This is a genomic window from Kribbella antibiotica (assembly GCF_004349055.1).
In the GTDB taxonomy this organism is placed as follows: Bacteria; Actinomycetota; Actinomycetes; order Propionibacteriales; family Kribbellaceae; genus Kribbella; species Kribbella antibiotica.
The window spans coordinates 1-50982 of sequence record NZ_SMKX01000051.1 but is presented as its reverse complement, the minus strand read 5'-3'; the positions used below and the strand labels follow the sequence as shown (position 1 = coordinate 50982).

41 protein-coding genes, 12 tRNA genes and 1 pseudogene are annotated in these 50982 nt (G+C 66.9%); 26 read left to right on the top strand and 28 right to left on the bottom strand.

The window, feature by feature from the left end; genetic code table 11:
- The first annotated feature begins 257 nt into the window (after nt 1–257).
- Nucleotides 258–776, top strand: coding sequence for a hypothetical protein (locus tag E1263_RS19090; RefSeq protein ID WP_132169176.1), 519 nt, complete (start codon nt 258–260; stop codon nt 774–776).
- Nucleotides 777–854: 78 nt separating this feature from the next.
- Here the strand turns inward: E1263_RS19090 and E1263_RS19085 are convergent, their stop codons facing one another.
- Nucleotides 855–1973 (bottom strand): phosphotransferase enzyme family protein, encoded by a 1119-nt coding sequence (locus E1263_RS19085; protein WP_132169174.1) that lies wholly within the window; start codon nt 1971–1973, stop codon nt 855–857.
- Between the two features lie 260 nt (nt 1974–2233).
- Entirely contained in the window at nt 2234–3220 is a 987-nt protein-coding gene (locus E1263_RS19080; protein WP_165956678.1) for a methyltransferase, read from the bottom strand.
- 268 nt (nt 3221–3488) lie between these two features.
- Here E1263_RS19080 and E1263_RS19075 point away from each other — a divergent pair, with 268 nt between their 5' ends.
- Nucleotides 3489–6590, top strand: coding sequence for a PKD domain-containing protein (locus E1263_RS19075; RefSeq protein ID WP_132169170.1), 3102 nt, complete (start codon nt 3489–3491; stop codon nt 6588–6590).
- A gap of 236 nt (nt 6591–6826) precedes the next feature.
- Here E1263_RS19075 and E1263_RS19070 read toward each other — a convergent pair whose 3' ends face one another.
- From E1263_RS19070 to E1263_RS19060, 3 genes are all read right to left on the bottom strand, one after another.
- Entirely contained in the window at nt 6827–7216 is a 390-nt protein-coding gene (locus E1263_RS19070; RefSeq protein ID WP_132169169.1) for a DUF7660 family protein, read from the bottom strand.
- Nucleotides 7217–7799: 583 nt separating this feature from the next.
- On the bottom strand, nt 7800–8372 hold the full coding sequence (locus tag E1263_RS19065) for a hypothetical protein (protein WP_132169167.1): 573 nt from the start codon (nt 8370–8372) through the stop codon (nt 7800–7802).
- Between the two features lie 474 nt (nt 8373–8846).
- Nucleotides 8847–8922 (bottom strand) — tRNA-Thr (locus tag E1263_RS19060).
- A gap of 496 nt (nt 8923–9418) precedes the next feature.
- Between E1263_RS19060 and E1263_RS19055 the strand changes: the two genes are divergently transcribed.
- The 13 genes from E1263_RS19055 to E1263_RS19000 all read left to right on the top strand — a co-directional run bounded on the left by E1263_RS19055 (nt 9419) and on the right by E1263_RS19000 (nt 12311).
- A tRNA-Trp gene (locus E1263_RS19055) sits at nt 9419–9490 on the top strand.
- A 55-nt stretch (nt 9491–9545) separates the two neighbouring features.
- A tRNA-Pro gene (locus E1263_RS19050) sits at nt 9546–9621 on the top strand.
- A 45-nt stretch (nt 9622–9666) separates the two neighbouring features.
- Nucleotides 9667–9740: transfer RNA gene (locus tag E1263_RS19045), tRNA-Arg, on the top strand.
- Between the two features lie 2 nt (nt 9741–9742).
- A tRNA-His gene (locus E1263_RS19040) sits at nt 9743–9816 on the top strand.
- A gap of 35 nt (nt 9817–9851) precedes the next feature.
- Nucleotides 9852–9925 (top strand) — tRNA-Leu (locus E1263_RS19035).
- Nucleotides 9926–9990: 65 nt separating this feature from the next.
- Complete coding sequence (locus E1263_RS19030) at nt 9991–10437, top strand: HNH endonuclease (RefSeq protein WP_132169165.1); 447 nt, start codon at nt 9991–9993, stop codon at nt 10435–10437.
- 33 nt (nt 10438–10470) lie between these two features.
- A tRNA-Gln gene (locus E1263_RS42780) sits at nt 10471–10543 on the top strand.
- A gap of 109 nt (nt 10544–10652) precedes the next feature.
- Nucleotides 10653–11849, top strand: a complete 1197-nt coding sequence (locus E1263_RS19025) for an RtcB family protein (protein WP_132169163.1) — start codon at nt 10653–10655, stop codon at nt 11847–11849.
- A gap of 35 nt (nt 11850–11884) precedes the next feature.
- Nucleotides 11885–11973: transfer RNA gene (locus tag E1263_RS19020), tRNA-Ser, on the top strand.
- A 10-nt stretch (nt 11974–11983) separates the two neighbouring features.
- Nucleotides 11984–12056 (top strand) — tRNA-Asp (locus tag E1263_RS19015).
- 10 nt (nt 12057–12066) lie between these two features.
- Nucleotides 12067–12139 (top strand) — tRNA-Glu (locus E1263_RS19010).
- A gap of 6 nt (nt 12140–12145) precedes the next feature.
- Nucleotides 12146–12219 (top strand) — tRNA-Glu (locus E1263_RS19005).
- A 10-nt stretch (nt 12220–12229) separates the two neighbouring features.
- Nucleotides 12230–12311: transfer RNA gene (locus E1263_RS19000), tRNA-Tyr, on the top strand.
- Between the two features lie 285 nt (nt 12312–12596).
- On the opposite strand, the gene E1263_RS18990 is transcribed toward E1263_RS19000, so the two are convergent.
- The 8 genes from E1263_RS18990 to E1263_RS18955 are packed head-to-tail and all read right to left on the bottom strand — an operon-like array spanning nt 12597 to nt 24295.
- Complete coding sequence (locus tag E1263_RS18990; protein ID WP_132169159.1) at nt 12597–13913, bottom strand: alpha-L-fucosidase; 1317 nt, start codon at nt 13911–13913, stop codon at nt 12597–12599.
- Nucleotides 13910–15283, bottom strand: coding sequence for an FAD-binding oxidoreductase (locus tag E1263_RS18985; protein WP_132169157.1), 1374 nt, complete (start codon nt 15281–15283; stop codon nt 13910–13912). Before E1263_RS18985 ends, E1263_RS18990 begins: the two co-directional genes overlap by 4 nt.
- Nucleotides 15280–16152, bottom strand: a complete 873-nt coding sequence (locus E1263_RS18980; protein ID WP_238161326.1) for a U32 family peptidase — start codon at nt 16150–16152, stop codon at nt 15280–15282. The genes E1263_RS18985 and E1263_RS18980 overlap by 4 nt, the downstream gene beginning before the upstream one ends.
- The gene (locus E1263_RS18975; protein ID WP_132169155.1) at nt 16146–17441 is read right to left on the bottom strand and encodes a nickel pincer cofactor-dependent isomerase, group 22; all 1296 of its coding nucleotides are present in this window, start codon (nt 17439–17441) and stop codon (nt 16146–16148) included. Before E1263_RS18975 ends, E1263_RS18980 begins: the two co-directional genes overlap by 7 nt.
- Nucleotides 17441–19231, bottom strand: a complete 1791-nt coding sequence (locus E1263_RS18970; RefSeq protein ID WP_132169153.1) for an IlvD/Edd family dehydratase — start codon at nt 19229–19231, stop codon at nt 17441–17443. The genes E1263_RS18975 and E1263_RS18970 overlap by 1 nt, the downstream gene beginning before the upstream one ends.
- On the bottom strand, nt 19228–20682 hold the full coding sequence (locus E1263_RS18965; RefSeq protein ID WP_132169151.1) for an aldehyde dehydrogenase (NADP(+)): 1455 nt from the start codon (nt 20680–20682) through the stop codon (nt 19228–19230). The genes E1263_RS18970 and E1263_RS18965 overlap by 4 nt, the downstream gene beginning before the upstream one ends.
- Nucleotides 20679–21569, bottom strand: coding sequence for a fumarylacetoacetate hydrolase family protein (locus E1263_RS18960; protein WP_132169149.1), 891 nt, complete (start codon nt 21567–21569; stop codon nt 20679–20681). Before E1263_RS18960 ends, E1263_RS18965 begins: the two co-directional genes overlap by 4 nt.
- An 11-nt stretch (nt 21570–21580) precedes the next feature.
- Nucleotides 21581–24295: a UxaA family hydrolase gene (locus E1263_RS18955; RefSeq protein WP_132169147.1), complete on the bottom strand. Its 2715-nt coding sequence runs from the start codon at nt 24293–24295 to the stop codon at nt 21581–21583.
- Between the two features lie 100 nt (nt 24296–24395).
- Between E1263_RS18955 and E1263_RS18950 the strand changes: the two genes are divergently transcribed.
- Together E1263_RS18950 and E1263_RS18945 are read left to right on the top strand one after the other, a co-directional pair.
- On the top strand, nt 24396–25076 hold the full coding sequence (locus E1263_RS18950) for a GntR family transcriptional regulator (protein WP_238161325.1): 681 nt from the start codon (nt 24396–24398) through the stop codon (nt 25074–25076).
- Nucleotides 25073–25483 (top strand): ParB N-terminal domain-containing protein, encoded by a 411-nt coding sequence (locus E1263_RS18945; protein WP_132169145.1) that lies wholly within the window; start codon nt 25073–25075, stop codon nt 25481–25483. Before E1263_RS18950 ends, E1263_RS18945 begins: the two co-directional genes overlap by 4 nt.
- On the opposite strand, the gene E1263_RS18940 is transcribed toward E1263_RS18945, so the two are convergent.
- From E1263_RS18940 to E1263_RS18895, 10 genes are all read right to left on the bottom strand, one after another.
- On the bottom strand, nt 25480–25815 hold the full coding sequence (locus E1263_RS18940) for a VOC family protein (RefSeq protein WP_132169143.1): 336 nt from the start codon (nt 25813–25815) through the stop codon (nt 25480–25482). The genes E1263_RS18945 and E1263_RS18940 overlap by 4 nt on opposite strands.
- Before the next feature lie 106 nt (nt 25816–25921).
- A complete protein-coding gene (locus E1263_RS18935) occupies nt 25922–27115 on the bottom strand; it encodes a Gfo/Idh/MocA family protein (protein ID WP_132169141.1) in 1194 nt (397 codons plus the stop codon).
- Between the two features lie 44 nt (nt 27116–27159).
- Complete coding sequence (locus tag E1263_RS18930) at nt 27160–27837, bottom strand: glycerophosphodiester phosphodiesterase (protein ID WP_132169139.1); 678 nt, start codon at nt 27835–27837, stop codon at nt 27160–27162.
- Nucleotides 27834–28856, bottom strand: a complete 1023-nt coding sequence (locus E1263_RS18925; RefSeq protein WP_132169137.1) for a 2-hydroxyacid dehydrogenase — start codon at nt 28854–28856, stop codon at nt 27834–27836. The genes E1263_RS18930 and E1263_RS18925 overlap by 4 nt, the downstream gene beginning before the upstream one ends.
- Nucleotides 28857–28863: 7 nt before the next feature.
- The gene (locus E1263_RS18920; RefSeq protein WP_132169135.1) at nt 28864–30312 is read right to left on the bottom strand and encodes an FGGY family carbohydrate kinase; all 1449 of its coding nucleotides are present in this window, start codon (nt 30310–30312) and stop codon (nt 28864–28866) included.
- A gap of 12 nt (nt 30313–30324) precedes the next feature.
- Entirely contained in the window at nt 30325–31116 is a 792-nt protein-coding gene (locus E1263_RS18915) for a DeoR/GlpR family DNA-binding transcription regulator (protein ID WP_132169133.1), read from the bottom strand.
- The gene (locus tag E1263_RS18910) at nt 31113–31712 is read right to left on the bottom strand and encodes a histidine phosphatase family protein (protein WP_132169131.1); all 600 of its coding nucleotides are present in this window, start codon (nt 31710–31712) and stop codon (nt 31113–31115) included. Before E1263_RS18910 ends, E1263_RS18915 begins: the two co-directional genes overlap by 4 nt.
- Nucleotides 31709–33037, bottom strand: a complete 1329-nt coding sequence (locus tag E1263_RS18905) for an FGGY-family carbohydrate kinase (RefSeq protein ID WP_238161324.1) — start codon at nt 33035–33037, stop codon at nt 31709–31711. Before E1263_RS18905 ends, E1263_RS18910 begins: the two co-directional genes overlap by 4 nt.
- A gap of 178 nt (nt 33038–33215) precedes the next feature.
- Nucleotides 33216–33449 carry a hypothetical protein gene (locus E1263_RS43305; RefSeq protein ID WP_202868954.1) on the bottom strand — a complete coding sequence of 78 codons (234 nt, stop codon included), beginning with the start codon at nt 33447–33449 and terminating at the stop codon, nt 33216–33218.
- 288 nt (nt 33450–33737) lie between these two features.
- The gene (locus E1263_RS18895; RefSeq protein WP_132169129.1) at nt 33738–36368 is read right to left on the bottom strand and encodes a hypothetical protein; all 2631 of its coding nucleotides are present in this window, start codon (nt 36366–36368) and stop codon (nt 33738–33740) included.
- A 177-nt stretch (nt 36369–36545) separates the two neighbouring features.
- On the opposite strand from E1263_RS18895, the gene E1263_RS18890 reads away from it, so the two are divergent.
- From E1263_RS18890 to E1263_RS18880, 3 genes are all read left to right on the top strand, one after another.
- A complete protein-coding gene (locus E1263_RS18890; RefSeq protein WP_132169127.1) occupies nt 36546–37988 on the top strand; it encodes a family 43 glycosylhydrolase in 1443 nt (480 codons plus the stop codon).
- A gap of 51 nt (nt 37989–38039) precedes the next feature.
- On the top strand, nt 38040–38744 hold the full coding sequence (locus tag E1263_RS18885; protein WP_132169125.1) for a hypothetical protein: 705 nt from the start codon (nt 38040–38042) through the stop codon (nt 38742–38744).
- 115 nt (nt 38745–38859) lie between these two features.
- On the top strand, nt 38860–39591 hold the full coding sequence (locus E1263_RS18880) for a hypothetical protein (RefSeq protein WP_132169123.1): 732 nt from the start codon (nt 38860–38862) through the stop codon (nt 39589–39591).
- A 184-nt stretch (nt 39592–39775) separates the two neighbouring features.
- On the opposite strand, the gene E1263_RS18875 is transcribed toward E1263_RS18880, so the two are convergent.
- Complete coding sequence (locus E1263_RS18875) at nt 39776–41461, bottom strand: serine/threonine-protein kinase (RefSeq protein ID WP_132169121.1); 1686 nt, start codon at nt 41459–41461, stop codon at nt 39776–39778.
- Nucleotides 41462–41519: 58 nt separating this feature from the next.
- Here E1263_RS18875 and E1263_RS18870 point away from each other — a divergent pair, with 58 nt between their 5' ends.
- The 3 genes from E1263_RS18870 (at nt 41520) to dhaK (ending at nt 44425) form a co-directional block, all read left to right on the top strand.
- Nucleotides 41520–42080, top strand: coding sequence for an RNA polymerase sigma factor (locus E1263_RS18870; RefSeq protein ID WP_132169119.1), 561 nt, complete (start codon nt 41520–41522; stop codon nt 42078–42080).
- A gap of 67 nt (nt 42081–42147) precedes the next feature.
- Nucleotides 42148–43377, top strand: a complete 1230-nt coding sequence (locus E1263_RS18865; RefSeq protein WP_132169117.1) for an MFS transporter — start codon at nt 42148–42150, stop codon at nt 43375–43377.
- Between the two features lie 43 nt (nt 43378–43420).
- On the top strand, nt 43421–44425 hold the full coding sequence (gene dhaK, locus E1263_RS18860) for a dihydroxyacetone kinase subunit DhaK (protein ID WP_132169115.1): 1005 nt from the start codon (nt 43421–43423) through the stop codon (nt 44423–44425).
- Nucleotides 44426–44460: 35 nt separating this feature from the next.
- Here the strand turns inward: dhaK and E1263_RS18855 are convergent, their stop codons facing one another.
- Entirely contained in the window at nt 44461–45657 is a 1197-nt protein-coding gene (locus E1263_RS18855; RefSeq protein WP_132169113.1) for an RNA-guided endonuclease InsQ/TnpB family protein, read from the bottom strand.
- 105 nt (nt 45658–45762) lie between these two features.
- Between E1263_RS18855 and dhaL the strand changes: the two genes are divergently transcribed.
- From dhaL to E1263_RS18845, 3 genes and pseudogenes are all read left to right on the top strand, one after another.
- On the top strand, nt 45763–46389 hold the full coding sequence (gene dhaL, locus E1263_RS18850; RefSeq protein ID WP_132169111.1) for a dihydroxyacetone kinase subunit DhaL: 627 nt from the start codon (nt 45763–45765) through the stop codon (nt 46387–46389).
- Nucleotides 46386–46796 (top strand): annotated as a pseudogene (dhaM, locus tag E1263_RS44230) (dihydroxyacetone kinase phosphoryl donor subunit DhaM); the annotation flags it as partial. The gene dhaL and the pseudogene dhaM, both read left to right, overlap by 4 nt.
- A gap of 15 nt (nt 46797–46811) precedes the next feature.
- A complete protein-coding gene (locus E1263_RS18845; protein WP_337590280.1) occupies nt 46812–48740 on the top strand; it encodes an HPr family phosphocarrier protein in 1929 nt (642 codons plus the stop codon).
- Here E1263_RS18845 and E1263_RS18840 read toward each other — a convergent pair.
- The 3 genes from E1263_RS18840 to E1263_RS18830 all read right to left on the bottom strand — a co-directional run.
- A complete protein-coding gene (locus tag E1263_RS18840) occupies nt 48719–49363 on the bottom strand; it encodes a cupin domain-containing protein (RefSeq protein WP_132169107.1) in 645 nt (214 codons plus the stop codon). The two genes, E1263_RS18845 and E1263_RS18840, sit on opposite strands and share 22 nt — an antisense overlap.
- Nucleotides 49360–49902, bottom strand: coding sequence for a GNAT family N-acetyltransferase (locus E1263_RS18835; RefSeq protein ID WP_132169105.1), 543 nt, complete (start codon nt 49900–49902; stop codon nt 49360–49362). Before E1263_RS18835 ends, E1263_RS18840 begins: the two co-directional genes overlap by 4 nt.
- A 9-nt stretch (nt 49903–49911) precedes the next feature.
- The coding region (locus E1263_RS18830; protein ID WP_238161323.1) for a DUF1707 domain-containing protein at nt 49912–50982 on the bottom strand (1071 nt) is incomplete at its 5' end.

Genomic DNA, 50982 nt, shown 5'->3' with positions numbered 1-50982 from the left:
TAAGAGACAGCCCACCCCGTCCACCAGGCCGTCACCAGCCACCGCCAGTGGTTCGCCGACACCATGACCGCCGTCTTCACCGAGCTAGCCCGGACACGCCCCGAACCCGCCTCCCGCCACTTCGTCATGATGCGAGACGGCGCCATGGCCGCCGGCTGCCTAGCCAACCCCACCGAAGTCTGCGAAACCTTCCTCCACGGCGTAGAAGGCATCCTCTCCATCCGCACCCTCTGACCTGCCCTGGCAGACTGCCCGGCATGTTCATTCTGCAGTCCGACGGCCGCACGCTGGAGGGCTTCACCGCCTACCGCGAGTACGTCGAGACCAACGCCGACCGGTTCCCCGTCGGCGCTCTGCACCTCGCCCAGACGGACTGGTACTACGCCTCCTACGACCCGCGCGGCCCACACGACAGCCGGCTGGAAAGCATGTCGATGACGGAGCGGACCGGCCCCGGCAAGCCGCACTGGCACAACCGACTGGTCTCCCTCGAGCTAACCCTGCGCGGCGCGTACGACGACGGCTACATCAAGCTGCGCTACCCCACTGTGCACTCCTACACCCTCGACGGGTTCGCCGCAGGCACCGGCCATTCCGACTGGCGCTACGACGAACTACGCCTCAACGAAGCCGGCCACCTGGTCCACGAAATCGAGTGGTGGTTCATGAATGCGACCGCCCGCTGGCTGATCACCGCCGACGACATCGAACTCTCCTGGCAACCGGACGAGGGCGAACTTGAATCCATCACACCCCACCAGGTCCCCCAAGCCTGACCCACTAGAGACCCGGTACGTCGGCAGCGGGCGGCGGCGTGGGCCCACACCGCCGCCGCCTGTGACGGCGAACGTGGGTCAGACTCGGAGCGACGTGATCGCCTGCGCTGCTAGGCGTTCGGCGTGCTCGGGGTTGGCGAGCCAGCCGATCCAGCCCTCGTTCATCGACGGGGTGGAGCCGTTGCGCGTGGACTGGCGGTAGTCGAGACAGGCCAGCCACAAGGGCCGCATGGCCAGTACGGCGGGGAGTCGGTCCAGCTCGTCGTTGGTGAGCTGGATGTGGTCGCGGTAGCTGCGGGCGACCGCGGCGACACCCTCGCTGTTGCCCTCGCCGGCGGTTGTTAGTAGCCAGGCCAGGGCGGGCAGGCGGGGGCCGCGGCCGGAGCCTGCCCAGCCGACGATGGAGACGTTGCCAGGGGCACCGACGGCGGCCCAGCCGTGATAGTTGCCGTGGGTGAACGCCTCGGGCAGGCCTTCGGCGTCATCCGCGTGCTCGACCTTGTCGCGGAGCCACTCGAACATCTCGCGGCCCTCAGGAGTAACGGTGTCCTCGACGCTCACCAGAAAGCTCATCGCGGCCGCGAGGTCCTGTTTCGGTCGTCCTGCAAAGAAAGCGCCGTCGTGCTCCTCGGCCCCTCCGTCCCGCGCGACGGCGCCACCGGTCGCGGGCAGTTTGTGCAGGCGACCGAGCAGGCTCGCCAGCTCGTGGAGCACCGCCGGCGACTGGTCCGGGCGGCCACCTTCGATGTACTCGGTCACGATCACGCCGCTGCCCTCGAACACCGACACAGGCTTGTCGTGCGCGAGCCGTTCGGCGGGGAAGTCGTGTGCGGCCAGGAACCGGAGGATCTCCGCATCGCCCTCAACACGGCCGACCGTGTCCGCTGCCGATGAGAAGACGCGAGCGATCCAGGGCGAGCCGTCCGCTCGCTTGACGACCAGCGTCCAGGGGTAATGGCCGATCCAGGACCCGCTGGGCCGTGTCTCGGGGTCGTCGTCGATCGGCGCGATCGAGGTAATGCTGATGCCGTATCGCGTCTCGAGATGCGCCCTCAGTTCGGCGAACTCGACAGGGCGAGTGCTCGCGAACGGCGACGTACGGCCCTTCTCCAACGCGGCGCGAGCCTCGGTGTACCGCAACCCGGTCGCCTGTGCCCGCTGACGCACTGCGCGCTTGAAACTGCCTTCTTTGGTCATGACAAGCCTTCCTCGATGTGCCCGATTCCCCCAGCGAAGCGGCACTCGAAACAGGCCTGGACGACAGCAACCTTGAGGGCAGATTCCCCTTCACCTTCACGAGGGTCTGACTGGGGCAGGTCCTCAGAGGCTGGGCGTCGGCAACGCCGTACGCCGATCCTGCCGGGGCCCGGGCGGCCGTGTCAACGGTGGCGCTGATGCCGAGACAGACGAAACCCAGGTCGTTCTGCGGCCAGTTCACGCGACTCAGCCCGGCTCCTTCAGGCTTTGGTTGCCTCCAAAATCGACATCCGGGTCGTTGTGTCGAGGACCCGGATCAAGCGCAGTCCGGCGGCCGCGAAGAGGCCGGCGAACTGTTGCTCGGTGCGTTCGCGGCCGCCGGGCAGCACCAGCATGTTGAGATCGGAGAAGGCCGCGCCGAGCTCGCGGCCCGGCCGGTCGAGGACCACTTCGACGACGAGCACGACGCCGCCGGGGTTGAGTGAGGCCGCGCAGGTGCGAAGGATGTCGAGGCAGCGATCATCGCTCCAGTCGTGCAGGATCGATTTCAGCAGATACGCGTCGGCCGGCGGCAGTTCCTCGAAGAAGCTTCCGGCGACGGCCGACCAGCGCTCACGCAACGCCGCAGACTTCGGCGCTTCGGCCACCACATGAGCCAGGTCGAAGACTGTGCCTGCCAGATGGTCGTGTTCGGTGAGAACCGCCTCGAGCAGCACGCCACGACCACCCCCTACGTCGACGACGTCGTGGCTCCTGCCGAAGTCGTACGTCGTCGCAACCGCCTGCGCGATGTCCGAACTGAGCGCGGCCATGGTGTCGTTGAAGATCAGGTTCTGCTGCGGCAGCCGTTGCCGATGAGTCCACACATCGACGCCGTGCAACGCTTCGAAGGCGGTCTCGCCGGTCCGTACGCTGTGTTCCAAGTGACCCCAAGCGGCCCACAGTGCGGGATCCTGCAATGTCCTCGCCAGCGGCCGTAGCGATCCGGGCACGTCCGATCGCAGCCCTTCTCCCAGCGGAGTGTTCTGGTAGTTGCCGTCGGCTTCGTCGTACACACCTGCCGCGACCAACGCGCGCAGCAGCCTGCCCAAGGTCTCTTCATCCGCGCCCACAGCGCCGGCGAGTTCACCGAGAGTTCGTGGCCCAGCTGTCAGCTCGTCCGACAGACCCAGTTCGGCCGCAACACTGAGCGCTGCAGACACGCGGTAGCCCGTCACCATCGCCTGCAGCCGCTCGCCGTTGTCCATAGCGGCGATCATCCACCTGTCGACGCACTACGGCTACGTCAGACCCGCCTCGTTGCCCTCGCCTGCGGTTGTCAGCAGCCAGGCCAAGGCCCCAATTCTCATCGCTGAGCAATGGGTTTCATCAATGAGTAATGGAGGTTCTCCGTAGTGTGATGAACTCCATAACAAATGGCTCGTGGTTGCATCTTTCCCCTTCTTTTCCGGTTGACAGCGGGCGACTTGGGGCTACGGTGTGCCGCAAGGGGAGTCACAATCCGGGGGGGCCGGCATGCTGAAACGTTTTGCGACCGCATTTTTCGCTGTCACTACTGTGGTCGTCATGGTGCTGGGCTTCACCGCCCTGCCCGCGCGGGCAGCCGAGGCTGATCCTGCGTCCTCCGTTGTGGCGACATGGACCTGCACCAGCAGCCCGTGCCCGTGGGGCGCGTCAGACAGCGCCAACACGGCGGTCTGGCCGGCCGAGGCCGAGCCGATCCGAGCCCGCTACGGCTACACCGTCTCTCACGACGTGTACGCCCCGGCGTCCAAAGTGGCGGGCTGGAAAATCACCGTCACGTCCGGCAGCGCCACGGTCTACGCAGGCCCTGCCGACAACTCGCACTCGGCACTGAACACGCTGTCGGCCGGCGGCAGCTATACCCTTCCCAGCACCTTGGGCAGCAGCATCGTCAGCGTGCAGAGCAGTTCGCCGTTCGAGTACACAATTACCCCCGGCGTCCCGACCGGCCCGCCGCCGTCCTCCGGTGACGACTCGGTGCTGGCCATCTGGAACTGCACGAGCAGCCCGTGCCCGTGGGGCGAGTCAGACTCCACCAACGCGGCGGTTTGGCCGGCCGCGGCCGAGCCGGTCCGGGCCCGTTACGGCTATACCGTCTCGCACGACGTGTACGCCCCGGCGTCCAAGGTGGCGGGCTGGAAAATCACAGTCGCTTCCGGCAGCGCCACGGTTTATGCAGGTCCGGCCGACGGCTCGCACTCGGCACTGACCACGCTGTCGGCCGGCGACAGCTACATCGTCGCCAGCACCCTAGGCAGCAGCATCGTCAGCGTGCAGAGCGGTTCGCCGTTCGAGTACACCATCACCCCCGGCACCCCGACCGAGCCGCCGCTGGCCTCCGGTGACGGCTCGGTGCTGGCCACCTGGAACTGCACCAGCAGCCCGTGCCCGTGGGGCTCGTCGGATACCGGCGACACGGCGGTCTGGCAGGCCGCGGCCGAGCCAGTCCGGGCCCGCTACGGCTATACCGTCTCCCACGACGTGTACGCCCCGGCGTCCAAGGTGGCTGGCTGGAAGGTCACCGTCACATCCGGAAGCGCCACGGTTTACGCGGGCCCGGCCGACGGCTCGCACGTGGCACTGGCCGCGCTGTCGGCCGGCGAGAGCTACACCGTGTCGAGCTCCCTGAACAGCAGCAGCATCGTCAGCGTGCAGAGCGGTTCGCCGTTCAGGTACACCATCGTGCCCGGCCAGCCGGGCCCGCCGGATCCGCCCGCCTGCACCGACCCCACCACCTGCGACCCGGTCTCCTGGGTCAGCGCCCGCTGGCGCTACGCCGGAACCGGAGAGGAGCCCGACTGGGAGGGCGGCGTGCTCACCTGGCCGGCCGGCACGGCCTACCAGGGCAACGGCCGCTCCGGCTACAACGCGCGCACCGTCTACTCGGAGTCGGGCGCTCCGCTCTACCCGTACATGGGTGCCTGGGCCGACGGGTGCACCGTTCAGGTGGTCACCGGCCGGGTCCTGATCATCGAGTGGAAGCGCGGCACGGACGTGTGGCGGGAGACCATCGTGGACGCCGGTGAGTCGTACACCATCTCGCTCAGCGGCGCCGAGGACGGCGCCATGATCGAGACGAACAACGACCTCCAACCCTTCACGGTCTCGATCAGCAACTGCACCCCGCGGCCGCTCTCGGAGCTGCCCAACCACGTCCCGGTGGCGAACGCCGGTGCGGCGCAATCGGTCGCGGTTGGTACGCCCGTGACCCTGAACGGGTCCGGCACCGACGCCGACAACGACCCGCTGACCTACACCTGGACCCAGACCGGTGGACCGGCGGTGACGCTGTCCAGCACGACGGCGGCGAAGCCGACCTTCACCGCCCCGGCCACACCGGCCACGCTGACCTTCAGCCTGGTCGTGCGGGACGGCAAGGCCAACAGCGCGGCGGCCACCACCACGGTGACCACCACCCCGGTCAACGCCGTACCGGTCGCGAACGCCGGTACGGCGCAGACGGTCAACACGGGTACCGCGGTCACGCTGAACGGGTCCGGCACCGACGCCGACAATGACCCGCTGACCTACACCTGGACCCAGACCGGTGGGCCGGCTGTGACGCTGTCCAGCCGGACGGTTCAGAAGCCGACCTTCACCGCCCCGGCCACACCGGGCACCCTGACCTTTAGCCTGGTCGTGCGGGACGGCAAGGTAGACAGCGCGGCGGCGACCACCACGGTGACCGTCACCGGTCCGCCGAACCTGGCCCAGGGCAAGACCGCCACCCAGTCGAGCACCAGCGGTACCGCGGTGGCGGCCCGGGCGGTGGACGGCAACACCAACGGCGTCTTCTCCGCCGGTTCGGTGACCCAGACCAACCTCTCCACCCAGCCGTGGTGGCAGGTCGACCTCGGTTCCGCGGCGGCCGTCTCCACGGTCACGCTGTGGAGCCGGACCGACTCGAACCGGCTGAGCGCCGGCACCGTGTTCATCTCATCGACCGACATGACCGGCCGGTCGCTGTCCTCGCTGCAGGCCGACAACTCAATAAAGGAGATGTCGTTCTCTGCGTTCTCATCCACCACCAACAGCCTGACCCTGAACGCAGGCAACGCCACCGGCCGCTACGTGCGGGTGCAACTGTCGAGCATCATCACCACCATGAACCTGGCCGAGGTACAGGTCTCCGGCACCACCGGCGCCGTGAACCTATCCACCAACCGGCCGGCCACGCAGTCGTCGACCGACGTCGGCACCGCTGCCCGGGCCGTGGATGGGAACACCAACGGCGTCTTCTCCGCCGGCTCGGTGAGCCGGACGGCATCCAGCTCGCAGCCGTGGTGGCAGGTCGACCTGCTGACCAGTTCCCGGGTCAGCAACATCACGGTGCACAACCGAACCGACGCCTCGGCCGACAAGCTGAACAACGCGGTGGTCTTCCTCTCCACCGCCAGCATGTCGGGCCGGACCTACGCCCAGCTGATGGCCGACGCCACAGTGACCAAGCTGAACCTCGGTGCGACGCCGGGGGCAGTCACCAGTCTGCCGACCAACACCGTGGCCCGCTACGTCAAGGTGCAGTCACCGGCCACCAGCGCCGGTGTGATCAGCCTGGCCGAGGTCACAGCGACAGGCACCCAGCCCAACTGACGCACGACCAGGGACCCGTGTGCTTCGTCCCATCGACGAGGCACACGGTCCGGGCTCCACCCCCGACAGACCGTGTACAGAAAGCCAGCGATGAGCGAACCGGACGGATCCTTCATGCGCGCGAGTCCGCTGGCAGACGGCGAAGCAGCGGCCTTGCTGTCGCCTCGATGACGAGCCGCCGGCCGGTGTCAAGAGCCGGCCTGCCGATCCCGCAGGGACGCCGTAGGCGCTCTTGATCACTCGTAGGTAGTCGCAGCCTTCAGCGCATCGTTCACGACATCCCAGCCGTTGCCGGCAGCCACCCGTCCTCGGTTGGCGTAGTAGCCACCTGAGTCGGAGAGCCAAGCGGCGAAGGCTTCGAGGTACTCATGTGCCTCTGAGTTTCTCCACGGTGCTCCCGACGCCGCTTCGATCGCGAGTTCCTTGGCGGTGGCGATGACGCGGTCGCGACCGCCGGTAAGAGACGCCGAAGGGCATCCTCCTGCGCCGCACTCCTCGTCAACGTCGGCGTCTCCGTGCTCGAACTCGTAGTGGAAGCACACATAATGCATCCGCTCGAAGACCTCGTAGTGCTTGCTGCCCACGCGTACGGACCGTTGGTACCGTACGCACATCAGATCCGTCACGCCGCCAGCATGCCACCCGGAGCGATCATCGCTGGAGCGACGACTGACCGCAGATCTTTCCTGCGTCCGGGCTTCCGCCACGGTTCCCATGGACGGACCTTGGCGATGCCCGCTGGTCGGACGCGCGCAGTTCAAGGGGCGTGATCGATCGCGGACACCAGAGACTCGCTGACTCAGCCGACCAGTCCCACCGCAGGCGATGGCTGGTCGTTGCCCGGCCCTGTGGGCTCATTGGTGACACGCAGAGCTGCGTAGTGGCTCTGCGGCCGAGGACGAGGAAGACGGCCCGGAGGAGGCCGCCGGGGTGCCCTGTTAGCAACTCGCACCACGAATGGCTCCACGAGGACGCCCAGACAGACAGAACCCCAGGTCATGTAGCCCGTGACCTGGGGTTCCTTCTTTGCCTGGTGGCGCCCGTACCCCAAGGGCGCTCGCCGCCGCGACTCCAAGGTCGTCTGGCCGTCTGTGGCCTGTGCCTCCTGGCCCGCTAGAAGTGGAAGACCGGGGACACGGTCGAGGCGATCGCTGGCGCGGTGACCGGTGCGTCGTCCCCGATCAGCCTTGTGCAATGAAGCCAGCGTCCTCAACCGACAAGCGTCACGGTCTGCGTCGTCTTGCGCAGCACCTGGTCGAGCGTGCCCTGGTCCTGCGGCCGGCCGCCCACGGTCAATTCGAGCAGGGCCCGGTTGCCGCTGAACAGCGTGTCGGCGTACCGGGTGGTGACCACGCGCTGCCCCCGGGCACCGTCGCTGTAGGTGTACTTCACGTCGTAGAAAACGACCTTCGGGGCGTTGCCCGGAATCGTCGACGGCATGACCCCGTTGGACAGCGACAGAATCTTCAGGCCCGGCACCTTCTTCAGCGCCGCGGTCTTGCGCGCGACCTGAGCCTTCGGGCTCACCTTCGCGTAGATCGCGTCCACCCGCAGCATCTCGTTCGATCCGTGGCTGAACTTCGCCTCGAACGCGTCGACCTTCGTGAACTTCCACCCCTTGGGAGCCTGGAGCGCCACGTTGCAGTGATCCTTCGACGTGCCCCAGCACTTGTAGCCGTAGCTCGGAGCCGCCGCGCTGCTCGGCATCGCCCCCGCGACAACAGCCGCCACCCCAACCATCGCAGCACTCGCCAGCATCCGCGCGACTACGTTCTTCTTCATTACTTAACCCTCCCTCAACGCCGGCCCCTGATGGCCTAACGCGAACTGAGACGCCACCTCCACGGGGTTGGTTGGAACCAATTTCCACCGAGATCAATTCGTGTCATAACGCCAACCCAGCAACGGATCGGAGGACACTGAGGTCCAGGTCAGCCCAGTGGTGAACGGGGCCAACAGCAACCACTTCCCACAGCAGCCACTGCACGACATGTGAAGCCGGTCGGGCCCGTCAGGTCACCCCGCGCGCCGCAGCCATCGAGTTGTCTCGCGTCTGGTGGCCGTTGGCCGAGATCGCTACGTAGGTCCAGCTGTTCCGACGACGCACACCGATTCCGAGGACACTAGGGAGGACTGGCAGGACCCGACGACGTACGTGCCCGGCTGACACACGGCGGCCGATGGCCAACTCGCACCACGAGGCGGGCTGGGGCAGACAGAACCCCAGGTCGCGTAGTGCGTGACCTGGGGTTCCGGTGGAGCCGCCTATCGGAATCGAACCGATGACCTTCTCATTACGAGTGAGACGCTCTGCCGACTGAGCTAAGGCGGCGGGTGGCACCGCGGAAGAGTGTAGCGAACGGTTGGGGGTTAGATCGAATCGGATACCCGGGGCGGGGTGTGGGGTCGCCCACGTCGGGGTGTCTTGGTGGATCGCTGGAGCCGTGGGGAGGCCTGCGGAGTCCACAAAGAGGGCCGCTGAATGGGTGGCGCGGGGCCTGCGAATGGTGGCGGGAAGAAAGTGTTTGGGAAATGCGTTGACTTGGATGATGGATTCGGGTGACACTATTCCCCGCAAGCACTACTGACTAGGAGACGATCGTGACCGGGACGCAGAACGCGAGGAAAGCATGGCGGCGTAGCCCCATGGCTTTGCTGTCGTGCCTGCGAACTGTGCGTATCGATGCCTATGAGCACGAGCTCGGCAGTGAACTGCGCCTGCGTTCGGGCGGTCCGCCTGGGTGATCCCGCGAGGGAGACACCTCAGGAGCCGTCTGGCCGGGCAACCGGTAGCAGGCGGCTCTTTTTGTTTGTCCGGAGACGGACCACGTCGGTGCGCAATGGTTGCGAGCCGGATTCCAAACCCGTGTTACGAGGGTTCGATTCCTTCCACCGATGCATTCTTCGGGCATTTACGAATGCCCATTCGCAGAATTGACAATTGCATGCAGTTCACCAGCTGTGGGCCAGTGGCCAGGCCACCTCATTTGGGTTGAGGGAGACGGGGGTTCGAGTCCCTCCAGCTGGACCAGGCGCCCGCAGGATGCTCTAGCTACCGGCCGAGCGGGCGCCCCGAACGCTCGTGGCTCAAGTGGAGAGAGCGCCTGCCTACGAAGCAGGAGGTTGCAGGTTCGAGTCCTGCCGAGCGTGCTGTGTCCGAGGTCGAAGTGGGCGAGGCACCGGGATGTGGACCCGGAGGAAGCGGGTTCGAGCCCCGCCGGACACCCTCTGTACGTCGTACTGCGACGCACTGTAGTTCTTGCGGCTCTGGCCCAACTGGCAGAGGCACCTGGCTTAGGACCAGGAGGTTCAGGGTTCGACTCCCTGGGGCCGCACCGACACCTGATTCACCCGACCTCGCGTGGCGTGGTCGGGCACACTGGAAGGGAGGAGGAAGCACATGAGCGGTGTGATCGTTCTCAACGCCTCGTACGAGCAGCTGCATGTCGTGTCGATCCAGCACGCCATCCGGATGCTGGTGCGCGAAGTAGCCGTCGTAGAGGAAGCACATGACGGCGCCAGTATCGGACCGTTCCCTCTCCCCAGGGTGCTGCGGCTGGTGCGGTACGTCGTCACGAAATGGCGCTATGCGTCCGGGCGACTGCAGTACACGCGGGCCGGCGTACTGAAGCGTGACAAGCACACCTGTGCCTACTGCGGTAAGCAGGGCGCAACCACGATGGACCACGTGATGCCACGGTCCCGTGGTGGACGTGGTGAGTGGCTGAACGCTGTGGCCGCGCATGCGTCATGTAATGAGAAGAAGGGCTCACGCACGCCCGAAGAGGCCGGTATGCCGCTGTTGTGGCAGCCGTGGATTCCCTCGCGTGCGGAGATATCGCTCTGACGTGACACCACCCGGTGTCGCGTTGGAGCGCGATGCCAGGTGGGCGACGGTGACCCACCCTCGGTTCTGACCCGAGGTCCCGCAGGTTCGAGCCCTGCCCTGGCAGCGTTCCGGTGCGTCCGGCACCGGCTTTGACACGAACAGGGTGAGGAGATGCTCCGCGGCGACACGCGTGCCTGGGACTGGTAAGCCGACAACGAATGAGATTTGAGGGGATGAACGTGGAGTTTCCGGTTGAGCTGAGCGGAGCGAAGAGCTCTACGCTCATGTGGGCTCACGAGTACGAGGTAGGCGCCCAAGCGCTGCAGCAGCTGCGGAACATCGCTGCGCTGCCGTGGGTGCACGGTGTCCGCGTGATGCCGGATGTGCACCTCGGTAAGGGCGCCACGGTGGGGTCCGTGATTGCGATGTACCAGGCTGTGTCGCCGGCTGCGGTCGGCGTCGACATCGGGTGCGGGATGGAGGGTGTGCTGACGTCGCTGACGGCAGCGGACCTGCCGGACGACCTGTCCGGGATCCGCTCCCGGATCGAGGCCGCCGTACCGGTTGGTTTCCGGTCGCACGACCAGCCGGTCAGCATCCGGCGCCTGGGGCTCGACCCACGGGTGTCGGATCGGCTGTGGGGGTCGTTCAACGAGCTGCACAAGGGCGTGCAGCAGCGTGAGAGCAAGGCTCAGAAGCAAATGGGGTCGCTCGGCGGCGGAAACCATTTCATTGAGGTCTGCCTCGATGACGACGACCGCGTGTGGCTGATGCTGCACTCGGGAAGCCGCAACATCGGCAAGGAGCTGGCGGAGCGACACATGTCGATCGCCAAGGAGCTGCCGCACAACGCGGATCTCCCGGACCGCGACCTGGCCGTGTTCCTGTCCGGTACGCCGCAGATGGCGGCGTACCGGCGGGACCTCACGTGGGCGCAGACGTATGCGTCGCAGAACCGGGCGACGATGCTAGCGCTCGTGATGCGGGCAGTGCGGGAGTCGTTCACTCAGGAGATCCGGTTCGACGAACCGATCTCGTGCCACCACAACTATGTCGCCGAGGAGCACTTCGACGGCCTCGACCTGCTCGTCACCCGCAAGGGCGCGATCCGGGCCGGCGCCGGCGACCTCGGCCTGATCCCGGGCTCGATGGGGACGGGCTCGTACGTCGTCCGCGGTCTCGGCTCGGAGCGTTCGTTCCACTCGGCCTCACACGGGGCAGGCCGACGGATGAGCCGCAACGAGGCGAAGCGGCGGTTCACCGTCGACGACCTGATTGCGCAGACGGCCGGGGTCGAGTCCCGCAAGGACGCCGGGGTGCTCGACGAGCTCCCAGCGGCCTACAAGGACATCGAGTCGGTCATCGCTGCGCAGTCCGACCTGGTCGAGGTAGTCGCGCACCTCAAGCAGGTCATCTGCGTCAAGGGATAAGGGTCTGCCGTGTTCAGGGGACACGGCAGCCCCGAGGTGAGGTCCGCCTGCAGGCAGGGGCAGCGGTTTGCTAAACCGTCGGTCGACTCCGGTCGGCCCGTGAGTTCGAATCTCACTCTCACCGCGTAGTACGAGCTTCGTTGGCCTAGGGGTTAGGGCACCCGGTTGTCAGCCGGGGGATCGCCGGTTCGAATCCGGTACGGAGCGCGCAGTACGAGCCCCGTTGGTCTAGCGGGTAGGACGTCCGGTTCTCAGCCGGGAGATCGCCGGTTCGAATCCGGTACGGGGTACGTCGGGGCGCAGTGGACGAAGTGGAAGAGTCGCCGCGTTTTCACCGCGGAGTGTGCGGGTTCGAGTCCCGTCTGCGCTACGCACGACATGCAGGAGCGCCACCGGTGGTGAGGTGGGCCGGGTTGTAGCCCCGGTGCTCAGGCTTGGCAGGTTCGAATCCTGTCTCCTGCACTTCAACGAAAAACAGATGAGAGGAGGACCGGCTGTGGCTGGACTCAGGAGCAGGAAGCGCGTGCCTGGAGGGCGGACCGGTTCTCCGGTGAGTCAAGGGCATGCTTTGCGGCGGGTTTTGCTGGCCTGTGGGCATGTGCAGCGGGATCGGCTCGCGCATCGAGGGGACCACGTGTGGTGTGAGGGCGAATGCTCTGACTGGATGCGGGTTGTTTCGGTGGAGGAGTAACACGAAGGGCGCCGCTGTTCAGGTGGACGGCGGCGCTTGACTCTCTGGTGACGGATTCACGCCGGGCTCTCCGAAGGCTCGGCTCCTGGTTCGACTCCAGGCAGGGGGACTGTCGGGTCGTGGTGAACAGTAAGCGTCACAAGCGGTTCGGGGGCTCGAGCCGCTAGGACACGGACCCGTACGGCGTCCGCCGTCACCGGGCCGTCGAGCGCGATCAACCGTCGGTGGCCGATCGTCGTACCGGTCGCCGCTGGAATCCACGAGCCGTCGACCAGGGCTTCCACGACGAAGGATTCGACCTGTTGACCGGCGGCGATGTCTTCGCGAAGGCTTACTACGTTGAAAGATCCGGGCAGCTCAACAGGCGCGTCGTAGTAGGAACGGATCGCAGCACCGAAAGCAGACAGTGCCTGTACGTCGGGATCGGCGAACCGGCCGCGCCGATCCGGCGGAATATTCAGCAGCAGCACGGCGTTCCGGCCGACTGACTTGCGGTAGATGTCCAAGAGGACAGGCAGCGACTTCACGGCGTCGTCCTCGGTCGCGTGGTAGAACCAGCCGGGCCGGATCGACACGTCGACCTCGGCCGGATACCAGCGGAGCTCGTCAGCTGCAGCCAGCTGAACAGGTCCGGCAACCTCGGCCGCGGTCTCCTCGACAACCATCCGACCAGAAGCAAACGGTACGACGCTCCACTCGGTCTCGCGTGCGAAGCCGTCCTCGTTGCCTACCCACCGCACATCCGGCCCGCCGACCGCAATAGTTGCTGAGGGCGCCAATTTTCGAATCAGGTCGAACCAGGCATCGAAGGCGTACTCCTGCGCCGTACTGGTCGGATTCGCGCCATCCAGCCACACCTCGGCAATCGGGCCGTACTGCGTGAGCAACTCGCGCAACTGATTCAGGTAGTACCGGTTGTAGTCGTCCACCTCGTAGCCGAACTCAGAGGCAACCGCCGGACTCCCGTTGCCGTAGTACCCGCCTGGCGCCTTCTCCTGATAGAGATCAGCTGGCGACAAATAGAAACCCAATCCCAACCCATGCTCAGCACAAGCAGCGGATAGCTCCGCCATCACGTCGCGCCCAGACGGGCTTGCGGCGATATTGTGCGTTGTATAGCGGGTCGGCCAGAGACAGAAACCGTCATGATGCTTGGCCGTCAGGATCACGCTCTTGAAGCCGGCATCCACCAGCACCCGCACCCACTGATCACAGTCGAGCTCCCGTGGGTCGTACACCGCCGGGTCGTCCAGCCCGGTCCCCCACTCCAAGTCGGTGAAGGTGTTCACTCCGAAATGGATGAAGGCCGTCAGTTCTTGTTGTTGCCAAGCAAGTTGTCGCGCAGACGGCCGCACCGAGGACGGCTCGATCATCGCAAAACCTTGCCAGGGTTCAGCAAACCGGCCGGGTCGAAGGCCTGCTTGATCCGGCGATGCAGGTCGAGACTGACCGGGCCGAGCTCGTCCTCGAGCCAGCGCGCCTTCAGCAGGCCGACGCCGTGCTCACCGGTGATCGTCCCGCCGAGCGCGAGCCCGAGCTCCATCACCGCGCCGAAGGCCTCCAGAGCCCGTTCCTGCGCAGCAGGATTGTCGCGTTCGAAGATGACGGTCGGGTGCATGTTGCCGTCACCAACATGCCCAGGGCAACAAATCAGTACGTCGTACTTGGTCGCGATCTCGGCGATTCCCCGCAGCAGCGCCACCAGCTTCGACCGCGGCACCGAGACGTCGTCGACCAACGTCACGCCCAACGGCTCCAGCGCAGGATTGACCAGCCGCCGGGCTTCGAGAAGCATCCGCGACTCTTCGGCGTCCGATGCTTCGGCCACCTCGACCGCGCCATGCGCCGTACAGATTGCTGCGATCTGAGCGACATCCTCAGCGGCCCGCGGTCCGCGGTCGGACTGCGCGATCAACAGCGAGCCAACGTCGGCCGGTAGACCCATATCCCGATAATTCTGAATCGCGCGCGCGGTCGGACCATCCAGGAACTCCAGCAACGAGGGCCGCAGACCAGAAGCCATCACTGCGGCAGCCGCGGCGACCCCGTCCTCGATGGACAGGAACGTCGCCGCGGCAGTCAGCGCCGCCTCCGGCGCAGGCTGCAACGTGAGCGTCGCCTCGGTCACCACCCCAAGCGTCCCCTCGGAGCCCACGATCAGCCGGGTCAGGTCATACCCAGCGACACCCTTCGCGGCCCGGCGACCAGTCCGGACGATCTCGCCCGAGGCCAGCACGACCTCCAACCCACGCACGAAATCCGCCGTCACGCCGTACTTCACGCAACACAGCCCACCAGCGTTTGTCGCGATGTTGCCACCCAGCGTGGACATCTCCCACGACGACGGGTCCGGCGGGTAGAACAGCCCCTGCTCAAGCACGGCGCGCGACAACTCAGCATTCACGACACCCGGTTGCACAACCGCGACCTGATCCTCCGCGGAGATCTCCAGGATCCGGTTCATCCGCGCGGTCGACAACAGGATGCAGCCGTCGATCGCGTTCGCCGCACCCGACAGCCCGGTCCGCGCTCCCTGCGCCACCACCGGTACGCCGAACTCGGACGCGACCTTCATGACCGCCGAAACCTCGGCCGTGGTCGACGGCCGCACGAGCACCCGCGGCACGCCGGCCGCGCAGAAGGTCGCGTGATCGTTGCGATGCGACTCCAGTACGTCGGCATCCTCGACGACCGCGTTGTCCCCCAGCGCCGAGCGAAGGCGGGCAACCAAAATGTCACTCATAAGGTCTCATCCTGTTCGGCCAGCAGTCGCAGGATCAACTCTGCACGACGCACCCGTTCACGGCCCAACGCCTCCGCAGTCGCGGCCAGATGCGCGCCGACCGGATAGATGTTCGGCGCGTTCCGCAAACCCATCTTCAGATAGACCGGCGCAGCGACCTTCACGATCTCCGGTACGTCGTAGAACCGCACATGCCCGCCCTGATCATCGGGCACCTCGATGTACATGTCGATCGGGACCGAGGTCACCGACCGGATCTCCGCAAGCACCGGCACCGGCAGATCCGTCGACACGTTCAAACTCGTTGCCCCCAACCGTTCGTACAGCCGGGCAGTTGGTGCGTTGGGCAACGGCATCAGCACCGACGTCTTCAGCACCAGGTCAGCAGGCAACGAACCGTCAATCTTCAACTGGCCAAGCAATTCCAGCACGCCGAGATCCCCGACCAGCAGGCTGCGAACACCCAACTCGACCGCCCGGAACGCGTCGCACAGCGACGCGGCAACCATCGCGTTGCCGCGGGCAGCACCTCCGACCGCGGCCGAGACTTTGGCCTGCCCGCCGATATCCCACGCGCCGCGCGGGCCCAGGAAGAGACACACCTCGACCCCGGCGGACGCCCCGAGCGACAGCATCTCCTCGATCTCGGCATCGGTCAGCATCATCACGCCGCTGCCCTGCGAGATCCGATCGACCTTCACCCTGCGCGAGGCCGCCTCCTCCAGCACGGCCGCCATCACCCGCGGTCCCTCACACGAAGGGATCTCCACCCTGTACGGCGTTCCGTCCGCAAACGTGGACGCGGATGCGCCACCAGGCCCGAAACCGCGGTCGGCCAGCAGCGCGTGTGCTTCGCGAAGGGTCACCATCGTGTGAGCTCCCCGTTGATGGTCAGATCCCCGGCCGCGCCGGTGATTTCGAGGTCGAACCGGTCGCCCGCCTCGTCGAGGAGGGCAGGCGTGACCAGCAGTTCGTGCGGGGACAACGTGTCCTTGATCCGGGCCAGCCGCAGCTCGGACCAGTCGCGGCGCCCGCACATCGTGATGGCGGCCAGGACGGCCGCTTCGTCGTCTTCCATCACCATCGGCAACCGCGAGCGGCGTGCTCCCCCGGCACCAGACGTCAATGCGTTCACATAGCTGGCCTGGAGATCGATCTGCTCGAGGATCCGGGCCGGCATCACGTCCGCCAGGCCCAGCCCGGAGGCATTCCCGTGCGATGCCTCGGACAACGAGTGCACGCTAATGGCTGCAATCGTGGGCGACTCGAACTCGGGGATGCCGTGCACCCAACAGCGCCCGATCACGTTCGTATCCATGCCACAACCGGACTTGTCCTTGCCCAGCTCATCGACGACCAGAACGTCCAGCTCGTCGAACGGGAGCCGCCCGAGCAGACTGTTTGCCCGCTGCAACAAGGCGTGCTCGGCCGCACCGCCAATACCTTCCGCCGGCACCAACTCAACCGCTGCAGTGTGCTCCAGCGCGTTCTCCAGGATGCCCAGCCCGCCAAGGATCTTGCCCTGTGCAACAACTATCCGGGCCGCCGCCTCGATGTTACCGCCGAGCGAGGGGATTCCACCGGCATGCAGAACCGCTGCACCCGAATGGTTCCCGAGGCCGATGGCGAGGATCTTCGCCAGCCCACTCTCGATCGGGCCGTGGAAGTCGGTGTGTGGCTTGACCCGGTTGATCACCAGGACCCCGTCGGCCGCAGCCGCAATTGCGTCGTGATGAACCGGCGTACCGTCGTCGAGCTTGCCGACGACAACGGTCTCCATCGTCGCCTCGATCGGGCACCCAACGCTCTCCGGCGTGATACCGAGCCCGGCCAGCATCTCGCGCTGGCCGTCAGCGGTTGCGCCGCCATGCGAGCCCATCGCCGGCACGACGAAGGGCTCCGCCCCGACTGAGGTCAGCCAGGCAACCGCCGCCCGAACCACTGGAACCAGGTCGTGAATCCCACGACTGCCCGCGGTGACCGCGATCCGCGCACCCGGCTGGATCCGCGCCCGCAGCGGCTCCAACGCGGCCTGTGTGGCAACTGCCGGATCGTCAACAGACGGCAGATCGGGCAGCAGCCGGCGGATCGGCGTGACCTGCGGAATCACTCCGTCCGGGCGCAGCCCCCGGACGGCCTCAAACGGTCCCCAGCTCATTAGTGGCTCTGTCTCGCAACGGCGGAACCGGTGCGGCCCACCAGGAAGTCCAGGTCGCAGCCCTCATTCGCCTGCGTGACATGCTCGACGTACAGGCGTGCCCAGCCGCGATCCGTCGGTGGTGCCGGCGGCTTCCAGTCCGCGCGCCGTTTCGCCAACTCTTCCTCCGACACATCCAGATGCAGCCGCCGTCCCGGAACGTCCAGCTCGATCCAGTCCCCCGTCCGCACCAGCGCCAGCGGTCCGCCGACGGCCGCTTCCGGCGCGACATGCAGGACGACGGTCCCGTACGCCGTACCGCTCATCCGCGCGTCAGAGATCCGCACCATGTCGTCGACACCGATCTCGGCCAGCTTGCGCGGGATCGTCATGTTCCCGACCTCCGGCATCCCCGGATAACCACGCGGACCCGCGTTCTGCAGGACGAGCACGGTGTCCTCGTCGACATCCAGATCCGGATCGTCAACGGCCAGGTCGTACTCTTCGATGCTGCTGAAGACCAGCGCCTTCCCGCGATGCTGCAGGAATCGCTCCGAAGCTGCAGACTGCTTGACCACCGCACCATCCGGCGCGAGATTCCCCTTCAGTACGGCGGTTCCAGCGCCGCTCCCGAGCGGATTGCCGACCGGGCGGATGACCGCCGCACCTGGTCGTCCTTCCTGACCGACCCAGTCGATGCGCTCGGCGTTGGCGACGTTCTCGCCCATGGTCCGGCCGGTCACGGTGATCGCGTCGGCCTTGAGCAGCGGCAGGATTTCCCGCAGGACCGCGGGGAGCCCGCCGGCGTAGTAGAAGTCCTCCATCAGGTACTGCCCGGAGGGCTGCAGGTCGGCCAGCCACGGCACGCCGCGCGCCCACTCGTCCATGTCGTCCAGCGAAAGCTCGACGCCGACCCGGCCCGCGATCGCGAGCAGGTGGATGACGGCGTTCGTGGAGCCGCCGATCGCGGCGTTCGCGCGGACTGCATTGGCGAACGCGTCACGAGTGAGGATGTCTGACGGTTTCAGGTCCTCGTGGACCATCTCAACGATCCGCCGACCAGCCTGCTGCGCAATCGAGTAGCGCCGGGAGTCGACCGCTGGAATCGCGGCCGAACCAGTCAGCTGGAGACCGAGCGCCTCGGCCATACAGGCCATGGTCGACGCGGTGCCCATCGTCATGCAGTGGCCGTTGCTGCGGGACATCCCGGACTCGGCGGCCGCGTAGTCCTCCTCGCTCATCCGGCCGGCGTTCCGATCCTGCGTGAAGCGCCAGACCGCCGTACCGGAGCCGATGTCGCAGCCGCGGAACTTGCCGTTCAGCATCGGTCCACCGGTCACCACCAGGGTGGGGAGGTCGACACTGGCTGCGCCCATGATCGAGCCGGGGGTGGTCTTGTCACAGCCGGTCAGCAGGACTGTGCCGTCGATCGGGTTGCCGCGCAGCGACTCCTCGACATCCATGCTGAGCAGGTTGCGGAACAGCATCGCGGTCGGTCGCAGCATCGTCTCGCCGAGCGACATCACCGGGAACTCCAGCGGGAAGCCACCGGCCTGCCACACCCCGCGCTTCACCGACTCAGCAAGACGGCGCAGATGCGCGTTGCACGGAGTCAGCTCCGACCAGGTGTTGCAGATCCCGATCACCGGCCGCCCGTCGAACACCTCCTCGGAGAAGCCCTGGGCCCGCATCCACGACCGATGGATGAACCCGTTCCGCCCCTCCTCGCCGAACCAGTGCTCGTAACTCCGCAGACCGTTCGAGGACGGATCGCCGTTCTGAGAGTCGTCCGTGGGCGGTTGGTCGCTCATCGTTCCACCTCTCCGGTCGACACGACGCCGTTCACGCGGCGCGGGACTCCGAGCGGGTTCGCATCGCGCAGTACGGCGGGGAGCACCGCATCGGGGATGTCTTGGTAGGCCACCGGGCGCTGGAAGCGGCGAGCCGCGGTGACACCGACGCTGGTGTGGATCGAGCCAACCGTCGACGGGAACGGCCCGCCGTGATGCTGAGCCCAAGAGACCGCAACCCCAGTGGGCCAGCCGTTCCAGAGCACGCGACCGGCCTTTTCCGTCAGCAACGGCAGGATCTCAGCGGCCAGTTCGGCATCGGACTCCTCGGCCTGCAGGGTCGCGGTGAGGTTTCCGTCGAAGGCGGCGATCGCTTCGCGGAGCTCGTCGAGTCCGTCGTACTCGACCACGATCGAGACCGGGCCGAAGCACTCCTCCAGCACCTCCGAACGCGCGACCATCAGATCGGCAAGAGTGGTCTGCAGCAACGTCGCGCCACCACCTGACGCCCACTCGACGACACCCTCGATCTTGTGCAGCCGATCGCGACCGGTGTCGAAGGCCTCCTTGATCCGGCTGTTCAGCATCGTGCCGCCGCCTACTCCGCCGACCGCCTCGACCAGCTGGTCTCTCAGACCGTGACCGTCCGGCAGGAACAGCAGACCCGGCTTGGTGCAGAACTGGCCGACGCCGAGCGTGAAGGAGCCGACATACCCAGCGACGATCTCCTTGCCGCGGGCCTCGACCGCGGCCGGGGTCACGAAAACCGGGTTGAGGCTGCCGAGCTCACCGTAGAAGGGAATCGGCTCCGGCCGGGTGACGGCGATCTCGTGCAGCGCCTTCCCCGCCGGGACCGAGCCGGTGAACCCGGCCGCTGTGATCCGCGGGTCCTTCAGCGCGATCACGCCGACGTCAAACCCTTGGATCAGCCCGAAGGTCCCCTCGGGTGCACCCGCCGAACGCAGCGCCTCCACCATCACGGCCGCCGTCTGCACCGACAACTCCGGATGCCCCGGGTGGGCCTTCACGATCACCGGACACCCCGCGGCCAGCGCCGATGCGGTGTCACCACCGCAGGTGCTGAACGCAAACGGAAAGTTGCTGGCGGCAAACACCAGGACCGGTCCGAGCGGCACCAGCACCCGGCGCAGATCCGGTCGCGGCACCGGCTTCGCACCCGCGTCTGCGGTATCGATGATCACCTCGAGTAACGAACCCTCGGCCAGCGCGTCGGCGAACATCCGCAGCTGGCCGGTACTCCGGCCGATCTCACCGCGCAACCGAGCTTCGGGCAACGAGGTCTCGCGCATCGCGATCGGCACCAGATCATCAGCCACCGCATCCAGCGCATCGGCCACGGCATTGATCCACCCGGCCCGTACGGCGGGCTCCGCGGCTGCAAGTGCGGGCGCGGCGGTAGCGGCGGCGGCCAAGGCCTGCTCGAGCTCGGCAGGCGTGGTGTCGGCGGTCATCGCTTCTCCTCAGAGTTCTGTTCGGCCAGGAACGCAAAGGGCTCCCGGCCGGTGGCCACGGTATTCGTCAAGGTTCCGAGCTGGTCGATGCTGATCTTGATCTCATCACCCTGCCCCAGGGTGAAGGCAAATTCGGGCACGATTCCGGTCCCGGTCGCCAGGATCACGCCGTCCGGGAAGTCGTTCGGCAGGAAGAGCACATCGATCAGATCCTGCAGTTCGCGGATCAGCTTCGCGGTCGATGTCGTACCGGTGAAGACCTCGTCGTCGCCGCGCCGGATGACGATGTCGATCGTCAGGTCCTTGGGATCGTCCACTTCCCAGGCAGGCCGGATGCCACTCGCGAGCGCGCAACCACCGGCGAAGAGCTTGGCCTGCGGGACATACAGCGGATTCACGCCTTCGATCGAGCGGGAGCTCATGTCGTTGCAGATCGTGTAGCCGACGATCTCACCGTGACTGTTGGCAACGACCGCGAGCTCCGGCTCCGGTACGTCGTGACCGGAGTCGACGCGGATGCCGACCGGCTCACCATCCGTGACGACCCGCCAGGCCGGGGCCTTCTGGAACAGCTCAGGACGATCCGCGGTGTAGACCTTGTCGTAGACGGATTGCTCCGTGCTCTCCTCCATCCGCGCACCCCGTGAGCGCTCATACGTGACGCCCGCACACCAGACCTCGCCCCGACCGTCGATCGGCGGCAACCACTTCAGGCCGTCGGCAGAGAGCGCCGTACCGGTCTTGGTGACGGCTTCCTGGAGATCGGCGAGTGGCAGCCGCAGCAGCTCAGCGATGGTGGCGATGCCCTCTAGCGGTGCCACCGTGTCACCGGTACGCACGCCGACGATCGGCCGGCCTTCGGACGACTGGTAACGGACCAAATGCATGGGATTACCTCTCACATCGATGTACCGAGCAACCCGCGGGTGATCTGGAAGCCGACATTGCCGGAGGCAACTGCTTTGGGGACGAGCTGACGACTCGCGACCAGCGCGATCGTCTCCAAGCCGATCTGCGCCTGCGCCGCCGCGTCTCCGGTGGCGACCGCGTCGAGATCGTCGCCATACCGGGCGACTGTCTCGGGATCGTTACTGAGCTCAACGACCGGGACGAAGCGCTGCGCCGACAAGGTGCCACCGGCAACATGCGCAAGGATCTGCTGTACGCCGGATGCACCGAACCCGGTCGCCGTTTCCATCCAGTCCGTGCCGGGCATCCGCATCACATGCCAGCCCGGCCCTGCGAGCTGCTGACCGTGCGCGATCGTCGGGCCGACTTCGGCCGCCGAGCCGAACGCCGTACGCCGGAAGTTGCTGTCAGCAAGGAGTGTTCCGCGCGACGACAGCACGACCGAGCCGCCCGAACCGACGATCTCTTGGCCCATGAGCGCGAAGGCCTCGGCCGTGTCGGGGGTGAGTCGCCCGCGTGCCTCGAGGCCGATGGTGAGCGCGCCGAGGTTGCCGTCTTGCTCGACTGGGCTCGAGAGGTCGAAGCTGTTGAACCAGTCTTTGACCTTGGTACCAACGGCATCCAGACCGCCGTCCGCCTGGATGCTGGCCCAGCCGAAGCGCGCCGGGTCCTTGCCTGCTTCGACGAGGCGGGAGCGGAAGTAGTCGTTGTGGGTCTTTTCGCAGCCGTGCTCCAGGAGCAGAGCCATTCGGGTGTTCGGGTGCAGGAGATAGCCGAGCATGATGCGGGCGAACGTCTCCTCGGACGCACCGCCGCTGCTGCCACAGCCCTCGGTGTGCGGGAGCGCGACCATCCGGGTGACCGCGTCGCCAGCCCATTTCTCCAGCTCTGCCTGGGCTGCGAGCCGCAGCGCGATCTGGCCGGAGCACAGGCTGGTCGGGAGGATTAGGCCGACCGCTTCGGGGAGCAACCGATCGTCAACCTGCAGAAGCCGGGCGGGCGTGCCTCGAAGCGAGGTCAATCCCGCGAAAGGCTGACCGGAGAGTGGCGCATCGCGGTCCTCGATGGGGAGATCTGCGAGCGCGCGGCTCTGACGGCCGTCGGTGCTGATCGAGATGCCCTCGCGCGGTCCGCTCTGCTTCCAGTTCCGCCAGATCGACACCTGACTGTGGCCGGCGCGCTCGCCCGCGCTGGGTTCGCCGGACGCGACTCGGACGGTCAGGTCGAAGGTATCCGCCGTCAGCTGAGCCATCGTCGTACCGGTCAGGTAGCTGCCTGCATCCACGTCCATCTCGGCCTGCAGACGCTCGTACCGCTCGCTGGTGGTGACGAACTTGAGCGTCGGGACGAACGGGAAGTTCGTGATCGAGCCGTTGCCGGTGGTGAAGAAGATCAGGTTGCAGCCGCTGCCGATCTGACCGGCGACCGATTCGAGGTCGTTGCCGGGGCTGTCCATGAAGATGTAGCCGTTGCCGGGCAGGGGTTCGCCGTAGTCGATGACATGGTCGAGGCGGACCTCGCGCGGCAGCTTGCGGGCGGCGCCGATCGACTTGAGAACGATGTTGTAGAGACCGCGGTAGACGTTGCCGCCCGACGGGTTGCCCTCGGCGGTGTGGCCGTGCCAGCCGACGCGTTCCTTGAACGAGCGGATCGTCGCGAGGAAGCGGCGGGCAGTGGCGAGGTCGCGAACGTTCTTGAGGACGTACGGCTCGGCGCCGATCAGCTCGTCGGTTTCAGCCAGTACGGCGGCGCCACCGTGCTTGATCACCTCGGCACCGACCAGGCCGGCGAGCGGGTTGGCCGAGATCCCGGAGAAGGCGTCGGAACCGCCACACTGCAAGGCGATCTTGAGGTCGGCGAGTGGGACCTCGACTCGTTCTTGCCCGTCGACGATCGGGAGCCAGGGCTCGATGAGCGTTCCCGCCGTGGTGAGGTCGTGCTCGAAGCCGGCCTCACGGGTGAAGAACGCGTGCGGGACCTGGATCTCCGGGTAGTCGTGCTCGCGCATGAAGTCCTGGATGGCTTGACCCGAGACCACATCGTCCGCGGTGTCGACGATCAGGACGGCGCCGACATTCGGGTTGAGGGTGAAACCGGCCAGGGTGGCGAGCAGGAAGTGCAGGTTGTTGGGGACCTCGTCCTCACCGCCTTCCGTATGCGCAACCGGTACGACGCCGTCGCCCGCGGGCGCGTTGTCGAAGCGGCGAGCGAGCTCGGTGACGAAGCCGGAGCTGCGGGAGCTGGTGGCCATCACGACGACGTGATTCCGGGTCCCGGCCGGGCCGTGTGCGCGGGGATAGCCGAGGAAGGTCCCGGGCTGGTCGACGCTGGTGACCTGCTGACCGAGATGAAGTGCGTTCTCGTCGAGCTCGTACGGGTCGAGGGGCTCATTCGTGGCGGAGGGCTCGGTCGGGAGGCCTTCGACGCCGCGGGCGGTCACCGCCTGCAGGCTGGTCGGCGTACAGATGTAGTCGCCGGGGAACAGATCGCGCGACGCGCGCGCGAAGGGGGTGTTCCAGGACGTGATCGCGTCGCCTTGGGAGATCCGTCGTACGGCGAAGCGGTGGCCCTCGAGGATGGTGTGCGGGAGCGTGACCGTGGTTCCGTCGAGCTCGATCTGCGCGCCGGCGTCCAGGCGGCGGGAACAGATCGCGGCATTGTCCTCCGGCTCGGGTAGGACGCCGACCTCTTCGAACCGCACCATCGTTGCCCGCCTCCGGTAAATCGTGCATGATGCATGATTACGTGCTCCACCCTGCCGAACACATCAAGCTGGGTCAAGACCGCATCCGGAGGCTGATCACGTGGCTGACACCTTGGACGGTGCCGACCGGCGGGTACTGCGCCGCCAGATGCTCGCCGACGACGTCTACGAAGCGATCAAGACGATGCTGATGGACCACGTCATCCGCCCCGGTGCCCGGATCTCCATCGACGGACTCGCCCGTGAGTTCCAGGTCTCGTCAACGCCCGTCCGCGAGGCGCTGGCCCGGCTGGAGTCCGAAGGACTGGCGGTCAAAGAACCGCTGAAGGGCTACCGCGCCACCACGCTGCTCACGCTCGCCGAATTCGACGACCTCTACCGCTTCCGCCTACTGCTCGAGCCGTGGGCCGCCCGCCGCGCCGCCGAACTCATCACCGACGAAGGCCGCGACCGCCTGTACGCCGAACTGGCCACCGCCGTCGAACCAACCTCCGTCGACTACGCCGGCTACAAATCCCTCACCGTCCACGACAACCGCTTCCACACCCTGATCGCGGAGTTGTCAGGCAGCGCCCAGGTCCGCCAAGCCTTCGAACGCACCCACTGCCACCTCCACATCTTCCGCCTCCACTACGACCGAGACACCGGCCCCGAAGTCCTCACCGAACACCGAGCCCTCGTCGAAGCCGTCACCTCCGGCACCCCGGCCGCGGCCGAAGCAGCCATGACCACCCACCTCCACAACTCCATGCAGTCCCGCCTCCGTCGAATCTTCGAGTGAACCGCAAGCCCTTCCCGCTCGAGATCCCGCCGGTCCTGCGGCCGTACATCCTCGACTTCCACTGGGATCTCGCCGCACTGCACGCCCTTGCGCTGCCCCGGGTCGATGTGACGGTCGCCGAGCTGGATCACCACCTCGATCTCCCGTTCTGGGCGTACGCCGGCAGGCCGTTCCAGGTGATTCCGCATCAGGTCGCCGCCGATCCGCTGCGGTTCCACGAGCAGTACGCGCGCACGCTGGTCGCCGACCTCGCGCACCCGCTGGACGTCGTACGGCGTCCGGATGGTCGCCTCACGATCCTCGACGGGGTGCACCGGCTACTCCGCGCAGAGTTGGGCGGAGTGGAACTGGTCGACGTCCGGGTGCTCGACTGGGAGCGGCTCGGCGAGATCGCCGTACCGGATTAGAGCGGAGCGCCGCCGTAGGAGATTTCGTTGCCGTCGGGGTCGTAGAAAGTCGCGTGGCGGACGCCGTTTTCGTAGGTTTCGCGGACTGCGGGCTCTAGGCCCCGGGTGGAGATTGCGGCGAGGGTGGCGTCGAAGTCTTCGACGAAGAGGGTGTGTTGGGCGTGGCCGGCGTGATCGGCAACTACCTCGATGAAGAGGTAGCGGTGTTCGGCCAGTTCCCAGACGGCCTCGATGTTATTGGGGAGGAAGGCCGGCTCGGCGCCCAGCAGCTGGGAGTACCAGGCGACGGCGACCTCATAGTTGGTGACGGAGATTCCGGCGAAGAGGTCCATCGGGGCACGGTAGCTAAGAACACGCAGAGGTGGGTCTCCGGAGGGCCGGCGCCGCGCGGCTGAGCCTGGCGCCGGCCGATAGGAGACGTACTACGTGTTCTTAGCTTCAGGCGGGGGCGTCGCCGTGGTCGGGGATTTCTAGTTGTACGCCGCCTTGGAGGGCGGACTGGTGGGCGTAGATGCCGGGGAGGGTGTAGCGGGCGGCGACCCAGGCGTTGACGGGTGGGAGGGTTTTGTCGGCTACGGCGCGGACGAAGTCGTCGGCGAGGAAGTGGTGTGAGCCTTCGTGACCGTTGTGGAGGCCGTCGAATTCGGAGGGGAGGCGGCTGCGGTCGTGGACCGGGGAGAGGCCGGAACGGAAGGCGTCGCGGAGGGCGGGGTCGACGTTCGCCAGGTCTTCGTCGTCGAGGGCACCGGCCGATGTCTCCATCAGGTGGGTGACGTCTTCGACGCCTTCCTTGTTCTGCCACAGGGTTGTGGTGGCCAGCTGCTCGAAGCTGCCTTCGGTACCGAAGACGCGGAGGCGGGATTCGCGGATGTGCGAGGGGTAGCCGACGCGGCGCATCTCGTTGGTGCGCATGATGCCGCCGTCAGCAAGCTTGAACAGGGCGGTCGCGTTCGAGAAGTCGTTGTCGAACTGGCTGATCTCCTTGTCGAAGACCCCATCACCACGCTCGTCCTTGACCCCGATCGCGGAGACGTGGGTGGCGTGCTGGCCGGTCACGGAGAGAACGTTGCCGACGGCATGCGTCGGGTAGAGCAGCGGCGGGAAGGACGCTGTCTTCTTCCAGTCCTCACCACCTGAGTACTGGTACGCCGCATAGAACCCGAGGTCCATGTCGTGGACGTAGTCGCCCTCGGTGTAGAACACGCGACCGAAGTCACCCGCGGCCAGCCGCTGCCGGCAGTAGACCGACGACGGGTAGTAGAAGCTGGTCTCACCCATCATGTAGGTCAGGCCGGTCTCCTTGACCAGCTCGATGATCCGGGCGATCTGGTCCGCCTCGATCGCCATCGGCACGGTCGAGTACACGTGCTTCCCGGCCTCGAGCGCCCTGATCGCCATCTCACCGTGGAACCAGCGCTGGGTGAAGATCGCCACCGCGTCCACATCGGACTCGAGCATCTCCTCGAACGACTGGTAGGTGACCGCGACCCCCTGCTTGGCCGCCATCTCCGCCGTCCGTTCCGGCAGCACGTCGGTCAGCCGCACCCCGGACACATCCGGGTGCGCAGACCACAACCGCAGGAACGAAGGAGCGAACTGTCCGGCCCCGACCACACCGATGCTGATTCCCATACAGAAGAGCCAATCACACATTTATGTTCCATGGAAGAACAAATTCAGACGTTGGAACGTGTGAGCAGGTGTGGGTTGTCGGTGGTGACGCCATCCACACCGAGGGCGACCGCTTGGGCGAGAGTGGCCGGGTCCGGAACCGGCCAGGCGGTGACAGAGAGCCCGGCCGCCTGGAGTTCGGCGACAAACGCCGAGGTCAGGCCGGTGATCCCGCACAGCGCCCAGGTGGCCTCGGCCTCCCGCGCCAGAGCCAGTACGTCGGGAGTCGTGCGACCGAAGATCCGCCCGGTCGTCACCCCGGGGAAGGCCCGTCGGACGGCCAGCAGGATGTCGGGGTGAAAGGAGGTGACGAGGGTCCGCGCGGCAAGTTCGGGGTCAGCCCGGAGCGAATCGGCCAGCAGCGGAACAGCGGCTGATGCCTTGATCTCAGCCTGAAACCGGACCGCAGCGAGGGCTGCGACAGTGTCAGCCCAAGTGGGGATGCGCTCACCTTGCCCGGCGTCCAGGATGCGAAGTTGGGCCAGAGTGAGGGCGGCTACCTCGCCGGATCCGTTGGTGGTTCGGTCGACGGTGGCATCGTGGATGATCACGAGTTCGCCGTCTGCGCTCACCCGAAGGTCGAGCTCGATCTCGGTGCAGCCGTCCGCGATCGCCCGCCGGAACGAGCGCAGAGTGTTCTCCGGCTCAATGCCGAGGGCACCTCGGTGGCCGGTGATGATCACGTGACGAGCCCCACCGGCGGCCTCCCGGCAAGGTAGGCAGCAACCGCTTCGGCCGCGATCGAGCCGGCGCGGAGCGCGGTCTGCCGGGTAGCGCCGGCCAGGTGCGGGGTCATCACCACATTCGGCGCCGTCAGCAGCCGCGAGTCGGCCGGAAGCGGCTCGACGGGGAAGACGTCGAAGGCGGCCGCGCCCAACTGCCCGGACTCCAACGCATCCGCCGCCGCGTCATAGTCGAGGAGACCACCACGCGCAGTGTTCACCAGTACGCCGCCTCGAGGCATCAGCGCGATCTGATCGGCCCCGATCATTCCGCGGGTACGTTCGGTCAATCGCGCATGCAGACTGACCACGTCAGATCGCCGCAGCAGCTCGTCCAGCTCGACGATCGAGATCCCGGTGGGGAGGCCGGCCGGATCGACGTACGGGTCGGCGACGACAACGGTTGCGCCGAACGCGAGCATGACCCGCGCGACCCGTTGCCCGATTGCGCCGTACCCGACGAGGCCGACGGTGGCGCCGTCCAGCTCCGCACCACATTCGTCGTACGCATAGAGGTCGCTGCGCCATTCACCCAGCTCCAGCGTGCGATGCAGCCGCGGAAGGTTGCGCAGGGCACCCATCATCAGCGCGACCGCATGCTCGGCGGCGGCGACTGCGTTACGTCCGGGGGTGGCGGCAACGATCACTCCACGTTTGGTTGCCGCAGGCACATTCACGTTGACCGGACCGCCGCGACAAACAACCAGGAACCGCAGATCAGGCGCAGAATCCAGCACCCGCTCGGTAAACGGCCCCATCTGCGTGATCGCCAGCTCGACCCCCGGCAGCGCCGCGATCAGCTGGTCTTCGGCATCGCTCGCCTCGTCCACCTCCGCCACCGCCCCGTACGGCGTCAGCGGCCACGGCAACGTGATCTCGCGGAGGTCGAACCGCGTGCCGTCCACCGACTCCAACGCGGAGGCCAGCAACGAGTTGCGGACGAAGTGATCACCGGCGAGCAGCGTGGTGACGGTTCTCATCGAGCTCCTAAGATCGGTGCGAGATCGGTGCGGGATCGGCCCAGCGGGCGCGGGCGTTGTCGATCCGGCGTAGGTAATGGGCATATCCGTCGGCATAGAAGACAGTGCGCCCCGGATCGACCTGGCGAGTCGAGGCGATCCACTCCGGCCCGACTTCCGCGCCGGCAGCGCGGCGGGCGCAGATCACTGCACCACGGGCGGCAACCTGCTCGGCAGCGGTCGTGTGCAGGGGCGCATTCAGTACGTCTGCCAGGATCTGCGTCCACTCAGCACTCCGCGCACCCCCACCACAGACCGTCACCCGACCAGTCCAGCCAGCCGCTTCCAGGCAATGCCGAGCGGCATAGGCGATTCCCTCACAGGTCGCCCGGATCAGATCAGCAGTGGTCGTCGACAGCGAGATGCCATCGAGAGTCCCGCGCGCCCGAGTGTCCACGAACGGCGCGCGCTCACCCGCCTCAGACAGATAGGGCAACACGGTCACACCATTAGCCCCCGGCGGACTTTCCGCGAGGAACGCGGGCAGCTGATCCACCGACGCCCCGACCAGCGCGAGCATCCGGTCAAGGGCCGCCGTACCGACCATGGCCGGCATCGCCCGCAACCAGAGCCCGGGCGTCCACGTGCCGAGGAGGAGCCCGGCCGGTTCGCCATTGACCGGCAATGAGCGGGTCGCCACCTGGCACGCGAGCGTCGTACCGACAGTCAGCAGAGCGTCGCCAGGCGCCGATACTCCGGCTCCCTCCGCAGCCGCCGGGAGGTCGTAGGGACCAGCCGAAACCCTTGTCCCCAAGGCCATTCCGGTCAAAGACGATTGCAGTTCACCGACCGGGCCGTCGGCCGCGACAGGCGCCAACAGGTGACTCAAACCGGAGAGTCCAGTCGCCGCTAACGCCTCGTCGTCGTACGAGCCAGTCCGTGGATCCAGGAACGGCGCCGACGCATCCGACACATCGGTCGCCCGCACCCCGGTCAGCGCCTGCATCACCACGTCCTTGCAGTACGCCGCCGTCGCTGCCCCGGCGATGACCGACGGCTCCTCAGCCCGTACGGCGGCCAGCAGCGGACCGGAGGCTCCCGGGAACATGCGGTTGCCGGATCGCCGAAACACGTGGTCAGCAACGCCATCCACAGTCCACTGCTCAAGTATCGCGCTGCTCCGCGCATCCAGCCAGGAGATCGCCGGCCGAACCGCAGCGCCCGCGGAGTCAACCAACCAAAGACCATCGCCCTGGGCCGTAATCGCCAGCACCCCGGGCTGATCTCCCACCGAGGCAGCCAGTTCCCCGACCACCTCGTTGACCGAGGCAACGATCTCCGCGGTCTCGTGCTCGAACCGCCCCGCCGACGGTCGCACCAACCGCGTCGGCCGGGACGCCTCAGCCAGCGGTCGACCCCCATCATCGAAAGCGACCGCCTTGGTCACGGTCGTGCCGACATCGACTCCGATATCCATAGCCGGTCCCCTCTAGAAGGTGGCGACCTCCACGGTCACACCGTGGTCGCGCAGTGGGCGGATCAGTTCTTCCGGGGTCTTCTCGTCGACGACCACGACATCGAAGTCACTCAGCGGCGCGAGCCGATGCAGGGCAGTGCGCTGCAGCTTGGCGTGGTCGACCAGCAACACCTTGGTCCTTGCCGCCCGCAACATCGCGCGCTTCACCAGGACGATCTCCTCCTCCTGGTGAAACGCATGCGTCGGCGAAACCGCTGACACCGAACAGAACAGCAGGTCCGTGTGCAGCGCCTCGACCGCCTCCGCACAGGGCATCCCACCGAACGAGTCGTGCGTGGCCGAATAGATCCCACCGAGCGCAACCAGCGTGATATCGCGCCGATCCTTCAGCTTGGTGATCGCCGGCAGGAAGTTCGTTGTCACGGTCAACGGGGTGACATCGTCGAGCAGGTCGACCAGAGCCAGCGCGCTGGTCGAGTCGTCCAGCATCACCGACATCCCCGGCTCGATCATCGTGCGCGCATACCGGGCCAGCGCGGCCTTCTCGGTCTGCGCTGTGGTCAACCGGTACGCGACATTGCTCTCGAAGACGCTGGTCGGCTGGGCGCTCACGCCACCGCGGTACTTGCGGACCACACCTTGGCGTTCCAGCTCGTCGAGATCGCGATGCACCGTCATCACGCTCACCCCGAAGGCCTCGACCAGGTCGTTGGCCGACACCGAGCCGTGCTCGACGACGTACGCCGCAATCTCGGCCTGCCGGCGGGCGGGACGACTGAGCTCACCATCAGGGTCTGTGGTCATGGGGTCTCCAATCCTGCGGGCACGTTGTACGACTCGAGCCCTACTGTGCCGTTCTCACGCCGGAAGCGCACGAGCGCCGCGGGTCCGAGCGCTGGAAGCAGTCTGCGGTAGTCGTTCAAACGCAGCCCGAGCAGGCGGCAGACGAGCAGGCGGATCAGGGTGTTGTGCGCGACCACCAAGACCTTGCCGCCCTCGAACTCGGCGAAGACCTCGGCAACCCGATCAGCCGCCTCGACCGGATCCTCGCCGCCCGGGAAGTAGTCGCGCACCGGGTCGGCCTCGAAGGCCGCGGCGACTGCGGGCGGCATCTCGACCAACCGCTTCCCCTCAGCCGAGCCGAAGTCGACCTCGCGCAACCGCGCATCCACTGTCGGCTCCAGCCCGAGTGCTTCGGCGGTCGGGGCAACGGTCTGCCGCGCGCGCACCATCGGCGAGCTCCACAACGCATCTGGTGCGAAGCCGATCGCCCAATCCCGCAACTGCAGGGCTTGCTGCTGACCAACCTCATCGATCGGCAGGTCGGACGAGCCGGTGTAGCGGTTGCCGTGATGCCAGGCCGTCCGCCCATGCCGTGCCAGCACGATCGTCGTCCTCATCCGCGGTACCCGCGCGCATCGAGCTCCGCCACGAAGGCGCCGTACAGGTCGTCGAGTTGGCTCGGTCGCGGCTCGAGGACCCGCTCAATGCGAACCATCCGACGAGCTGTCTCAGTCACCGAACCTCCCTGCGAGGCCGCCAGAACAGCCATCCCGTATGCCGGATCTGCGGCGACTGGAAGCTCAACCGGTACGCCGAGTGTGTCGGCGCGGAGCTGGTTCCAGTAACCGCTGCGGGTGCCGCCGCCGGTCAGCGTGACGCGGCGAACCGGGTCTGCGCCGAGCGAAACGAGGTGCTCGAACGCCAGTCGCTCGACGAATGCGACGCCCTGCAGCACGGCGACGTACGTGTCCAGATCACTGTTGATCGAGCCCAAGGTGAAGCGCTCAGCCTGCGGAGCGACGAACGGGAATCGCTCCCCCGACTTCGTCAGTGGGTAGATGACGGCGTTGACCGGATGTGGGGCAAGCGCATCCAGATCGGCACCGGGCAACAGCTCACTCAGTACGCCGGCGCCGCTGCTGGACGCGCCACCCGGAAGCCAGCCGCCATCCGGATGCCGGTGGCTGTAGACCGCGCCAGTCGGGTCGTCGAGCAGCTGCTCACTCACGCCCTTCAGGACGAGCGTCGTACCGAGGACTGAGTTCCAGGCGCCCGGACTCAGCGCACCGGCCGCGATCTGAGCCGCGCAGCCGTCGGTCATCCCGGCGTAGACGGGGACGCCGGCCGGGGTGCGACCGAGCTCGGTGCCGGGCCGGACGACCTCGGGGAAGATCTCGATCGGCAGGCCGAGTTTGTCGAAGGCGGCGGTCGGCCAACTGTCGGCGACCAAGTCGTAGCCGGTCTTCAGGGCATGGCTGGTGTCGGTCGCAACCGGGTGCCCGACCAGGTGAGCGGCGACGAAATCAGCACTGTGGATAACCCGGTGATTACTGTCGGCAACCAGGTCGAGGACCTTCGGCAGGGCCCAAGTGGGCTGCATCGAGGTATCCCAGCGATCTGGGTCGGCGTCCACGATGTGGACACGACGGGCGGCTGAGCGCGCATCGTCGTACATGAGCGCCGCGGTGGTTGGGCGGCCGGCGCGGTCGGTCAGCAGGAAAGTTCCGGAGGTAGAGCAGATCGCAATGCCCTCGGCGTCTGACGTCAGGTCAACCAAGCAGGCGTCGACCGCGTCGAGCCATTGCTGGGGATCCTGTTCGTGGCGGACGCCGTCGCGAACGCTGGTCAGCGGCCGGGCCGCCCGGGCCAGGACGACGCCGTCGGGATCGATCAGCACAGCCCGCACGCTCTGCGTGCCGAGGTCGATGCCGATCCAGGCCACGACGAACTCCCCTCAAACTGTTATCTGCCTTGAGAAGATAACAGTAGAGAGTGTTAAGAAGCTAGAACGAGTCGGCTCCCGTCGCCTCGGGGGCGGACGGGAGCCGGTTCGCGGCCCGCCGACTGCGCCTGTAGTAGGCGGGGCGAACAGCTGGTGACACCAGGACTCGGGGTGCAGCTCAGGCGTGCATCAGAACGAGGGACGGGTCAGCTGTGGCCAACTCGAGGCGGCCAGCGTCGACGGAGCCGAAGGCCCCGAACGGGCCGACGGCGGGGCGCCCGGCACGGCCGACCCAGAAACCCCAGTCATCCGGGGCGTCCGGCCAGGCAGGGTCCGGCTCCCAACCGGGCGGCGGCTGCCAGGAATCGCTCGGCAACTCAGGCCAGTCGGGTGGCGGATTAAATCGGTACACGGGCGGTCCTTCCCAGATTCCCCAGTAAATCTGTGCCGTTGATCCGAACTGTCTGACTGATCAACGACCTGGCGCGCCGAACGTCACGACCAAATCTTCGTAAAGTTTTCCTGGCGCAAGCCGCCATGACATCACCCGGATTGCGGCGCGGCAAGCAGAAGCTCACTAGGCGGACTGCACGTGCGCCTGCAGGATCAGCTGCTGCCTTTTCCACAGGGCGTGGGTTAATTACGGAGATAACCGGTTCAGTAACACTCCGTTGCCTGGCTCCGTTGCCTGTAAGGCGATTCAGAGATCGGCGAGCCGGTCCCGGACCCGGTGGTGACCGGTGAGCGATTCGGCCAGCGAGTAGCCGAGCGAGCGATACGCCTCGAAGTCCCACTCGTCGTAGAACTGATCGCTGGTCGCCGTCCGCGGGAAGGCCGGATTCCGGCCGGCATAGACCTCGAGATCCCAGCCGAGCTGGCTCGTGAGGACCGCCTTCACCAGAAAGATCTCCGTCTTGTACGGCGCCTCTTCACCCTCGGCCTGGGGATGCGTCGCGATCCCGTAGACCCAGGCCCGGTCCGCGCGGGACTTGCCGCCGCGGATCATCGGCTTCGGGTCCACGTCGATCTGGATGCCGTGATCCATCCGGGCCGTCGCGATCGCCTCGGCCAGTGCGCTGAACCGATCCTCGGCATCGTTCGAGGCGTCGATCACGATCACCTGCTTCGGCTTGCGGCGCAGCGCCTCGACCAGGCCGAGGTTGTCGTAGTGACCGCCGTCGGTGACGTAGATCCGCCGGTCGTACATCGACGGCGAGCCGACCGCCTCGCGCAACAGGCGATACGGACCAGGCTTGTCGATGACACTGCCGACGTACCGGCTGAGGGTGGGGAAGAAACCCGTGACCGGCGGGAAGGTGTCGTCGACGTGGTTGTTCCAGTAGGGGTTGGGCAGCCAGACACCAAGGCGTGCATTCAGTACGGCGAGCAGCACGCGGACCGGCCTGGTCCGCCCGTTCACGCGACCGGTCAACGGACTCACCGCGGCACCGCTCATCGCCATCGCGGCCGGCACCGTCACCTCGCGGAGCAGGACATCCGCCTCGCGCTCGTAGTCCGCGGTACGGCGGCGGCCGCCGTCCGGCAGTGAACGGTCGCCGATGATGCCGATCTGGTCGGACTCGAAGATGAACGGCACGCAGTCGCGTTGGGTCGGGACGAAGTCGGCGTCCTCGACGTTCGCGACACCGGCGATCACCAGCCGGGGACCGGCCTTGTTCGGCTGGGCCCAGCTCGAGTAGCGCAGGCGTTTGTAGTAGTCGATCGAGGCCGCGGAACCGTTCTCCTTACGCTCGACCAGGAACGCGCGCGACAGCCGCTCGCGGTAGAACGAATGCAGCGAGGTGCGGTTCGCGTCGGTGAACACCTTGATGGCAACGGCAATCGAGCCGAGGATCACCGCGACGCCCCAGTCCGAGGCGAACGACTTTTCGGTTGCGTAGCCGCCGGTCCAGCGCAGCAACACGATGGCGGCGGCGATGCCGATGATGATGGTCCCGGCCCAGGGCGCGAGCTTGGTCTGGGCGAAGGCGAGGATGCGGTCCTTGAGCTTGGTCGATTCCTTGCCCTCGGCAGCCAATCCGTTCCACACCGAGCGGCCGAGCCCGATCAGTACGACGACCAAGGCACTGAACGACGTCACGCCTTGCTGCGTCGGATCCACCAACGCCAGCAGGCCGGACGGCAATCCGGAATCACCGGGCAGCTGGCCGATCAGGTAGAGACCGCCTGGTACGCCGAGGAGCAGGATCGCGACAGGTACGCCGTACCGGAGGGAGACGCTGCCGATCGAGGCGAGGACCATCCGGACCACATCGGGCATGCGGGCCCAGCGATCCCAGATCTTCTCGATCACGAAGGCGGTTGCGCTGACTGCGATCAAGCCGCCGGCCACGATGAGGAAGTTCCAGGAACCGTCAGGTCGCCAGGTCACCTGGATCTCGCTGTTGATATCGCGGATCACGCCCTCGTGGCCGAGGAACCAGCCGAGGACCCAGGCGATCGCGCGCAACGTGATGCCGATCAGCAGCAGGTTGACGACGAGACCGAACAGGACGGACAGGCCGGCCAGGAAGATCGCGCGACCGCCTTGGAGGAGGTACCGCGTTTGACGGCGGAGGCGGGCGAGCTCGGGTGAGCCTTGGGCGAACGGGTCGTCGACCTCGCGACGCAGGACGTGGAAGGCGGCTGCGGTGTAGCCGCCGCCGCTCACGCCGATGACGGTGGATGCCTTGTCGTACAAGCCGAGTTCGCGCAGGTGTTGCAGGGCGCCGAGACAGAAAGAGGCTGATCGGATTCCGCCGCCCGAGCAGGTGATGATCAGCTTGCCGGCGTCGGGGCTCACCGCCTCCTGGCTCGGGGTGAACTTGGCCGGCGCGGCGAGCTCAACGCCGTACAGCTTCTGTTGCCCGAAGCGACTAGTGGCGAAGTAGCTGACGGCAAGCACAAGCCAACCGGCCACGAAGACGCCGACCATCACTGTGGTGAGCAGGCCGGTCGACAGGTCGGCGCAGGCGGCGCCGCCGAAGTTCTGCCAGAGCTTGATGTCTTCGACGATGTCGAGGATCGCGGCACCGAAGACGAGCCAGGCGCCGACGGCCGCAACCTTGCGCCAGGACTGGCGATTCAGGAACCGGATGTATTTGTAAGCCCGGTACGACGCGTAGACGTAGGCCACGATGAAGGTCCCGTCGACCAGCAACGACAGCCGGCCGGGGATCTCGCAGTCGACTCCGGCTTGGACTGCCTGCCGCATCGGCCACTGGACGACGACCAGGACGATCGCGAGTTGCAGCGTCCTGGTGAACGTTCGGCGGCGGCCGATCTGCTCGATCGTGGCCTCACCCTTGGTCCCTGCTGATTCCCCCAACATCGCCCCATGATGACGCCGCGTGACCATCGGTTACCAGGGTTCGCAAGCCCTGCCCAGGTCTCGATCCGGCTACGTAGTGTCGCTTCGATCCTGGTGCAGGCTGTTTACAACGTCGTACAGGTGCCGGTACAAAGAGCTTCTACAACGTTGGCACAGCGGCTCGGAAGAGGTCTTGCCATGAGGTTCGCCCGCCCCATCCTCACTAGGTTGTTCGCTACTGGGTTGCTCGCCACCCTGCTGACCGGCACCCTGGTGAGCACCGCGCCCGCAGCCGAAGTACAGGAGCACGCGGCGATGTCGCAAACCTTCCGGAACCCGGTGAACCCTTCGGCGGATCCGTCGCTGATGTTCTACAACGGCAAGTACTACGTCGCCACGACCCGCGGCGACCGGATCGGCATCTGGTCGTCGAACAGCCTTGCCACGCTACTGATTCAGCCCGAGCAGGTGGTGTGGCGCGACAGCAACACCACACGCAACACACAGATGTGGGCGCCGGCGTTCCGGCATGTCGGGAACCGTTGGTACATCTACTACACGGCCTCCGACGGCGTGGACTCCAGCCACCGCATGTACGTGCTCGAGTCCGCGGGCAACGACCCGATCGGCCCATACTCGTTCAAGGCGAAGATCGCCGACTTCGGCGAGTACGCGATCGACGGTGAGCCGATCACCGTCAACGGCCAGCAGTACTTCGTCTGGACCGGACCCGGCCGCGGTATGGGCGGACCGCAGCAGCTCTACATCGTGCGGATGAGCAATCCGTGGACGTCGACCGGCGCACGCGTCGCGATCCCGGCCGACGGTGGGTGCAACGAGGTCCGCGAAGGTCCGACGCCTCTGTACGGGCGCGACCGGATCTTCCTCACGTACTCGACCTGCGACACCGGCAAGCCGGACTATCAACTCTGGATGAAGAGCCTGGCCAACAACGCCGACCCGATGGTCGCCGCGAACTGGCAGCAGCACCCCGGCCCGATCTTCTCCCGCAACGACTCCACCGGCGTCTGGGGCCCCGGCCACCACTCGTTCTTCAAGTCCCCCGACGGCACCCAGGACTGGATCGCCTACCACGGCAAGAACACCAGCACCTACACCTACGACTTCCGCACCTCACGTGCCCAGAAGATCAGCTGGAACGCCGACGGTACGCCGAACCTCGGCAGCCCACTCGCCGCCGGCGCCACCCAGAGCCTTCCGTCGGGCGACCCCGGCTCGGCCAACTACTGGATCAACGACACCCAGGTCGGCACCGGCCTCAACCAGGTCGAGTACGCCGGTAACTGGAGCTCCGGATCCGGATGCGGCAACCAATGCTTCTGGTCCGACGACCACTGGAGCGGCGAAACCAACGCCACCGCCACCATCCGCTTCACCGGCACCCGCGTAGCCCTCCTCAGCGTCAAAGACACCGGCAACGGCATCGCCGGAATCTCCATCGACGGCGGCCCCGAACAACGCGTCGACTACTACAGCTCCATCCGAGTAGGCGAACACCTCACCTACCTCAGCCCCGCCCTCGCCGCCGGTCAGCACACCCTCAAAGTCCGAGTCACCGGCGACCGCAACCCGTCCGCCGGAAGCTCGATCATCAGCCTCGACCGCATAGAGGTCTACTGACACACGTGAGCCGTTTGGTTTCGAGGGCCGGTTGCCTGAGAAGATGACCCGGTGCGGGCGAAGCGGACAGTACTGGTGGGCGGGCTGTTGTTCGCCACCGTGCTTGGCGTAGCCGGCGGCTACTTCGGTGGAGAGCTGACGAACCCGTCGTCCGTGCTGGTGTCCGGAGTTCCGGCTCCGCTGGGCGGGTTGACGGTGTCGCCGAGTGCGAAGCCCACCTTGAAGACACCGGTGAAGAACGATCTCAAGGGTCTGGACCCGGACAACCTGGACTTCAATACGCAGCACTTCACCGTTGATCTGGCGGATGCACCGGCTGTGCAGTTGTCGGTCCGGATCCCGATCGGCTGGGAGAAGAAGATCCTCGACACGGGTGAGGTCAAGTTCCAGGACCTCCGGCGCACGCGCTGGATCCGCTTCAAGCCGGTCCATCCGGTCAAGCAGAACCCGAAACAGCGCCGGGATCAATTGGTCCCGACCCTGGACACGACGATCCCTTACGAGCAGAACTTCAAGCTCCTCGGGCAGTCGGACGACAGCACCACCGGGCAGGACGGGCAGCCGCGGCGGGTCTCGACCGTGACGTACTCCTACATTCCGGACCAATGGACCCGGGATGTGATCGTGCAGTACGTCGCCACCGGCGGGCAGGCCGGCGCGGATGTCGAGATGGCGATCACCGGTTTGCCGCAGGACCAGGACGCACTGGACGCGATCGCCGCCAAGGCCGCGGAGACAGTGACACTGCAGGACTGAGACAATCTCGGTTCACGCTGGTCGAATTTCACGGAATTGTTACCCGGTTGAGGCAACCCCGAACCGGAGTCCGCGGTCTCCTCCAGTAGACGATTTCTGGGGAGGTGAGGCGCGGATGGCACGTCGGGGGACAGCATTGCTCGCGTCCGGCCTGGTGGCGATAGTGGCCCTCGGCGGCGCGGGCGGGTACGGCGTGGGCTGGCTGACCGCAGCCGACAGCTCGGTCACTGCCACGGGCAAGCCGCTGCCACTCGGCCAGCTCAGCCTGCCGCCGACGCCGGCATCGCCGACCACGACGCCTGTTCCGGTCGACTCACGCAAGCCCGTGCCGGACAACAGCAAGGCGTTGCTGGTCAAGGATCTGACGTATCGGACGCACACCTTCAAGGTGCAGGGCACCCTCGAGTCAGAGATCTCCCTGGAGGCCCCGGACGGCTGGACGTACACGCCCCAGACCGACAGGGACACCGCACGCTTCAACGAGACCCTCAAACGCTACTTGCGGGTGCAGGGCGGTTTCCCTCTCACGCGGCCGCCGGCCGCCTCCATGGCGGCGTTGATCAAGCGTCTGGACAAACTCGACGCGAGTCAGCAGGTCCGGTATGTCGACGAGGTCGACGACGGCGACACCGCGACGCTGATCTACGAGTGGGTACCGCCAGCCGAAATCGCAGCCTTGCCGAGTCTGCGCCGGGTCATCGTCCGGTGGGTCGCAGACGACAGCGGCAAGGTGGCCGTCGAACTGAGCGTCACTGGGCTTCCAAAGGATGCGAAGGCCCTGCAAGACGTGATGGACCACGCCTCGCAGAGTGTGGAGCGGCGCGACTCTCCGGTCGCGCCGTCCTGAGGACCGACTAGCAGTCGACCGGCCAGATGGTGCGGAAGATGCTGGAGCGCAGCCGGTAGAAGCGGCGGCGGGTGGACTGGATCAGGGCAGGGGACGGCCGGAGCCGGTCCGTGGCGATACGCACAGGGGTTTCCTCAGACAGGGTTGAGCACAAGCGGGCAGGGCGCTCATCCCCCCTGTGGCCTCAGCCGGTGGTGGGCCGGACCGAATTGGCGATTTCTCTCGCCCGGTCGCGGTCTTCATCCGGCATCAGAACCTGGATGAGCATCGAATCGTTGGTCCCCGTCACAACGATGCGTTGCAGGAGCATACCGCCGCTCGGACCGCATTCCCGCCAGAACTGGTCCTCGCTCTTGCCGTCACCGGCAGAGCTTGGCCCTTCCTTAACGTTGCACTGGAAAGTGCCGTCGGTGGTGAGCTTGATCTGGTCGGCTTTCACGCCGATCTGGCCGACGAAGATGCCGGCCCCCGAGCCCCAGTTGCCCTGCTCGCTGATCTGCACGGCGGGGAGACTCTGGTTGTTGCCCGGCGGCCGCCACGGGTCCTGGGCCACCGAGTGCAGCCAGGCGCGCGGCACGCTGAGCGAGTAGCCGCCGTAGTTCACGGCCACCAACTGCCGGTCTGCCAGATAGCGCTGCCCGACAAAGCCCGCGCCGCCTCCGACCACCAGAGCCAGTACGGCGGCAATCACCCATCGGGCCCGTCGGCGCTTCCGCGGTTTCGGGGTGGTCGCGGCGAGGCCGCTGGCGATTCCCACCGCGCCGGCCTCGACAGGCGGCGTACCGGTGTCGGTTGAGCTGGGCTCCGGCGTCTTGACGGGCGCAGACTCGACGACCACGGTCTCGGCGGCGGCCTCGGCGGCTCGGGCCTTCTTGGACTTCTTGGTGGGCTTGGTCGGCTCGGTGGTGGCGGCGGCGGTGTCGTCTTCGGCAGCCACCGCGCCGGCCTTGATGATCGTGGGCTGGTTCTCGTCGCTGAGGGCTGTGTGTTCGCCGTCGTCCGAGGGCTCAGCGAGCTCGATGGTCTCTCGGCTGCGCACCAGGATGCCGTGGGTGGTCTCGTCGAGGGCGCCGACCAGCTCGCGGGTGAACGTGGGCACGTCGGGCCAGCGCTTCGACCGGTCGGGGTCGAGCGCGCGCACGATCGCGGCGTCGATCTGGGCCGGCAGTTCGAAGCCGAGCGAGCTCGGGGGCGGCGGGGCCTTCACGCGGCCGGCGGCGCCGAGGCCGTCGACCTGGTGCGGCGAGCGGCCGGTCAGGGCGGCGTACGCGACGGCTCCCAGCGAGTACTGGTCGGCGCGCTGGTCGAGCCGCTCACCCATCGCCTGCTCGGGAGCGACGTACGACGGGGTGCCGCCGGGGAGCGTGATCCTCGACACCTCGTCGAGGGACTTGCCGAGGCCGAGGTCGGACAGGACCGCGCGCTCACCGTCGTCGTCGGTGCTGCGGAACAGCACGTTCGCCGGCTTCACGTCGCGGTGCAGCAGCCCGCGCCGGTGCAGCGCCTGGAGCCCACGGCCGATCTGTACGACGACGTCGACGGCCACCGGGAGCGCCAGCGGCTCCTTCTTGAGTCGGTCGGCGAGCGTGCCGCGGTCGGCGTAGGTGAGCACCAGGAACGGCCGGCCGTCCTCCAGCTCGCCTACATCGTGGACCTGGACGACGTGTTCGGACTCGACACGCCGCAGGAACCGGCCCTCTTCGAGGAACCGGCGGCGCACGGTCTCGTCGTGCCCCCAGTTGTCTGCGAGCACCTTGATCGCCACTTCGGCGTCCAGTTGCTCATCGTGAGCGAGCCATACCGTAGCGAAACCGCCTGAGCCCAGGCGTCGGCGCACGATGTAACGGCCTAGTCTGGTTGGGACCCCCATACAAGGCATTATGTAGTACGGAGAGTCCCTGACCGGGCCCGAGACAGTAAAGGCGCAGATGAGCGAGAGCACCAGCCCCACCGACGAGCTCGCGATCCTGGCAGAGCGGGCCCAGGGCGGCGACAAGAACGCGATGGACGACCTGCTCCGGCTGGTCTACCCGCGAGTGCTGCGGATCTGCCGCAGCGTCCTGCCGTACTCGGCCGACGCCGAGGACGCGGCTCAGGAGGCAGTGCTCAATGTCGCCACCAAAATCGGGACCTACTCCGGGCGGAGCAGCTTCTCGACCTGGGTGCACTCGGTCGCGGCCAACTCGGCCCGTTCGACGTACCGGAAGCTGAAGCGCACCGCTCAGGCCGCGCACAACCCGGAAATCATGGAAAAGCCGGACCCGCGCACCACCAGCGTCATCGCAGGCACCCGCCTGGACCTCCTGGAGGCCCTGGAGACGCTCGAGCGCGACCGCCCGCAGATGGTCACCCCGCTCGTCCTGCGGGACGTCTACGGGCTCTCCTACGAGGAGATCGCGAAAGAGGTCGGGGCCCCGCTGGGCACGGTCAAGTCGCGGATCCACGACGCCCGCGAGGTCGTCCGGCCTCTGCTGCGCCCGAAGGACTGAGAACTTGCACGAAGGTGCAGCCCGCAAGGTCTGACCCTTAGCCCCCGCCGGCCATAGCCTCACCGCTATGGCAACGCGGGGGCTGTTTCACAACCGGGACTACCTGAAGCTGCTGACCGGGCAGACTGTCAGCTCGCTCGGGTCCTCAATGAGCGGCTTCGTCTTCACCCTGCTCGGTATGGCCATCACCGGCTCCCCCATCAAGGCAGGACTCGTCGGTACGGCGGCCGCTGTCGGCTCTCTGCTCGCTGCATTACCCGGCGGAGCTCTGGCGGACCGGTGGAGTCGCCGCAAGATCCTGATCGGCTACAGCTTCCTCGGGGCGTTCCTGTTCGGCTCCGTGGCAGTAGCGGGCTGGCTGGACCACCTGACGCTGCCGCATCTGATGGCGGTCGGCCTGCTGAACGGCGTCGGCTACAGCCTGTTCATGCCGGCCGAGACTGCTGCTCTCCGGCAGATCGTGCCCCCGGAACACCTCAGCACCGCGCTGGCCACGGCCCACGGCCGCCAGAACGTGGCCGCGCTGACCGGTGCGCCCCTGGGCGGTCTGCTGTACTCCATCGGCCGGGTGCTCCCGATCGCCGTCGACGCCGTCTCCTACCTGGTGATGGCGTTCATGCTTGCAACGATCCGGCACCCGCTGCCGGCCACCAAGCCCGAGGGCGGGGCCCACGAGCCGATGCTGAAGGCGATCCGGACCGGGCTGGCCTGGCTCCTCCGCCAGCGCGTTCTGCGCACGATTGCCGTGGTCGCGACCCTGCTCAACTTCGCTGCGACCGGAACGATCCTGGTGCTGATCCTCAGCATGCAGCAGCGCGGCGTCCACGCGCCCGTGATCGGCCTCCTCGAGACCGCGATGGGCGTCGGCGGGCTCGCGGGCTCCATCGCGGCGCCGCGGCTGCTGGCGCGATTCAGCACCGGGAAGATCACGCTCGTCGGCGTCTGGATCATCACGGTCGCCTTCGCGGCCACCGCGGCCACCACGCAGACCGCCGTACTGATCGTGTTGCCGGCGTTCGCGATGTTCCTGCTGCCGGCGCTGAATTCGGGGCTGTTCGGCTACCAGATGCTGATCACGCCGGACCACCTGCAGGGCCGGTCACAGAGCGCGTTCATGTTCCTGTCGAACGCGGCCGCACCGCTGGCGCCGTTCCTCGGTGGGCTCTTCCTCGGGACGCTCGGCGCGCGGAACGCGTTGCTGATTTTCGGCGGCCTGCTCGCGGTGGGTGCCGTCCTGCTGACGATGAGCCGATCGATCCGGTCGATCCCGCTGCTGTCCGAGGTCGAAGCCGCCTGATTCGGGTCTCCCGTTCTTTCGGGCGGTGTGCTCAGATGGGGGTATGAAGAAGCTCATCAACGACCCTGCCGATGTTGTGAGTGAAGCGCTGCTCGGGATGGCGGCGGCGCACCCGGACCGCCTGCGGGTGGACCACGAGAACCGGATCGTCTACCGCAAGGAGGCGCCGCGACCGGGGAAGGTCGGGCTGATCTCCGGTGGTGGGTCCGGGCACGAGCCGCTGCACGGCGGGTTCGTCGGGCTCGGGATGCTGGACGCGGCGTGCGCGGGTGAGGTGTTCACCTCGCCGGTTCCGGACCAGATGATGGCCGCGACCAAGGCTGTCGACACGGGCGCCGGGGTCCTGCACATCGTGAAGAACTACACCGGCGACGTGATGAACTTCGAGATGGCTGCCGAGCTGGCCGCGGCCGATACCGGCACCGAGGTGCTGTCGGTGGTGACGAACGACGACGTCGCCGTCCAGGACAGCTTGTACACGGCTGGTCGGCGGGGTGTCGGCGTCACTGTGCTGCTGGAGAAGATCGTCGGCGCGGCCGCTGAAGAGGGTCGCTCGCTGCAGGAGGTCGCGGATCTGGCCCGGAAGGTGAACGACAACGGCCGCAGCATGGGCATGGCGCTGACGTCCTGCACGGTCCCGGCCGCGGGCAAGCCGACGTTCGACCTGGCCGAGACCGAGATGGAGCTGGGCATCGGCATCCACGGCGAGCCCGGCCGCCGACGGTTGCCCCTGGCACCGGCCCGCGAGATCGCCTCGCTGCTCGTCGATCCGGTTCTATCCGATCTTCCTTATGGACAAGGCGATTCGGTCATTGCCTTTGTCAACGGACTCGGCGGTACGCCGCTGCTCGAGCTCTACCTGATGTACAACGAGGTGGCCCAACTGCTGGACCGCGCGGGGATCACGGTCGCCCGCTCGCTGGTCGGCAACTACATCACCTCACTGGAGATGGCCGGCTGCTCGGTCACCCTCCTGAAAGTTGACGACGAGCTGGTCCGGCTCTGGGACGCTCCCGTCAACACGCCTGGCCTTCGGTGGGGCGCTTGACGTCCTCCGCCCCCTCACGGTGCGGATTTCACCTACTACACGGAGGTAGCCGGTTGAGGTTCACGCTTCGGCGAGGCCCTGAAAGGCGCCTCTCTGCGTGCGCTGACGGCCCGTCCGGCCGCGATGTTGAGTGCTGCATTGGTGTCCGCGTTCGCCACCAGTCCACAGGCCACACAGCGGAAACGCGCTTGGCTCTCACGGTTTCTCGCTGTGCAGTGCCCACAGACGTGGCAGGTCTGCGATGTGTACGCTGCTGGTATCTTCTGGACACGCCCCGGTGCCTTCTGCTCCAATCGAATCAACAACTGCCCCCACGCATTGTTCAAGATCCCACGGTTGAGACCAGCTTTTGCCCTACGACCATTTCGGAGGTAGTGGCCCGGCCGCTCGATATCAGGCTTGGGCTTGGCCCTCCTGGTCATCTGAGCGACATGGAGGTCCTCGACGCGGACTACGTCGAACCGACGTGCGAGGTCAGTACTGAGTTTCTCCACCCAATCCTTGCGCCGATCAGCTGCGCGAGCATAAAACTTCGCAATCGCAGCTTTCAGCCGAGCACGGCGATGGGAACCGCGACGGCTCCGGGCGAGACGACGCTGCAGATGGATCAGTCGGTCTTTCTCCGCCCGCGAAAGCTCAGGACATTGCAAGAGCTCCCCAGTCGACAGGGCCGCAGACACGGCGACGCCACGATCCACCCCGACGACCGCGTCGTTTCCGGGCGCCTGAATGACCGGTGGAACCCATGCGAAGGCGATGTGCCAGCGGCCGACGCGATCATGGGTCACTCGGTACGACCGTGCAGGCGGGACCTCGCGAGATGCCCGGAAGCGAACCCATCCAACCTTCGGGACGTTCACCGCTCTCCACTTCCGATTCAGCTTGATCACACGCGACGCCTGGTTGCCGGTAATGCGGAATCCTTCATGCTGGCCGGCCTTGCGCCACGTCGGGCGCCCATGAGTCCTGGAGTAGAAGTCCCTCACGGCCTGATCAAAATCTCGGAGAGCTTGCTGTTGCACAGTCTGCGAACCCTCGCGCAGCCACCCAAAGGCGGCCCGCGCGGTGGTCAACTGCCGACATCGTTCACCATGACTCGGCGCGGGTGGCTTGTCACGAGTCCACATCGACCACTGTTCGAGGGCGAGATTCCACACAAACCGAGCATGGCCGCACTGCGCAAGCAGGGCAGCGGCTTGTTCGGTCGTTGGATACAGACGGAACCGGGACACGGCTCCGAGCTAATCATCCGGGACCGACAGTTCCGAACTTTTGGAAGGGAGGAAGTCGCGGATCTCCTCTTCGTCGGAAGCTGAGGAGGTCTCGCGATGTCAAATATGAGCAAGGAAGTCGAGAGTTTCACCGACTGGCTGCGGGATTCCGCGCAGGTGCTGCACGACAATGCGGCGTACCTCACAGAGCTCGACTCGGCGATCGGGGATGCGGATCACGGCGCGAACATGGATCGTGGATTCGGTGCCGTGGTGGCGGTGCTGGACGAGACTTCTTTCGACACGGTCGACGAGCTGCTGAAGAAGGCGGGGATGACGCTGGTCAGCAAGGTCGGCGGGGCCAGTGGGCCGTTGTACGGAACGTTTTTCTTGCGCTTCGGTACGGCGCTCGCGGGTGTCAAGTTGACGCCGGCGGCAATCGGTGAGGGACTACGGGCCGGTGTCGGTGGGATCCTGGCTCGCGGCAAGGCTGAGATTGGGGACAAGACCATGTACGACGCCTGGGGGCCTGCTCTCGATGCGTATGACACTGCTGTTGCCGGCGGAGGTGATCTCGCGGCCGCTCTGACCGCTGCCGCCGAGGCATCCGCGAAGGGGCGGGACGCGACCGTGCCGCTGGAGGCGCGGAAGGGTCGGGCGAGCTACTTGGGTGAGCGGAGCGTCGGTCACCAGGATCCGGGCGCGACGAGCACCACCCTGTTGCTCGAGTCGGCTGCACGGACGCTCGCATGATCGGGATCGTGGTGGTTTCGCACAGCCACGCACTGGCGACGGCGGCCGTCGGCCTCGCGTCCGAGATGGTTGCTGATGGCAATCGACCGGCGATTGTCGTGGCGGCCGGGCTGGACGAGACGACGTTCGGCACGGACGCGGTTGCCGTGTCTGAAGCAATTGCGGCGGCGGACTCGGCGGACGGCGTACTGGTTCTGCTTGATCTGGGTAGCGCGGTGCTGAGCGCTGAGCTGGCGCTGGAGTTCATCGATTCTGAGGTGGCTCAGCGGGTTCGACTGACGAGCGCTCCACTGGTGGAGGGTTTGATTGCGGCGGTTGTGACCGCGTCGACCGGTGCGTCACTGGACGCGGTCGCTGCTGAGGCTGAGCGTGGATTGGCGGGGAAGCAGGAACACCTCGGCGACGGCCCCGCTGCCGAGCCGGTGGCTGCGGTCGAGTCCGGGCAAAGCCTTGAAGTTGTCGTGAGCAACCAGCACGGGCTGCATGCACGTCCGGCGGCGCGACTCGTCGGGCTGGTGAACACCTTCGACGCCCGGGTCACGGTGACTGATGTGGACACCGATCACGGGCCGGTCGACGCGGGCAGTCTCAGCATGGTTGCGACGCTGAACGCGATCCGTGGGCACCTGCTGCGGTTCGCTGCCGAAGGTCCGGAGGCGGAGGCAGCCCTGGCCGCGATCCAGGATCTGGCCACGGAGAACTTCGGGGACGACGAGCCGGCCCGTTTCCCGGCGCGCTTGGGCGCGGCCGAGGGAGACCACGGCGGTTCCGGACTGGACGTCGCGTTCGGTCCTGCGGTGCTTGCCAGCGGTCTCGTCGATGTCAGCGGATATGTTGCCGGTGACAACGAGTCGGCACGCTTGGAAGCAGCGGTCGAGGCGGTCGCCGAGGAGCTGCGGAGGCTGCGCGATGCGAGTCCGGACCTCGCTGGGATCTTCGAGGCGCAGCTGGCGCTGCTGACCGATCGGCAGCAACTGAAGGAGATTCGCGAGGTCCTGGTTCGCGGGGCGTCGGCGGTGAATGTCTGGCAGTTGGTTTTCGACCGGCTCGCGGAGCGGTTCGAGCAGCTGCACGATGCGTACCAGCGGGAGCGCGCCCAGGACGTTCGGGCGGTGCGTGATCGGGTGTTGCGGCACCTGACCGGCACCACCGAGGACAGCCCGATCGAGATCGAGGCCGACCAGCCCGCCATCCTCGTCGTACCGGAGTTGGATGCGGCGACGGCGGCGATGCTGGACGGACAGCGGTTCGCGGGCGTTGCGGTGCGGGCGGCCGGAGCCACTGGGCACGGTGTGATCGTGGCTCGGTCTCGCGGGATCCCCTTGATCACCGGGATCGGCGACGTGGACGTGCCGGCCGGCGCGATCGTTGCGTTCGACAACCGCAAGGGCTCGTTCGAGATCGAGCCCGATGTGGAGCAGGTCCGGGCGACGATCGCGGAGCGCGTGGCCGAGCAGGAGGAAGCGGCCACCGAGGCGGAGTTGCCGGCCGTGACCATCGACGGCCGCACGGTCGCAGTGCTGGTGAACGTCGGAACGGTGCAGGATGCGCTCGCGGTGCGAGGCGCGGAGGGATCCGGGCTGGTGCGGACCGAGCTGCTGTTCGGCGGTCGCCGTACAGCGCCGACCGTTGCCGAGCAGGTCGAGGCGTTCCGGGCGGTGGCCGCGGCGCTACCGGGCAAGCCAATCACGATCCGCACGTGGGACGTCGGCGGCGACAAGCCGCTGCCGTTCCTGCCGCTGGACCACGAGGACAACCCGTTCCTCGGCGAGCGCGGACTGCGAGCCTTCCGGCGGCGACCGGAGCTGCTCCGCGACCAGCTCGAGGCGGTCCGGCAGATCGCGGCCGAGATCCCCGTGCACGTGATGTTCCCGATGGTCACCACCGCCGACGAGGTCGCCTGGGCACTGGACGAGCTCGGACCACGCCCGGACGGCCTGAAGGTCGGCATCATGATCGAGGTGCCCGCGGCCGCGCTGCGGGTTGCCACGCTGACCGCAGACCTGGACTTCGTCAGCATCGGGACGAACGACCTCACGCAGTACGTCACCGCGACCGACCGGACCAATCCGGCCGTGGCTGCACTGGCAGACGGGCTGGACCCGGCCGTGCTGCAGCTGGTCGATCATGTCGTCCGCAACGCCGGCGTACCGGTGGGAGTGTGTGGTGACCTGGCCAGCAACCCGCAGGCTGCCGTCATCCTCGCTGCGCTAGGTGTGCACGAGTTGAGTGCTATCGCGCCGCAGGTGCCCTTGGTGAAGGCCAGGCTGCGGCAGGCCGATCTCAGACTGATCGACACCGCCGCAGTGCTGGCTGCGCGCGATGGGGATCAGGTGCGCGCGCTGCTGTAGTAGCGGAGCTCGACCAGGTTGAAGCCGGACGTGCGCTCCGGCTTGACGGGGAGCGTGTAGCTCTCGCCAGGCTCGAGGTAGGTCACGTCCGGGTTCGCCAGGTCCAGGTCAACCACCAGCGCCGGGTAGGCGCCGGTGTGCCAGGTGTAGGACTCCCCCGCGTCCGGAGTCACGTGCTGCACCCGTACGTCGTCCTCGTCGACGACCACCTTGGTCGGGGCCTCTTCGTTGAACCCGGCCTCGGCGGTGTCTACGGCAGTACACGGCTGACCGGACGCCTCTTCGCCGAGGTCCAGGAGCTCGATCAGCCGGTTCAGGTACGGCACATCGCCGTCGTTGGTGAGCATGTGCACCGGGGACACCGGGCGGTAGACGGAACCACCGACCGTCTCGCTCAGCTCGCGTGCAGCGCTCCCGTCCAACCAGTCCATGTGACAAGGGGAGGTGGACAGGCACAGGACGACGTACGGGTTGTGGTGCAGGTGCCAGCCCTGCGCCTCCCCGGGGGCCAGCGAGACCTCCCAGACGCGGACGCGGTCGTTCTTCAGCAGGACGCTGGTCCCGATCTCACCGAGGACAACCTCGGTGCCGTCGGGGGCGGTGACGGTGGTGCCTGCAGTCATGGGGTCTCCTCGATCGATCGTTCCATCGCTACGCCGGCCAGCGTCACGCCGTCCGGCATCGGCAGCTCGGCGGGGGCTACCTCGGTGAACCCGAAAGCCTTGTACAGCGGCACTCCGGGCAGCGTTGCCATCAGCGCGAGCCGGGTGAACCCCTCAGCTCGCGCAGCGTCGGTGCAGGCGGTCAGAATCGCCCGGGCGAGTCCACGTCGCGTCCAGTCGCTGCGGACGAACATGGCGCGGATCCGAGCCGGCTCGGTCGCCGGATCCAGGAGTCTGTCGTCAGCTCCCGCCGTACTGGCGTTGAAGAGCTTGTTGCGTCGGCTCCACCCGCCACAGGCCACGATCTCGCCGTTGACCTCGTGCACGTAGTAGGTGCCGTCGTCGATGAGCGCTGGGTCCAGCGTGGTGATGTGCTCGGCCGCACTGGCGGTCTCAACCGCGCTATGGAACGCCGGGAAGAGCTCTAGCACCGATGCCCGTCCCAGCTCCGCCACTGCGGCACTGTCCGCGCGCACCGCCAACCGCAACACAGGCTCCACGCCCACAGGCTAATTCACCCTGCGCCGGGCCCAGGACCAGACCAGGTAGTTCCACACCACCGCTCCGCCGACAAGCAGCAGGCCGAACACAACATCATCTACGTCGTCGTGACCGTTGATCAGCGCCAGCCCCATCAGGCCGAAGAACACCGAGACGAGGGACGTACAGCCTGCCGCCCCTGATCGCCACCCGGGAGCGGGCTTCCCCGCCGGTTCCTGGTCCAGCGACGGGCTCGGCAGGCCTTCGAAGACGGCACCGAGATCGTTGCGAGTCGTCGCGGCGTACAACAGGTCTGTCCGGCGGTGTAGCTCGCTGATGTCGATCCGCCCGGCTCCGAACTGCTCAGCCAGCGCGGTGGAGCACGCCTCCCGCTCGCTGTCACTCAGCCGCCGTCTCGACGCACGGACCACAGCGACCGGACGGCGGCGTCCCCGCACGGCCTGCGTCGCCGCTGCACCCAGCACCTTTCCCATTGCGCTCATCGGCGACTCAGCGAACTCGCGGACCAGCTTCAGCCGCCCGACTCCGCCTTCGGTCAACTCGTACTCGGTAGGCCGGTCGTCGTGTTGCTGACGCCAGACGAAGGTCTCCGCCACCAGCTTGTCGAGAGCCGCCTGTACGTCGTTCGCCGGCGCACCGGTCCGTCGTACCAGCTCGGCCTCGGCCATCGCAGTGTGTTCCAACTGCTCGATCAACGCCTGCTCCAGCGCCGGATTGCCTTGCTGCGGCGGCGGTGTTTCACCCGCCCAGGTCCAGGTCAGCCGCGGCTCCTGCGAGCCTTCTGGCTCCTCGCTCGGCTCCCTGCGCCACTCCTGCCCGGCCCGCGCCTCGGAGTACTCGCGGTGACCCTTCAGCCGCTTCACACCAGTCATCGTCAACCGGAAAGTCGCCGGCTCAGCCCCCTGCGGCTGGCGCACCACAAACCCACGCGCGACCATCGGATCAAGCACCAACTGCACAGCCGCCTCCGACACCCCAGCTCGCCTGGCCAGCTCAGCCTGAATCAGCGCTGCCCCCTCCAGATGTGCCAGCACCGCAAACTCCAGCGCCGAGTTCCCCACCCGTGCACCCTCTGTAGC

What these genes read in the sequence shown, in the direction of transcription:
- E1263_RS19090 (WP_132169176.1), top strand. Translation starts at nt 258, where the DNA reads ATGTTCATTCTGCAGTCCGACGGCCGCACGCTGGAGGGCTTCACCGCC.
- E1263_RS19085 (WP_132169174.1), bottom strand. Translation starts at nt 1,973, where the DNA reads ATGACCAAAGAAGGCAGTTTCAAGCGCGCAGTGCGTCAGCGGGCACAG.
- E1263_RS19080 (WP_165956678.1), bottom strand. Translation starts at nt 3,220, where the DNA reads ATGGACAACGGCGAGCGGCTGCAGGCGATGGTGACGGGCTACCGCGTG.
- E1263_RS19075 (WP_132169170.1), top strand. Translation starts at nt 3,489, where the DNA reads ATGCTGAAACGTTTTGCGACCGCATTTTTCGCTGTCACTACTGTGGTC.
- E1263_RS19065 (WP_132169167.1), bottom strand. Translation starts at nt 8,372, where the DNA reads ATGAAGAAGAACGTAGTCGCGCGGATGCTGGCGAGTGCTGCGATGGTT.
- E1263_RS19030 (WP_132169165.1), top strand. Translation starts at nt 9,991, where the DNA reads ATGAGCGGTGTGATCGTTCTCAACGCCTCGTACGAGCAGCTGCATGTC.
- E1263_RS19025 (WP_132169163.1), top strand. Translation starts at nt 10,653, where the DNA reads ATGAACGTGGAGTTTCCGGTTGAGCTGAGCGGAGCGAAGAGCTCTACG.
- E1263_RS18990 (WP_132169159.1), bottom strand. Translation starts at nt 13,913, where the DNA reads ATGATCGAGCCGTCCTCGGTGCGGCCGTCTGCGCGACAACTTGCTTGG.
- E1263_RS18985 (WP_132169157.1), bottom strand. Translation starts at nt 15,283, where the DNA reads ATGAGTGACATTTTGGTTGCCCGCCTTCGCTCGGCGCTGGGGGACAAC.
- E1263_RS18980 (WP_238161326.1), bottom strand. Translation starts at nt 16,152, where the DNA reads ATGGTGACCCTTCGCGAAGCACACGCGCTGCTGGCCGACCGCGGTTTC.
- E1263_RS18975 (WP_132169155.1), bottom strand. Translation starts at nt 17,441, where the DNA reads ATGAGCTGGGGACCGTTTGAGGCCGTCCGGGGGCTGCGCCCGGACGGA.
- E1263_RS18970 (WP_132169153.1), bottom strand. Translation starts at nt 19,231, where the DNA reads ATGAGCGACCAACCGCCCACGGACGACTCTCAGAACGGCGATCCGTCC.
- E1263_RS18965 (WP_132169151.1), bottom strand. Translation starts at nt 20,682, where the DNA reads ATGACCGCCGACACCACGCCTGCCGAGCTCGAGCAGGCCTTGGCCGCC.
- E1263_RS18960 (WP_132169149.1), bottom strand. Translation starts at nt 21,569, where the DNA reads ATGCATTTGGTCCGTTACCAGTCGTCCGAAGGCCGGCCGATCGTCGGC.
- E1263_RS18955 (WP_132169147.1), bottom strand. Translation starts at nt 24,295, where the DNA reads ATGGTGCGGTTCGAAGAGGTCGGCGTCCTACCCGAGCCGGAGGACAAT.
- E1263_RS18940 (WP_132169143.1), bottom strand. Translation starts at nt 25,815, where the DNA reads ATGGACCTCTTCGCCGGAATCTCCGTCACCAACTATGAGGTCGCCGTC.
- E1263_RS18935 (WP_132169141.1), bottom strand. Translation starts at nt 27,115, where the DNA reads ATGGGAATCAGCATCGGTGTGGTCGGGGCCGGACAGTTCGCTCCTTCG.
- E1263_RS18925 (WP_132169137.1), bottom strand. Translation starts at nt 28,856, where the DNA reads ATGAGAACCGTCACCACGCTGCTCGCCGGTGATCACTTCGTCCGCAAC.
- E1263_RS18920 (WP_132169135.1), bottom strand. Translation starts at nt 30,312, where the DNA reads ATGGATATCGGAGTCGATGTCGGCACGACCGTGACCAAGGCGGTCGCT.
- E1263_RS18915 (WP_132169133.1), bottom strand. Translation starts at nt 31,116, where the DNA reads ATGACCACAGACCCTGATGGTGAGCTCAGTCGTCCCGCCCGCCGGCAG.
- E1263_RS18910 (WP_132169131.1), bottom strand. Translation starts at nt 31,712, where the DNA reads ATGAGGACGACGATCGTGCTGGCACGGCATGGGCGGACGGCCTGGCAT.
- E1263_RS18895 (WP_132169129.1), bottom strand. Translation starts at nt 36,368, where the DNA reads ATGTTGGGGGAATCAGCAGGGACCAAGGGTGAGGCCACGATCGAGCAG.
- E1263_RS18890 (WP_132169127.1), top strand. Translation starts at nt 36,546, where the DNA reads ATGAGGTTCGCCCGCCCCATCCTCACTAGGTTGTTCGCTACTGGGTTG.
- E1263_RS18880 (WP_132169123.1), top strand. Translation starts at nt 38,860, where the DNA reads ATGGCACGTCGGGGGACAGCATTGCTCGCGTCCGGCCTGGTGGCGATA.
- E1263_RS18875 (WP_132169121.1), bottom strand. Translation starts at nt 41,461, where the DNA reads ATGGGGGTCCCAACCAGACTAGGCCGTTACATCGTGCGCCGACGCCTG.
- E1263_RS18870 (WP_132169119.1), top strand. Translation starts at nt 41,520, where the DNA reads ATGAGCGAGAGCACCAGCCCCACCGACGAGCTCGCGATCCTGGCAGAG.
- E1263_RS18865 (WP_132169117.1), top strand. Translation starts at nt 42,148, where the DNA reads ATGGCAACGCGGGGGCTGTTTCACAACCGGGACTACCTGAAGCTGCTG.
- dhaK (WP_132169115.1), top strand. Translation starts at nt 43,421, where the DNA reads ATGAAGAAGCTCATCAACGACCCTGCCGATGTTGTGAGTGAAGCGCTG.
- dhaL (WP_132169111.1), top strand. Translation starts at nt 45,763, where the DNA reads ATGAGCAAGGAAGTCGAGAGTTTCACCGACTGGCTGCGGGATTCCGCG.
- E1263_RS18840 (WP_132169107.1), bottom strand. Translation starts at nt 49,363, where the DNA reads ATGACTGCAGGCACCACCGTCACCGCCCCCGACGGCACCGAGGTTGTC.